The sequence below is a fragment of the Streptomyces sp. NPDC079167 genome (genome assembly GCF_040686735.1).
Classification (GTDB): Bacteria; Actinomycetota; Actinomycetes; order Streptomycetales; family Streptomycetaceae; genus Streptomyces.
On record NZ_JBFBLO010000001.1, the window covers coordinates 112,416 to 168,420 of the forward strand.

The 56,005-nt window shown below is 71.1% G+C and carries 45 protein-coding genes and 3 pseudogenes; 21 read left to right on the forward strand and 27 right to left on the reverse strand.

The features are described 5' to 3' along the window. The first annotated feature begins 79 nt into the window (after window positions 1-79). Both AB0P41_RS00535 and AB0P41_RS00540 read left to right on the forward strand, forming a co-directional pair. A complete protein-coding gene (locus AB0P41_RS00535; protein ID WP_365929188.1) occupies window positions 80-2,005 on the forward strand; it encodes a hypothetical protein in 1,926 nt (641 codons plus the stop codon). 54 nt (window positions 2,006-2,059) lie between these two features. Further along, window positions 2,060-2,794, forward strand: a complete 735-nt coding sequence (locus tag AB0P41_RS00540) for a TetR/AcrR family transcriptional regulator (protein WP_356707381.1) — start codon at window positions 2,060-2,062, stop codon at window positions 2,792-2,794. Here AB0P41_RS00540 and AB0P41_RS00545 read toward each other — a convergent pair. The 4 genes from AB0P41_RS00545 to AB0P41_RS00560 form a co-directional block, all read right to left on the reverse strand. Then, the gene (locus AB0P41_RS00545; protein WP_356707382.1) at window positions 2,779-3,129 is read right to left on the reverse strand and encodes a 5-carboxymethyl-2-hydroxymuconate Delta-isomerase; all 351 of its coding nucleotides are present in this window, start codon (window positions 3,127-3,129) and stop codon (window positions 2,779-2,781) included. The two genes, AB0P41_RS00540 and AB0P41_RS00545, sit on opposite strands and share 16 nt — an antisense overlap. A 176-nt stretch (window positions 3,130-3,305) precedes the next feature. Beyond that, window positions 3,306-8,612, reverse strand: a complete 5,307-nt coding sequence (pulA, locus tag AB0P41_RS00550; protein ID WP_365929190.1) for a pullulanase-type alpha-1,6-glucosidase — start codon at window positions 8,610-8,612, stop codon at window positions 3,306-3,308. Between the two features lie 90 nt (window positions 8,613-8,702). Then, window positions 8,703-10,433 (reverse strand): carbohydrate-binding module family 20 domain-containing protein, encoded by a 1,731-nt coding sequence (locus AB0P41_RS00555; protein WP_365929192.1) that lies wholly within the window; start codon window positions 10,431-10,433, stop codon window positions 8,703-8,705. Between the two features lie 520 nt (window positions 10,434-10,953). Next, a complete protein-coding gene (locus tag AB0P41_RS00560; protein ID WP_356707385.1) occupies window positions 10,954-11,946 on the reverse strand; it encodes a DJ-1/PfpI family protein in 993 nt (330 codons plus the stop codon). Between the two features lie 142 nt (window positions 11,947-12,088). On the opposite strand from AB0P41_RS00560, the gene AB0P41_RS00565 reads away from it, so the two are divergent. The 3 genes from AB0P41_RS00565 (at window position 12,089) to AB0P41_RS00575 (ending at window position 13,696) form a co-directional block, all read left to right on the forward strand. Further along, the gene (locus AB0P41_RS00565) at window positions 12,089-12,679 is read left to right on the forward strand and encodes a cysteine hydrolase family protein (protein WP_365929194.1); all 591 of its coding nucleotides are present in this window, start codon (window positions 12,089-12,091) and stop codon (window positions 12,677-12,679) included. A gap of 73 nt (window positions 12,680-12,752) precedes the next feature. Next, window positions 12,753-13,247 (forward strand): MarR family transcriptional regulator, encoded by a 495-nt coding sequence (locus AB0P41_RS00570; protein WP_356707387.1) that lies wholly within the window; start codon window positions 12,753-12,755, stop codon window positions 13,245-13,247. Next, on the forward strand, window positions 13,244-13,696 hold the full coding sequence (locus tag AB0P41_RS00575; protein ID WP_365929195.1) for a MarR family transcriptional regulator: 453 nt from the start codon (window positions 13,244-13,246) through the stop codon (window positions 13,694-13,696). The genes AB0P41_RS00570 and AB0P41_RS00575 overlap by 4 nt, the downstream gene beginning before the upstream one ends. A gap of 71 nt (window positions 13,697-13,767) precedes the next feature. On the opposite strand, the gene AB0P41_RS00580 is transcribed toward AB0P41_RS00575, so the two are convergent. The 5 genes from AB0P41_RS00580 to AB0P41_RS00600 form a co-directional block, all read right to left on the reverse strand. Beyond that, window positions 13,768-14,826 carry a LacI family DNA-binding transcriptional regulator gene (locus tag AB0P41_RS00580; RefSeq protein ID WP_356707389.1) on the reverse strand — a complete coding sequence of 353 codons (1,059 nt, stop codon included), beginning with the start codon at window positions 14,824-14,826 and terminating at the stop codon, window positions 13,768-13,770. Beyond that, window positions 14,811-16,487, reverse strand: coding sequence for a glycoside hydrolase family 13 protein (locus tag AB0P41_RS00585; RefSeq protein ID WP_356707390.1), 1,677 nt, complete (start codon window positions 16,485-16,487; stop codon window positions 14,811-14,813). The genes AB0P41_RS00580 and AB0P41_RS00585 overlap by 16 nt, the downstream gene beginning before the upstream one ends. A 100-nt stretch (window positions 16,488-16,587) precedes the next feature. Continuing rightward, window positions 16,588-17,466, reverse strand: a complete 879-nt coding sequence (locus tag AB0P41_RS00590) for a carbohydrate ABC transporter permease (RefSeq protein WP_356707391.1) — start codon at window positions 17,464-17,466, stop codon at window positions 16,588-16,590. After that, a complete protein-coding gene (locus AB0P41_RS00595) occupies window positions 17,463-18,479 on the reverse strand; it encodes a sugar ABC transporter permease (RefSeq protein WP_365929198.1) in 1,017 nt (338 codons plus the stop codon). The genes AB0P41_RS00590 and AB0P41_RS00595 overlap by 4 nt, the downstream gene beginning before the upstream one ends. 21 nt (window positions 18,480-18,500) lie before the next feature. Further along, complete coding sequence (locus AB0P41_RS00600; protein WP_356707393.1) at window positions 18,501-19,772, reverse strand: extracellular solute-binding protein; 1,272 nt, start codon at window positions 19,770-19,772, stop codon at window positions 18,501-18,503. A 361-nt stretch (window positions 19,773-20,133) separates the two neighbouring features. On the opposite strand from AB0P41_RS00600, the gene AB0P41_RS00605 reads away from it, so the two are divergent. Further along, window positions 20,134-21,177 carry a LacI family DNA-binding transcriptional regulator gene (locus AB0P41_RS00605; RefSeq protein ID WP_356707394.1) on the forward strand — a complete coding sequence of 348 codons (1,044 nt, stop codon included), beginning with the start codon at window positions 20,134-20,136 and terminating at the stop codon, window positions 21,175-21,177. A 76-nt stretch (window positions 21,178-21,253) separates the two neighbouring features. Continuing rightward, entirely contained in the window at window positions 21,254-22,246 is a 993-nt protein-coding gene (locus AB0P41_RS00610) for a phosphatase PAP2 family protein (protein ID WP_356707395.1), read from the forward strand. Between the two features lie 64 nt (window positions 22,247-22,310). Here the strand turns inward: AB0P41_RS00610 and AB0P41_RS00615 are convergent, their stop codons facing one another. After that, window positions 22,311-25,307, reverse strand: a complete 2,997-nt coding sequence (locus AB0P41_RS00615; protein ID WP_365929201.1) for a bifunctional [glutamine synthetase] adenylyltransferase/[glutamine synthetase]-adenylyl-L-tyrosine phosphorylase — start codon at window positions 25,305-25,307, stop codon at window positions 22,311-22,313. Window positions 25,308-25,456: 149 nt separating this feature from the next. On the opposite strand from AB0P41_RS00615, the gene AB0P41_RS00620 reads away from it, so the two are divergent. Continuing rightward, the gene (locus tag AB0P41_RS00620; protein ID WP_365929203.1) at window positions 25,457-25,978 is read left to right on the forward strand and encodes a pyridoxamine 5'-phosphate oxidase family protein; all 522 of its coding nucleotides are present in this window, start codon (window positions 25,457-25,459) and stop codon (window positions 25,976-25,978) included. Window positions 25,979-25,996: 18 nt separating this feature from the next. Here AB0P41_RS00620 and AB0P41_RS00625 read toward each other — a convergent pair whose 3' ends face one another. Both AB0P41_RS00625 and AB0P41_RS00630 read right to left on the reverse strand, forming a co-directional pair. After that, the gene (locus tag AB0P41_RS00625) at window positions 25,997-26,785 is read right to left on the reverse strand and encodes a putative protein N(5)-glutamine methyltransferase (RefSeq protein ID WP_365929204.1); all 789 of its coding nucleotides are present in this window, start codon (window positions 26,783-26,785) and stop codon (window positions 25,997-25,999) included. A 226-nt stretch (window positions 26,786-27,011) separates the two neighbouring features. Then, a complete protein-coding gene (locus AB0P41_RS00630) occupies window positions 27,012-27,755 on the reverse strand; it encodes a phosphodiesterase (protein WP_356707399.1) in 744 nt (247 codons plus the stop codon). A gap of 93 nt (window positions 27,756-27,848) precedes the next feature. Here AB0P41_RS00630 and AB0P41_RS00635 point away from each other — a divergent pair, with 93 nt between their 5' ends. Next, window positions 27,849-28,457 (forward strand): CGNR zinc finger domain-containing protein, encoded by a 609-nt coding sequence (locus AB0P41_RS00635; protein ID WP_356707691.1) that lies wholly within the window; start codon window positions 27,849-27,851, stop codon window positions 28,455-28,457. Here the strand turns inward: AB0P41_RS00635 and AB0P41_RS00640 are convergent. From AB0P41_RS00640 to AB0P41_RS00650, 3 genes are all read right to left on the reverse strand, one after another. After that, window positions 28,454-29,938: a hypothetical protein gene (locus tag AB0P41_RS00640; RefSeq protein ID WP_365929206.1), complete on the reverse strand. Its 1,485-nt coding sequence runs from the start codon at window positions 29,936-29,938 to the stop codon at window positions 28,454-28,456. The genes AB0P41_RS00635 and AB0P41_RS00640 overlap by 4 nt on opposite strands. 50 nt (window positions 29,939-29,988) lie before the next feature. Beyond that, window positions 29,989-30,276, reverse strand: coding sequence for a hypothetical protein (locus AB0P41_RS00645; protein WP_365929208.1), 288 nt, complete (start codon window positions 30,274-30,276; stop codon window positions 29,989-29,991). A 155-nt stretch (window positions 30,277-30,431) separates the two neighbouring features. Then, the gene (locus AB0P41_RS00650; RefSeq protein ID WP_365929210.1) at window positions 30,432-31,190 is read right to left on the reverse strand and encodes a GntR family transcriptional regulator; all 759 of its coding nucleotides are present in this window, start codon (window positions 31,188-31,190) and stop codon (window positions 30,432-30,434) included. Between the two features lie 417 nt (window positions 31,191-31,607). On the opposite strand from AB0P41_RS00650, the gene AB0P41_RS00655 reads away from it, so the two are divergent. Beyond that, a complete protein-coding gene (locus AB0P41_RS00655) occupies window positions 31,608-31,931 on the forward strand; it encodes a hypothetical protein (protein WP_365929212.1) in 324 nt (107 codons plus the stop codon). An 83-nt stretch (window positions 31,932-32,014) separates the two neighbouring features. Here the strand turns inward: AB0P41_RS00655 and AB0P41_RS00660 are convergent, their stop codons facing one another. Further along, window positions 32,015-32,137: a glutamine synthetase gene (locus AB0P41_RS00660; RefSeq protein ID WP_365929214.1), complete on the reverse strand. Its 123-nt coding sequence runs from the start codon at window positions 32,135-32,137 to the stop codon at window positions 32,015-32,017. Between the two features lie 368 nt (window positions 32,138-32,505). Then, a pseudogene (locus tag AB0P41_RS00665) lies at window positions 32,506-32,700 on the reverse strand (hypothetical protein); the annotation flags it as partial. 234 nt (window positions 32,701-32,934) lie between these two features. Here AB0P41_RS00665 and AB0P41_RS00670 point away from each other — a divergent pair. Further along, complete coding sequence (locus AB0P41_RS00670; protein ID WP_365929216.1) at window positions 32,935-34,125, forward strand: IS110 family transposase; 1,191 nt, start codon at window positions 32,935-32,937, stop codon at window positions 34,123-34,125. Window positions 34,126-34,236: 111 nt separating this feature from the next. Here the strand turns inward: AB0P41_RS00670 and AB0P41_RS00675 are convergent, their stop codons facing one another. Further along, the gene (locus AB0P41_RS00675; RefSeq protein WP_365929218.1) at window positions 34,237-34,728 is read right to left on the reverse strand and encodes a DUF4279 domain-containing protein; all 492 of its coding nucleotides are present in this window, start codon (window positions 34,726-34,728) and stop codon (window positions 34,237-34,239) included. 228 nt (window positions 34,729-34,956) lie between these two features. Continuing rightward, window positions 34,957-35,184: pseudogene (locus tag AB0P41_RS00680) on the reverse strand (GntR family transcriptional regulator); the annotation flags it as partial. Between the two features lie 3 nt (window positions 35,185-35,187). Between AB0P41_RS00680 and AB0P41_RS00685 the strand changes: the two are divergent. After that, window positions 35,188-35,666: pseudogene (locus tag AB0P41_RS00685) on the forward strand (tyrosine-type recombinase/integrase); the annotation flags it as partial. Between the two features lie 7 nt (window positions 35,667-35,673). Here AB0P41_RS00685 and glnA read toward each other — a convergent pair. Further along, window positions 35,674-37,035 carry a type I glutamate--ammonia ligase gene (gene glnA / locus AB0P41_RS00690; RefSeq protein ID WP_099176388.1) on the reverse strand — a complete coding sequence of 454 codons (1,362 nt, stop codon included), beginning with the start codon at window positions 37,033-37,035 and terminating at the stop codon, window positions 35,674-35,676. 251 nt (window positions 37,036-37,286) lie between these two features. On the opposite strand from glnA, the gene AB0P41_RS00695 reads away from it, so the two are divergent. From AB0P41_RS00695 to AB0P41_RS00710, 4 genes are all read left to right on the forward strand, one after another. After that, the gene (locus tag AB0P41_RS00695; RefSeq protein ID WP_365929219.1) at window positions 37,287-37,961 is read left to right on the forward strand and encodes a DUF3105 domain-containing protein; all 675 of its coding nucleotides are present in this window, start codon (window positions 37,287-37,289) and stop codon (window positions 37,959-37,961) included. Next, window positions 37,958-38,638 carry a DUF305 domain-containing protein gene (locus tag AB0P41_RS00700; RefSeq protein WP_365929221.1) on the forward strand — a complete coding sequence of 227 codons (681 nt, stop codon included), beginning with the start codon at window positions 37,958-37,960 and terminating at the stop codon, window positions 38,636-38,638. The genes AB0P41_RS00695 and AB0P41_RS00700 overlap by 4 nt, the downstream gene beginning before the upstream one ends. Window positions 38,639-38,861: 223 nt before the next feature. Then, window positions 38,862-39,287, forward strand: coding sequence for a CBS domain-containing protein (locus tag AB0P41_RS00705; protein ID WP_356707409.1), 426 nt, complete (start codon window positions 38,862-38,864; stop codon window positions 39,285-39,287). 121 nt (window positions 39,288-39,408) lie between these two features. Beyond that, window positions 39,409-41,163: an NAD+ synthase gene (locus AB0P41_RS00710; RefSeq protein WP_365929223.1), complete on the forward strand. Its 1,755-nt coding sequence runs from the start codon at window positions 39,409-39,411 to the stop codon at window positions 41,161-41,163. A 46-nt stretch (window positions 41,164-41,209) separates the two neighbouring features. Here the strand turns inward: AB0P41_RS00710 and AB0P41_RS00715 are convergent, their stop codons facing one another. After that, window positions 41,210-42,013: a hypothetical protein gene (locus tag AB0P41_RS00715; protein WP_365929224.1), complete on the reverse strand. Its 804-nt coding sequence runs from the start codon at window positions 42,011-42,013 to the stop codon at window positions 41,210-41,212. A 222-nt stretch (window positions 42,014-42,235) separates the two neighbouring features. Here AB0P41_RS00715 and AB0P41_RS00720 point away from each other — a divergent pair, with 222 nt between their 5' ends. Then, a complete protein-coding gene (locus AB0P41_RS00720) occupies window positions 42,236-43,432 on the forward strand; it encodes an MFS transporter (RefSeq protein ID WP_365929226.1) in 1,197 nt (398 codons plus the stop codon). Window positions 43,433-43,435: 3 nt separating this feature from the next. On the opposite strand, the gene AB0P41_RS00725 is transcribed toward AB0P41_RS00720, so the two are convergent. From AB0P41_RS00725 to AB0P41_RS00735, 3 genes are all read right to left on the reverse strand, one after another. Then, a complete protein-coding gene (locus tag AB0P41_RS00725; RefSeq protein ID WP_356707413.1) occupies window positions 43,436-44,650 on the reverse strand; it encodes an MFS transporter in 1,215 nt (404 codons plus the stop codon). A gap of 176 nt (window positions 44,651-44,826) precedes the next feature. Further along, the gene (locus tag AB0P41_RS00730; RefSeq protein ID WP_365929228.1) at window positions 44,827-46,017 is read right to left on the reverse strand and encodes a Cmx/CmrA family chloramphenicol efflux MFS transporter; all 1,191 of its coding nucleotides are present in this window, start codon (window positions 46,015-46,017) and stop codon (window positions 44,827-44,829) included. Window positions 46,018-46,343: 326 nt separating this feature from the next. Continuing rightward, window positions 46,344-47,366, reverse strand: a complete 1,023-nt coding sequence (locus AB0P41_RS00735) for an endonuclease/exonuclease/phosphatase family protein (protein ID WP_365929230.1) — start codon at window positions 47,364-47,366, stop codon at window positions 46,344-46,346. Window positions 47,367-47,751: 385 nt separating this feature from the next. Between AB0P41_RS00735 and panB the strand changes: the two genes are divergently transcribed. From panB to AB0P41_RS00750, 3 genes are all read left to right on the forward strand, one after another. Next, complete coding sequence (gene panB / locus AB0P41_RS00740) at window positions 47,752-48,639, forward strand: 3-methyl-2-oxobutanoate hydroxymethyltransferase (protein ID WP_356707416.1); 888 nt, start codon at window positions 47,752-47,754, stop codon at window positions 48,637-48,639. A 121-nt stretch (window positions 48,640-48,760) separates the two neighbouring features. After that, a complete protein-coding gene (locus AB0P41_RS00745; protein WP_365929233.1) occupies window positions 48,761-49,780 on the forward strand; it encodes an ATP-binding cassette domain-containing protein in 1,020 nt (339 codons plus the stop codon). Next, a complete protein-coding gene (locus AB0P41_RS00750) occupies window positions 49,777-50,634 on the forward strand; it encodes an ABC transporter permease (RefSeq protein WP_356707418.1) in 858 nt (285 codons plus the stop codon). The genes AB0P41_RS00745 and AB0P41_RS00750 overlap by 4 nt, the downstream gene beginning before the upstream one ends. A 7-nt stretch (window positions 50,635-50,641) precedes the next feature. Here the strand turns inward: AB0P41_RS00750 and AB0P41_RS00755 are convergent, their stop codons facing one another. Further along, window positions 50,642-53,953, reverse strand: coding sequence for a BTAD domain-containing putative transcriptional regulator (locus tag AB0P41_RS00755; RefSeq protein WP_365929235.1), 3,312 nt, complete (start codon window positions 53,951-53,953; stop codon window positions 50,642-50,644). Between the two features lie 122 nt (window positions 53,954-54,075). On the opposite strand from AB0P41_RS00755, the gene AB0P41_RS00760 reads away from it, so the two are divergent. After that, window positions 54,076-54,888 carry a site-2 protease family protein gene (locus tag AB0P41_RS00760; protein ID WP_356707420.1) on the forward strand — a complete coding sequence of 271 codons (813 nt, stop codon included), beginning with the start codon at window positions 54,076-54,078 and terminating at the stop codon, window positions 54,886-54,888. A 39-nt stretch (window positions 54,889-54,927) separates the two neighbouring features. Here AB0P41_RS00760 and AB0P41_RS00765 read toward each other — a convergent pair whose 3' ends face one another. After that, entirely contained in the window at window positions 54,928-55,113 is a 186-nt protein-coding gene (locus AB0P41_RS00765) for a hypothetical protein (RefSeq protein ID WP_356707421.1), read from the reverse strand. Window positions 55,114-55,193: 80 nt separating this feature from the next. Continuing rightward, the gene (gene npdG / locus AB0P41_RS00770; RefSeq protein ID WP_365929237.1) at window positions 55,194-55,904 is read right to left on the reverse strand and encodes an NADPH-dependent F420 reductase; all 711 of its coding nucleotides are present in this window, start codon (window positions 55,902-55,904) and stop codon (window positions 55,194-55,196) included. Window positions 55,905-56,005 lie beyond the last annotated feature (101 nt).

A 56,005-nucleotide genomic window follows, 5' to 3' on the forward strand; every position in this document is an offset into this window, starting at 1 on the left:
CGGCCCGGCGCTGCCCGCACAACCCGCTCCGGAGCGCGCGCCGGAGTGACCATCGCACCATTCGCTCGTTCAGCTGAACATGCCCCCACTGCGAGCAGTACCGCCGTCCGCCGGCCGCCCGTATGCGGAGCGGTCCGCCGGGGAACGGGCCGAGGCCGCGCCGGCCGAGCACTACGCCCGGCTGGTGCGGCTCGCGTATCTCGTGCTGGCGCCCTCGCTCGGCCGTAACCGGCGGGTGCTGTCGGCCCACTGGCTGGTCCAGCGGGCCCTGGCCGGCGGGCAGGGCGGAGATCCGGGGAGCGCGTACGCGTACGTACGTCTGCGGGTGCTGCGTTCCGCGCTGGAGGCGGGGCTGCCGTTGCTCCGGTTCGGCCGGCCTCGGCGGACGCAGTTCCCGCCGCTGGTGCCGATGGTGTGGGGGCTGCGGCTGTTCCCGCACTCCTGCGGCGCGGACGAGCTGGCCCTGGAGCAGGCGCTGGCCGAGACGTCGGGGCCCTGCCGGGCGGCGCATGTGCTGCGGGGGCTCGAAGGGCTCGACGACTCCGAGGTGTGCCAAGTCCTGGAGGCGGCGGGTGTCGACGACCCCCGGGCGGCGCTGCTGGAGGCCGACGCGTTCACGGCGCCCCACGCCCTGCTGGCCTCCCCGGAGTTCGACCCGTGCTCGCTCCAGGTCAGGCCGACCGATCCGGTCCGCCGGCGGCGGCGCGGGCGGGCGCTCCTGGCCGGTGCGGGCGCCCTGCTGGTCTGCGGGACTCTGGTACTGATGCCCGGGGACGGCCTGGGCGGTCCCGACGCCTCTTCCGCGCCGCTCTACTCACGCAACCACACCGCCCAGCAGGCCCTGGATCCCACCGAGTTGCGCAGGGTGCCCGGCGGGCTCTGGCAGGGCTCCACGCGCAGGGACTTCACGGTCTGGCCGACGCGCGGCGACCGGGCCGGGGACACCGGTCTGCTGGGCCGCGCCCTCGCCGCGTGGGCGCGCCCCGGCCCGGCGGTGGCCGCGTCGGCGACGCCGGGGACGCCCGACGGGCCGCCGATGGGGCCGCCGCAGCTGCTCTACGCGGGCGAGGTGGGCCGGGCGGCCGTGGCGCTGTTCCACGACGGCCTGCGCGTCGTGCGCTACGCCGAGCCCCGGAACGCCGATCCGTCCGGGGGCGCCGCACTGGACTTCGCCCGGGTGGACGGCGCGGACGCGGTGGCCGCGAGCGCCCTGGTGGTCCAGCGGCGGGCGGGCCGGATCCGCTATCTGACCGCGCCCTGGGTCCGGGACGTCGGCGTACGTGATCTGCTCGCGCCGCACGAGGCGGCCCGGCCGCTGGCCCGTGACCGTCATGGGGTGACGGACCCGGTGACCCTGCCGGAGACCGGGGAGGGGGGCCGGGCCGACTGCCGTTCCTGGCAGGCCCTGGAGATGCGGGACGGCACCGCGGCACGTCTGATGACGGATCTCGGCGAACTGACTCCCGTACGCCTCACCTCCGGTGCGCCGTCGGCCCCGCACGACGTGGCGGGCCGGGCCGAGCGGGAGAGCTGGGCGCGCTCGGCCTGTCTGCTGCCGGCGGTGCGGTCCAACGGCGTTCGGTCGGTGAACTCCTGGCGGTACGCGAAGCAGCGGCTGCCGGAGGGAGAGGGCGACGCCCTGTGGTTCTGCACCAGGGCGGACACCTGGCGGGGCACGGGAAGCAGGGTTCTGGCCCAGTTCCAGGCACCGCCCGAGGTCTCGGGGGGCGCCGGGACGCCGGCGGCGGTCGCGGCCCGTGCCGAGGACTCGCCGGACTGCGGGATACGCAGGCCCCGGGTGCTGGCGGGCGTGCTCTGGAAGTCGGACGGCGGCCGGTGGTACGTACTGGCGGCCGGCTCACGGCAGTTCGCGGCCCTGACCGCGTCCGGAGGTGTGCGGGGCAGGACGCAGGGGCGGCTGCTGGCACTGCCCGCCAGGGAGGGCGTCCGCCCCCGGCTGGACGGGCTGCTCGCGGACGGCAGCCGGGTGGGCTCGCTGCACTGAGGCCGGAGGCGGGCAGGCGCAGGTCACTTGCCCTGTCCCGTTAGGCTGTTCGGCATGACGACCGGGGTGCGACGCAGGATGGGCGTCGACGAGCGCAGGGCCCAGTTGATCGGTGTCGCACTGGAGTTGTTCAGCAGCCGCTCCCCCGACGATGTGTCCATCGACGAGATCGCCGCGGCGGCCGGCATCTCGCGCCCGCTCGTCTACCACTACTTCCCCGGCAAGCGCAGCCTGTACGAGGCGGCGCTGAAGCGGGCCGCCGACGAACTGGCGGGCCGCTTCCTGGAGGCGCACGAAGGGCCCCTGGGGGCTCGACTGCTCCGGGTGATGCGCCGGTTCTTCGACTTCGTCGAGGAGCACGGGCCGGGCTTCGCCGCGCTGATGCGGGGTGGCCCGGCGCGTGGTTCCTCCACGGCCGACGCCCTGGTGGACGGGGTGCGGCAGGCGGCGTACGAGCAGATCGTCGCGCATCTCGGCGTCCCGCACCCGCCGGCCAGGCTGGAGCTCGTGGTGCGGTCCTGGGTGTCGCTGGCCGAGTCGACGGCGCTGCTCTGGCTCGACGGGAAGCGCGTTCCGCGCGCGGAGCTGGAGTTGCAGCTGGTGCACGACTTCGCGGCGCTGGCGTCGGTCAGCGCCGCGTACGACCAGGAGATGGCCGGCGTCATGCTGCGCGTCTTCGCGCAGGAGCCGGCGGACGGCCCGTTCGGCGAACTGCTGTCCAGGCTCTCGGTCCTGGCCCCCGCCGCACCGGCCGTCCCGCCGCAGCGGCTTCCTCAGTCCTTGCGGTAGGACGCGTCCAGGTCCCGCACCTCGGCGGACGCGTGGACGGTGAGGCCGTCGACCGGCTTCAGATGCCCGGACAGCAGCTTCAGGACGGCCTCCGTCAGCTGCGCCTTGATCTCGGGGGTCCGGCCGGGAAGCATCGCGATGGAGACGTTGACGACGCAGTCGCCCGCGGCGGCGTCACCGGCGACGAAGTCCTCGGCCCGGTGGAAGCGGGTCTTGCAGGCGGGGACCTTCGTGGAGACGGTCTCGGCGACGAGCGGGTGCAGGGCGAGGGCGAAACCGCGCCGGTCGAAGCTTTCGTCGAGCTCGGCGGAGTAGTCGACGGTGATCTGCGGCATCAAGCGCTCCTGATCGCGGGTACGGGTACGGGTACGCATACGTGTACAGCGTGCACGCACGTGTACGGATTCAGCTTCGCGTGATCCCGCCGCCCGCACAAGTGAGCACCGGAACGGCCGGTCCCGGCTTCCGCCACGGAGGCGGGAGCCGGGACCGGCCGTCGGAGCGTCGGGCGTCAGCGCCGGGTGAACACGGCGACCGTCCGTCCCGGGACGGTGAAGCCGCCCGTCCCCCTCTCGTACGAGGACTTCTTGACGACGGCGTCGGCGCCCGCCGCCTGGACGGGGTGCAGGGCGTACGCCTTCCCCGCCAGTTCGGCGACGTCCTGGCTCTGCGTGCCGGGGGTGGCGTTCATGACGACGACCAGGTCGCCCAGGCGCATGGTGATCACGCCGGGGGTCTCCGCCTTGCCGGACAGCGGGAAGGACAGGGTGTCCTGGACCTGCTCTGTGGTGGCGAGGCCGAAGTCCTTCTCCGTGGTGCGGATGGTGAGCAGGTCCTGGTACGCGGCTGAGGCGCCGGTGATCTGCGTGCACCCGGGGGTGAGCGCGGCGGCGGTCAGCAGCGGCTTGCCGTAGGACCACTTGTCCTTGTTGTCGGCGGCGGGCGGCAGGCCCCGCCCGAAGCCGTTGCCCTTGCGGCAGTCCCAGTGCAGCGCGTTGAACCAGTCGCCGCTGTCGTAGGAGTTGCGGTCGAGCGACTTGGAGCGCAGCAGGTCGGTGCCGGCCTGGGAGAGCGCCGGTCCCTGGGAGAGCACGGCGGTCGCCATCGCCACGACCTGCATGCGGGCCCGGTCGGCGGCCGGGGTGTCCGCCGGGAGCTTGAAGGCGAGGGCGTCGTAGAGGGTTTCGTTGTCGTGGGCGTCGGCGTAGGCGAGCGCGTCACCGGGTGCCGCCGCGTATCCGGCGGGGGCACCGTTGTAGTCGACGGCCGAGCCCTTGACCGTGCGGCCCTGGGTGTCGGTGAAGGTGTAGTCGGCGAGGCTGCCGGTGAGGCCCACCTTGATCAGGTCCTGGTAGTGGAGCAGCCGGGCCTTCTGTTCGGCCTCGGTGCCGTTGGCGGAGGAGGTGTTGGGGTCGGTGTAGAGGCCGGAGGCGAAGCCCTGGACGCCGGGGTCCTCGTCGAAGGGGCCGCCGCCGCGCACGGCGTCGCGGGCCCGGTCGGAGAAGGTGGCGATGCCGGTGCCGGCCATGTTCTTCTGGGTGGCCTGCACGAAGCGGGCGTCGTCGGCGATCTCGCCGAAGTTCCAGCCCTCGCCGTACAGGATGATCTTCTTCCCGTCGACGCCGTCCTCGGCGACGGTCAGCTCGTCGAGTGCCTCGCGGACCGCGAGGACGTTCTCCTTGGGGTGGTGTCCCATCAGGTCGAAGCGGAAGCCGTCGACCTTGTACTCCTTGGCCCAGGTGACGATCGAGTCCACGACGAGCTTGCCCATCATGGTGTTCTCGGGCGCGGTGTTGGCGCAGCAGGTGGAGGTGGCGACGGTGCCGTCCTCCAGGAGCCGCTGGTAGTAACCGGGCACGATCCTGTCGAGGACCGACTTGTCGTCCTGGCCCGAGGCGACGGTGTGGTTGTAGACGACGTCCATGACGGTCCGCAGCCCGGCGCCGTTGAGCCCCTGGACCATCTGCCGGAACTCGACCGTGCGCCTGGTGCCGTCGGGATCGGAGGCGTAGGAACCCTCGGGGACCGTGTAGTGCAGCGGGTCGTATCCCCAGTTGAAGGCGTCCTTCGCGGCGGCCTCGGTGACGCAGGCCTGCTGTTCCTCGGAGTCGGGGGCGTAGACGGACAGGTCGCAGCCCGGCTTCTGCTGCGCCGACTTCTTCTCGGGGATCGTCCCGATGTCGAAGGCGGGCAGCAGGTGGACGTAGCTGGTGCCGGAGTCCGCGAGCTCCTTGAGGTGCTTCATGCCGTCGGAGCGGGTGTCGGTGAAGGCGAGGTATTCGCCGGGGTGCTTCGAGGTGGCGTCCGTGACCGAGAAGTCGCGGATGTGCAGCTCCTGGATCTGGGCGTCGCGCATCGGGACGGCGGCGGGCTTCTTCAGGCCGGACCAGCCGCGCGGGGCGAGCTTCGGGTCGTCGAGGTCGACTACGAGGCTGCGGGCGGAGTCGGTGGTCAGGGCGGTGGAGTAGGGGTCGGTCACCTTGTTGGTGACCATCTTCTGCACGGTGGGCGCCCAGACCTGGACGGCGTAGCGGTAGGGCTTGCCCGCCCAGCTCTTCTTCCCGGTGACCGACCAGACGCCGGTGCGGTCGTCGCGCCGCATCGGGACGGTCTTCCCGTCGAGTTCGAGCGAGACGGTGCGGGCGGTGGGCGCCCAGACGGAGAGCGTGGGCCGGCCGTGGTGGAAGACCGGTCCGAGGTCCGCTCCGGCGGCCTTCTTCCCGTACAGCGCGTCCAGCACGCCCGCGGTCTGTACGCCGGTGGCGGCGAGCAGGGCGCCGTTGGCGGCGCGCTGGGTGGCGATCAGCTGGCCGCGCAGGGATTCGCGGACCCTGTCCCGGTCACGGGTGTCGACGGTGAACGCCGGATAGTCCTTGAGATGCGGGTACTTCGCCTTCTGGGCGTCGGTGAGCGCGGTGGCGCCGAGCCTGAGCCACTGGCCCTCGTCGGAGAGTGCGCCGTCGACGACGGAGATGCCGCCCTTCTTCGCGTACACGAGCTGCTGGCTGGTGGCGTCGGTGGCCTTCACCTTCCAGACGACGGTGTTCGCGTCGATCCACTGGGCCTCGGCTTCGGTCAGGTCCGGGGCGGGCACGCCGCCGGCCTGCGGCAGCAGGTAGCCGGACTTCCCGCCGAGCATCCAGACCTCGTGCCCGTGTGACGCGATGTCGAGTGACTGGTCGCTAGGGAGGTCCTTCTCGTCGCCCTTGTGGAGGATGTAGCTGAGCGAGGTGGCTCCGTCGGTGAGCGGCACCTCGAAGGTGACTCCGTAGGCGTCGGTCTTCACGGGCTGCAGCGGCTTCGCCCAGTCCGTGGGAGCGGCGGCACCGGTCCAGGTGTGCAGGCCCCAGCCGTCGTAGTCGCCGTCGGCGCGGTGGTAGTGCAGGACGGCCTTGGAGGTGTCCTGCGCCGGGGCCTCGGGTGCCTCGGTGGCCTGCTCGTCCTTGCCCTGTTCGATCCAGACCTGGCCGGTCCTCGCCAGGTCGACGGTGCGCTCGGGACCGTCGGCGGTGCCGTTCTTCTCGACCGTGTACGGGACCGAGGAGGCGCCCTCCTCCAGGTCGATCCAGGCGAATGCGCCGTAGGCGTCCCGCCCGATGAAGTCGGCTGTCCTACTTCCGGACTTCAGCTGCCAGCCCTCGTAGTCACCGTCGGCGCGCTTGTAGTGGACGACGGCATGGTCACGTTCGACGGCGACGGGCTTCGGGGCGGGTGGGGCCTGGCCCGCGGTCGTGGAGGCGAGGGCGCTCGCGGTGCGTCCGGCGCGGTCGATCACCACGGCCTTGTAGCGCAGCGGGGTCCCGACCTTCACCGACTCGTCCAGGTGCTGGGTGACCTTGTACGGGGCGTGGTCTGCGGAGCCGAGGGTGACCCATTTCCCGTTGCCGGTCTGCGCGGCGAAGACGACGCGGTCGAGGCCCCCGCCGTCCACGTCGGCGCTGATCTCGACGGTGCCGGTGGCTCCGGCGGCCGGGGCCTCCAGGGTGACCGACGGCTTGGCGGCAGGGACGCCGAGTGCCTTGTCGGCGCGGAGCACGACGCTGGACAGCGCGGGCACGGTGACCTTGACGGTCTTGTCGGAGCCGCTGCGTACGGCACCCGAGCCGCCGTACAGCGTACGGAAGTTCATACCCGCCGACTCCGTGGGCAGCTCGACCGTCCTCGCCTCGGCGGAGTTGTTGGTGGCCACGACGTATTCGTACGGGCGCTCGGTGTCCGTACGCGAGAAGGCGTGGACGGAGTCCTTCGCGTAGCGCTCGGTCTGCACGCCGTCGCGCAGCGCCGGGTGCTCCCGGGTGAGCTTCGACAGGGCCGCTATGGACCGGTAGAGCGGGTGGGTCGTGTCGTACGCGTCGGAGGCGTGCGTACGGTCGGTGCCCAGCTGGTCGTCGTCGAGGTAGTCGGCGGTCCTCGACGCGAACATCGTCTGCCGGGCGTCCTTGTCGCCGCCCGCTCCGGTGTAGCCCTGCTCGTCGCCGTAGTAGACGACCGGGTTGCCGCGGCCGAGGAACATCAGCTCGTTGGCGAGGCGGGCGCGGTCCAGGAGCTCGGCGTCGCCGGCCTTCGGGTTGTCCTGCTTCAGGAAGGTGCCGATGCGGCCCATGTCGTGGTTGCCGAGGAAGGTGACCTGCTCGTAGGCGTTGGCCTTGTCGGTGGTGTAGCGGTAGTCGTCACCGTAGACCGAGGCGAGCTTCGAGGCCGGGGCGCCCTGGGAGGCGTACTGCCGGGCGGCTTCCTGGAAGGGGAAGTCGAGCGTGGCGTCGAGCCTGCCCCGCGTCACGTAGGGCGAGGTGATCGCGGTGTCGGCGGAGTACACCTCGCCGAACATGAAGAAGTCGTCCCGGCCGCGCTTCGCCGCGTATCCGTCGAGCGCCGTCGCCCACTGGGTCCAGAAGTCCAGGTCGACGTGTTTGACGGTGTCGATGCGGAAGCCGTCGATGTCGAAGTCGCGGACCCACTTCTCGTAGATCTTCTCCATGCCGGAGACGACCTCGGGGCGTTCGGTCCACAGGTCGTCGAGGCCGGAGAAGTCGCCGTACTCGGTGGACTCGCCGGCGTAGGTCGAGTCACCCCTGTTGTGGTACATCGTGGTGTCGTTGAGCCAGGCCGGGACCTTCTTGCCGGTCTGCGCCGGCGTGTACGGGAACGAGCCCGCGTCCACGTCCTCGACACCCTTCGTGTCGTCGAAGGGACGGCCGTCCTCGTCGAGGTAGGGGAAGGCGCCCTTGGGCTTGTAGCCGTACGCCTTCTCGGCGTAGTCGACGGTGTCGGCGGTGTGGTTGGTGATGACGTCGAAGAAGACCTTCATGCCCTTGCCGTGGGCCTTGTCGATCAGCTTCGTGAGGTCGGCGTTGGTCCCGAAGTGCGGGTCGACCTGGGTGAAGTCGGTGATCCAGTAACCGTGGTAGCCGGCCGAGGCGTTGTCGCCGGTGCCCTGGACGGGACGGTTCTTGAAGATCGGGGCGAGCCAGATCGCGGTGGTGCCGAGGCCCTTGATGTAGTCGAGCCGCTGGGTGAGCCCCTTGAGGTCGCCGCCCTGGTAGAAGCCCTTGTCGGCCGGGTCGTAACCGGTCTCCAGCCGTGTCCCGGTCAGTCCGCCCCGGTCGTTGGCAGTGTCGCCGTTCGCGAACCGGTCGGGCAGCACGAAGTAGAACTGCTCGCGGGTCAGGTCGTGCCTGGCCGGTTCCCTCGCGAGCTTCGCGTCCGAAGGCGGGGAGGGCGGTCTGGGCGCGGCGGACGCGGAGGCCGCCGGCACGACGGGCAGCAGCGCCGCGCACAGGGCGGCGACGGCTCCCCGCCGGAGGGTGGTTCGGGACACGGGCGGGTACTCCTCTTTCGGGATCGGGCGGTGTGGTGCGGGGCGGGCCGGGGACGCTCACCCTCGCGTCCCCGGCCCGCCGAAGGTGGTTCAGCCGCGCCAGACGTCGGCGGTCAGGGCGACCTTGCCGGAGGCGGGCACGGTGGCGGTGCGGTTGGCGCCGCTCTCCCAGGTGACGTTGCCGCTCGCGTCCTTGCGGATGTACTTGTACGCGAACGAGGTCCCGGCGGGCAGGCTGACGTCGAGCTTCCAGACGGGGTACGTCGCCGGGTCGAGCTTCAGCGCGCTGCCGGGGTTCCAGTTGCCGAGGGCGGCCTGGTCGCCGGTGACGTAGATGTTCTGGCCGAGCTGGGTGGTGGCATTGACGCCGAAGGAGGCACCGGACTGACCGTTCCCCGGGTCCGGGTCGGGGGTGGTTCCCCCTCCGGAGCAGGTGCGGGCGTCGACGTGCAGCGCGACGGCGCTGTTCGCGCCCAGGGTGGCGGTGAACTGCCCCGAACCGTTGACGGTGACGCCCTTGCCGGACTGGACGTCGCAGTAGTCGCCTGCGGGCAGTGACGTCTGGAACGTACGGCTGAGCGAGGAGCCCTCGTGGTTGATGGCGACGTACGCCTTGGAGCCCCGGCCGAAGGCGATCTGGTCGCCGCCGTTGTCCCACCAGTTCGAGACTGCCTGGCCGCGGGCGGCGTTGCGGAAGCCGACCATGGAGGAGATCTCGCGCCAGGCGTGCTGGCACTTCCAGCCGTCGCTGTAGCAGGCGTTCACCTGGCCGCCGTTGGGCGGGCCGGCGTCATGGCTGCTGAACTCGTAGCCGGAGTGGACGTCCGGGGAGCCGTAGGGGTAGGCCAGCATGAAGACGCTCGCCAGGGTGTAGTTGGCGCCGTCCTTGTAGCTCAGGGTGTCGCCGCCGCGCTCCGTGTCGTGGTTGTCGACGAAGACGGCCGACTTGCCCGACTCCATGAAGCCCCAGCCCTCACCGAAGTTCTTCAGGTGGGCGAGGTTCTCGTTGTTGAAGACCTGCTTGAGACCGCGGCCGTAGCGGAACTCCTGGACGTCGCCGCTGCCGAGGTACTCCGTGGGCGAGACGGCCTCGCCGGCCCCGTAGATGGCCTCGTGCTTCCAGTGCACGTCGGGGTTGCTGAGCCGGGACTTGATGTTGGCGAGGTCACCGGCCGGCATGTGCTTGGCCGCGTCGATCCGGAAACCGTCGACGCCGAGCGACAGCAGATCGTTGAGGTACCCGGCTATCCGGCCGCGTACGTAGTCCTCACCCGTGTCCAGGTCGGCGAGACCCACCAGTTCGCAGTTCTGGACGTTGCCGCGGTTGCCGTAGTTGTTGCCGATCTCCGTCCGGCAGTCGTCCATGTCGCTGCCGGAGTAGGTGCCCGGGTAGTCGTACTTGCTGTACGAGGACCCACCCGTACCGGTGCCGGAACCGGACGACATGTGGTTGATGACCGCGTCGGCGATGACCTTGACGCCCGCGCCATGACAGGTGTCGACCATGTTCGCGAAGGAGTTGCGGTCACCGAGCCGTCCGGCGATCTTGTAGCTCACGGGCTGGTACGAGGTCCACCACTGTCCACCCTGGATGTGCTCCTGGGGCGGCGAGACCTGGACGAACCCGTAGCCGGCCGGACCGAGACTGTCGGTGCATGCCTTGGCAACGGAGTCGAATTTCCACTCGAACATCACCGCGGTGACGTCCTTCTCGCCGGGCGGCGCGGCTTGGGCGGTCCCGGCGCCGAACCCGGCGGGGACAGCGAGGACCGCGGCGCCCGTGGCGAGGGCGAGCGCGGCAGACAAGGGTCTGCGTGCCATGACGTTCCTCCTGCGGTGGGGGAAAGTGCGGGGATGGCGGAGCAGCCTCACGTGGCAACGCGCCGTGCCGTCAAGGCTCATGAAGGTTCTTGCAGCAAGGATGCAAAACTTCGTGTGCCGCAGACCGTACGAGCCTGACCTGCCTCGGTCAACCCCCTGGACACGATGCGATTACGTCCCGCTCACATCCGCGAAACCTGGGAAAGAGAGACCTGCAAACCCTTACGCAAGTTATTGCGGGCCTGTTAAATTCATCCCGACTCCGGTCCGGCCGGCCGGGGGTCCGGCACACCCCGGACCCCACGCGCCCGGCCGGCCGGGCCGGTCACCACGTGGAGAGGTCCGGACGTCGCTTCCCCGCCGGCCCACCCAGGGCCGACGCCCGGACCTCTCCCGCGCCGGACACCGGTCGATGGAGACCGTCGATGGGAAGATACGGACGCCCACATGCCCCGTATCGGACCATTTTCTGTCCGCAACCTCCCGACGTAGCCTCGACGCGAGGCCGAGGCGGCGCCGCTCAGGCCGGGCTGGTCCGGAAGCGGCGCCGGTATTCGGTCGGTGTCGTGTCGAGCCGGCGGCGGAACGCCCTGACGAGGGTGTCCACGGTGCCGAAGCCGCACGCGGACGCGACGCGTTCGAGGGTGGCGTCGGTGGATTCGAGCCGGCTCCGCGCCGCCTCGACGCGGGCCGATTCGATGTAGGCGTGCGGAGTCGTGCCGAGCTCGGTCTTGAAGATCCGGGTGAGCTGCCGGTCACTGATGTGGGCGTGTGCGGCGAGGTCCGCGACGGTGAGCGGTTCGCCGATGTTGCGCAGGATGTGGTGGCGGAGGTCTTCGATGCGCCGCGTCGGGGACAGCTGTTCCAGGGGGACGCTGAACTGGCTCTGCCCGCTCGGCCGTTTCAGGTACATCACGAGTTGCCGTGCGACGCGCAACGCGATGGCCTCGCCGAGGTCGTCGGCGACGAGGGCGAGCGACAGATCGAGGCAGGCGCTGATTCCCGCGCCGGTCCACACGTCGCCCTCACGGATGAAGATCGGATCGGCGTCGACCTCGACGGCCGGATGGTCGGCGGCGAGCTGCTGAGCGGTCGACCAGTGGGTGGTGGCGCGTTTGCCGTCGAGGAGGCCGGCAGCCGCCAGGAGGTGTGCTCCGACGCAGACGGAGGCGACCCTGCGGGTGCGGTCGGCAAGTTGCCCGACCCGCGCCACCACCTGGGGGTCGGTGAGCGGGTGCACGCGGCGGCGGCTGTCGATCTCGACCGCGCCGGGCACGATCAGGGTGTCGATGCGCTTCGTGGACAGATCGTCGAAGGTGACGTCCGGGAGGACGCGTACCCCGGCGCCGGTGGTGACCGGGTCCGTGGTCTCGGCGGCGAGGACCACGTCGTAGCCCGCCGCTTCGTCCGACTCGCGGCGCGCGAGGGAGAACACCTCCGGGGGTCCCGTGACATCGAGCAGGTCGACGCCGGCGAAGAGAACGATGACGATCAGGCGTCTGACGGTGCTCATGGGGCTCCCCGGGCCGGCGGACTCGATGTCGGTTTCTGCAGGTTAGACGACATTGCCGACACGCGGTGGTGGCCATAGCGTCGTAGGCACAGGTCACCGCACCGGTGAGCTGTTCTCCGACACCGACCCCAGGTGGTTTCCCATGCCCAGAACGACGCTGCGCCGGCTCAACGGTCTCGACGACACCCCCGCGAAGCTCGCCGGCTCGACCCTTGTCCTCATCGACTACCAGAACACCTACACGACCGGCGTGATGGAGCTGGACGGCTGGCGGGCCGCGCTCGACGCCGCGGCCGAACTGCTGGCACGGGCCCGGCGGGAGGGCATGAAGGTCATCCACGTCGTCAACGACGGCGGCGAGGGCACCCCGTACGACATCCGGGCCGGGATCGGACAGATCCACCCCGCCGTCGCTCCGGTCGACGGCGAGCCCGTCGTCGTGAAGCGGGCGCCGGACGCCTTCGTCGGTACGGACCTGGGCGGGCACGTCGACACCGCGGGCAACACCGATCTGGTCATCGCCGGGTTCATGACGCACATGTGCGTGGCCTCCACCGCCCAGGGCGCCTTCCTTCGCGGCAACCGCCCCACCGTCGTGGCCGACGCCTGCGCCACCCGGGCGCTGCCGGTCGCCGGAACCGAACTGGACGCCCACCAGGTGCACTACAGCGCGCTGGCCACCGTCGCCGACCTGTACGGGGTCGTCGTGCCGTCGCTGAAGGAGCTGTCCTGAGGCCTTGCAGCGATTGCCCGGTGCGCCCCAAAAATAGTAGCCATGGACATAGTAGCTATGTACTCTATTCGGCATGAGCAAGGGTTCACCGGGCCCCACACCCGGTTATCTGGTGTGGCGGCTCGCCAACAAGTGGCGTGTGGCGGTCGATCGCGCGGTGGCGCCGCTGGGCCTCACCCACGCGCAGTACGTACTGGCCGCGTCACTGCACGGCCTGCAACGCGCCGGCGAGCGGCCCAGCCAGCGCCGGCTCGCCGACCACACCGGCCTGGAGGCGCTGTACGTCTCCAAGCTGGCGCGCGCCCTGGAGTCCGCCGGCCTGGTCGAGCGCACCCGCGATCCCCGCGACCCGCGCGCCGTGCAGCTCGCCCTCACCGAGCAGGGCCAGGCCGTCACGCAGCGGGCCGTCGCGGTGGTCCAGGAACTGCTCCAGCAGGTGCTGGAGCCGCTCGGCGGCCTCGACGCCCCGCGGACGCGCGCGTTCACCGACGAACTGACAGCCCTGCTCGATGTACCCATCGCTCCATCCGTACCGAACGACGAGAGCACTCAGGGGGCAACACCATGACCACTCCGCCCACCACCGGACCCGTCGCCGACGCCCGTACCCTCGGCCTGGCCCACTACGCCGCCCGCGGCGTCCTGGAGCACGTCCTGGCCCGGCACGGCAGCACGTTCCAGCAGCAGATCGTCCTGCGCGCCGCCCTCACCACCGATGCCCCGCGGACGGCGGACGAGCTCGTCGCCCTGGTACGGGGTTTCCTCAAGGCCGATCCGGCCGACATCCGCGCCACCCTCGACGAACTGCTCGCCAACCACCTGCTCGACGCGGACGGTGCCCACCTGCGCCCCACGGACGCGGGGCGCGAGCTGCTCGCCACCGTCGGCGCGGAGACCGCTCCTGTCAGCGCCCGCATCTGGGGCGGGATACCCGCCGAGGACCTGGCCGCCGCCGGCCGCGTCCTCGCCCTGGTCACGGAGCGCGCCGACGCGGAACTCGCGGCACTGACCGTCTGACCTCCCGGTGACGGCGGGAAGGATGCGGGGCCGGGTCCCCCCTCCGGGCCCGGCCCCGCATCCCCGCCCGTTCAGGCGGCGCGTGCCGCCGCGGTGGAGCCCCGTACCACCAGCTCCGGCTGGAAGACGTACTCCGTGCGCTGTACGGGGCTTCCGGCGATCTCCTCCAGCAGCGCGCCGACCGCCGCCGACGCCATGGCCTGCACCGGCTGGCGCACCGTGGTCAGTGGCGGGTCGGTGAAGGCGATGAGCTGGGAGTCGTCGAAGCCGACGACGGAGACGTCGCGCGGGACGTCCAGCCCCCTCCCCCGGGCCGCCCTGACCACGCCGAGCGCCATCAGGTCGCTGCCGCAGACGATGCCGGTGCAGCCGGCGTCGAGCAGGGCGCCTGCGGCGACCTGGCCGCCCTCGACGCCGAACAGGGTGGAGCAGACGAGGAGTTCGGCCTCCTCGCGGTCCAGGCCCAGCAGGGAGACGGCCGCGTCGACGAAGCCGTCGCGCTTGCGGCGGGAGGGCACATAGCGCTGCGGCCCGATCGCCAGGCCGACCCGCCGGTGGCCGAGCTCGGCGAGATGGCCGACGGCCATGCGTACGGCGGCCTGGTCGTCGGGCGAGACGAACGGGGCGCTGATGCGCTCGTTGTAGCCGTTGATCAGGACGAACGGAACGCCCCGGTCGGTGAGCGCCGCGTAGCGCGCCGGGTCGGCCGAGGTGTCGGCGTGCAGCCCGGACAGGAAGACGATGCCGCCGACGCCACGCTCGACGAGCTGTTCGACGAGCTCGTCCTCGGTGGCGCCGCCGGGCAGCTGGGTGCAGAGCACGGGGGTGTAGCCGTGCCCCGCGAGCACCTGCTCCACGGACTGTGCGAACGCCGGGAAGATCGGGTTGGTGAGCTCGGGTGTCACCAGCCCGATCAGTCCGGCGCTGCGCTGCCGCAGCCGTACGGGCCGTTCGTAGCCGAGGATGTCGAGCGCCGCGAGCACCCGCTGACGCGTGGTGTCCGCGACGCCCTGCTTGCCGTTCAGCACCCGGCTGACGGTGGCCTCGCTGACCGCGGCCTGACCGGCGATGTCGGAGAGCCGCAGCGCCGGTCCGGTCCTGGGTGCGGGGACGGTCACACCGTCCACCACACCGTGGTGTCGGCGGGCAGCTCGAACGTCGCGCCGTCGACGGCGACCGGGCCGCTGGCGAGCAGCAGGGTGCCGGGAGCGGTGATGCGGACCGGTGCGCCCGTGGTGTTGACGGTGCAGACGAAGCCGGGGCGGCCGAGGGCGAGCACGCCCTCGGGGGCGTCCAGCCACTCGACGTCCGTGCCGGCGCCGAGGCCCGGGTGCTCGCGACGGGCGGCGATCGCGGCGCGGTACAGCTCCAGCGTGGAGCCCTCCGTGCCGGTCTGGGCCTCGACGGAGTACGCACCCCAGCTGTCGGGCTGCGGCAGCCAGCTGCCGCCGTCGCCGAAGCCGTACGAGCTGCCCTCGCGGGTCCACGGGATCGGCACGCGGCATCCGTCGCGGAAGCCGTCCTGGCCCTCGGCACGGAAGAAGGACGGGTCCTGACGGATCTCGTCGGGCAGGTCGGTGACGTCGGGGAGGCCGAGCTCCTCGCCCTGGTAGACGTAGGCGGAGCCGGGCAGGGCCAGCATCAGCAGGGTCGCGGCGCGCGCCCTGCGGAGGCCGAGCTCAGGGTCGCCGGGGGTGCGGATCTGGGTGCCCAGGCCCGGCGGGTTGCCGAAGCGGGTGGTGTGCCGGGTGACGTCGTGGTTGGAGAGCACCCAGGTGGTGGGGGCGCCCACCGGACGCATGGCGTCGAGCGAGGAGTCGATGACCTTGCGCAGCTCGGCGGCGTCCCAGGCGGTCGACAGGTACTGGAAGTTGAATGCCTGGTGCATCTCGTCGGGGCGCACGTAGTTGGCGGTGCGCTCGACGGTGGGGGTCCACGCCTCGGCGACGAGGATGCGGTCACCGGGGTACTCGTCGAGGATCGTGCGCCAGCTGCGGTAGATCTCGTGCACACCGTCCTGGTCGAAGAACGGCATGACATCGTTGCCCAGCAGCTTCAGCTGGTCGTGCGATCCGAGGTCCGGGAGCCCCTCCGCCTTGACGAGGCCGTGGGCGACGTCGACGCGGAAGCCGTCGGCGCCCATGTCGAGCCAGAAGCGCAGGATGGAGCGGAACTCGTCGGCGACGGCCGGGTGTTCCCAGTTGAAGTCGGGCTGCTCCGGCGCGAAGAGGTGGAGATACCAGTCGCCGGGGGTGCCGTCCGGGTCGGTGGTCCGGGTCCAGGCGGGACCGCCGAAGATGGACTCCCAGTCGTTGGGCGGGAGTTCGCCGTCGGTGCCCTTGCCCGGGCGGAAGTGGTAGCGGTCGCGCAGGGCGGAGCCGGGGCCCTCGGCGAGGGCACGCTTGAACCACTCGTGCTGGTCGGAGGAGTGGTTGGGGACCAGGTCGACGATGATGCGCAGACCCAGGTCATGGGCCTCGCGGATCAGCGCGTCGGCGTCGAGGAGCGTGCCGAACATCGGGTCGATGGCCCGGTAGTCGGCGACGTCGTAGCCCGCGTCGGCCTGCGGCGAGGCGTAGAAGGGGCTGAGCCAGACGGCGTCCACACCGAGGTCCCGGAGGTACGGGAGCCGCGCGGTGACACCCGCGAGGTCCCCCATGCCGTCGCCGTTGCCGTCGGCGAAGCTGCGCGGGTACACCTGGTAGATCACCGCGTCCTGCCACCAGCCGGTGCGGTGGCCCGGGGCGTCGTCGGACGTGCCGGTGGAGGGGGCAGCGAGGTGCTGGGTCATGTCGTCCCTGAGGTGTCTGGGGTGGGGGGCGGCGCCGGGACCGGGTCGGGGAGCCGGCGCCGCCGTGACGTTGCGTACGGTCGTGCGGGGACTGGGTGCGTCAGCCCTTGACGGCTCCGGCGGACATGCCGGTGACCAGGTGCTTCTGCGCGAAGAGGAAGACCAGCGCGGCCGGGATCGCGATGAGCACGGACGCCGCGGTCATCGGGCCCCACTGGGCTCCGTACTGGTTGACGAACTTCTGCAGTCCGCCGGCGAGCGTGAGGTTCTCGTCACCGACCATGAACGCGGAGGCGTACGCCACTTCGCCCCAGGCGGTGATGAAGGAGTAGAAGGCGGTGACGGCGAGGCCGGGCTTGGCGAGCGGCAGGATGAGCCGCCAGAACGTGCCGAACGGGGTGAGTCCGTCGACCTGGCCCGACTCGTCGATCTCGCGCGGGATCGTGTCGAAGAAGCCCTTCATCATCCAGGCGCAGAAGGGCACCGAGATGGTGAGGTAGGTGATGACGAGCCCCGCCGGCTGGTTGAGCAGGCCCATCGTCGACATGATGTTGTAGATCGGCACGATGAGGACGGCCACCGGGAACATCTGGGTGACCAGCAGGGTCCACATCAGGCCGCGCTTGCCGGGGAAGCGGAAGCGGCTGACGGCGTAGCCGGTGGTGGCGGAGACGAAGACACCGATGACGGTGGAGAGCCCCGCGACGATCACGGAGTTGGCGAACCAGCTCAGGAACTCGGTGTCCTTGATCAGGTTCGTGTAGTTCTCGAAGGTCGTCTCTTTGAAGAAGTCCGTGGTCGACGCGAACTTCGCGGGCTTCAGCGAGGTCAGCAGGACCCACAGCACCGGGAACACCGCGATCACCGACGTGATGATCAGGGTGAGGTGCAGGGCCAGGGAGGCGGCCGGCGAACGGTCGCCGCGCTTGCGGACCTTGCGGGCGGTGTGCCGGGCGGGGGTTGCCGTAGCGGTGGTCACCAGTTGTCTCCCTGCGTGCGGAGCACTCGCCGGTACACCATGGCGAAGAGCATCAGGAGTACGAGGATCAGGACGCCCCAGGTGGAGGACTGCGCGAAGTCGCGCGGGCTGATCTCGAAGGAGAATTTGTACGCCTGGGTCACCAGGATCTGGGTGGCCTCGCCGGGACCGCCGCGGGTCAGCAGGAAGATCACCGGGAACATGTTGAAGGTCCAGATGGTGGAGAGCAGGACCACCGTGGTGGAGACCGGGCGCAGTCCGGGGAGCGTCACGTGGCGGAAGCGCTGCCAGGCGGTGGCGCCATCCATCTCCGCTGCCTCGTACTGCTCCGGGGGGATGGACTGCAGTCCGCCGAGCAGGGCGACCATCATGAACGGCACGCCGAGCCAGACGTTGACGGCGATGACGGAGAACTTCGCCCAGGTGGGGTCGTTCAGCCAGGGTATGCCGTCGATCCCGGCGCCGCCGAGGATCTTGTTGAGCAGCCCGTTGTTCTCGTTGTAGAGGAAGCGCCAGGCGAAGACGGAGACGAAGCCGGGGATGGCCCAGGGCAGGATCAGCGCCATGCGGTAGGCGGAGCGGCCGACGATCCTGCGGTTGAGGATGTTGGCCAGCGCCATGCCCAGGCAGAAGGTGATGGCCACACAGGAGACCGTCCACACCAGCGTCCAGCCCAGCGTCCCGAGGAACTGGCTGCCGGTCAGCGCGTCGGCGTAGTTGTCCAGGCCCACGAACTCGTAGGTGGCGGGCATCTCGTTGACGCCGATGGACCGGGCGACGTTGCGCTCGTCGGCGTCGGTCAGCGACAGCCAGATACCGCGGACCAGCGGGTAGCCGATGATCACGCCGATCACGAGCACGACCGGGGCGACCATGGTCCAGGCGTACCAGTGGACCGAGAGGGCGCGCCGGAGCCTGCTCGGCGGCGGGGGGTTGCCAGTACCGCGGCTCCGGCCGCGGGCGACGTCGTCGCCCGCGGCCTTCGCCACCGACTGGCTGGTGTGGACAGCCATCAGTCGGCCTGCCTTCCTGGGTTACTTCCAGCCCTCGAGGAGCTTGCGGTAGGAGTCGCCGGTCGCCTTGGCGGCCTTCTCCGGCGTGGTCTGGCCGGTGAGGACCTTGGTGTACTCGACGTTCAGCGGGGCGAAGAGGCTGCCGGTCTCAGGGATCCAGGGACGCTCGACCGCGGTCTCGACGACCGGCTTGAAGAACTGGACGATCTCGCTGTCCACGGCCTCCTTCTTGGCGTACGCGGAGGTGCGGGTCGGCAGCAGGTTCAGCTCACCGGCGGTCTGCGCCTGGGACTCGACCGAGGTCATGTACTCGACGAAGGCGTAGGAGGCATCGAGGTTCTTGGAGCCCGCGTAGACGCCGAGGTTGTGGCCGCCCTGCGGGGCGCCCTGCGCGGCGGAGCCGGCCGGCACCGTGGAGATGCCGAGGTTCGCCTTGTCGGTGAACTCCTTGCCGGTCAGCGTGTCGGCCACGGCCCAGGGGCCGTTGATCATCATCGCGACGTCGCCGTTCTTGAAGGACGACATCATGTTCTCCCAGCCGTCCGTGGCGTCGGTCTTGGCCGCCCCGGAGTCGACGAGGTCCTTCACGACGCCGAACGCCTTGACGCCTTCGGCGTTGTCCACGGTGACGGTCTTCGAGTCCGCGTCGACCAGGTCGCCGCCCTCGCCGTAGAGGAAGGAGAGGAAGTAGTACGAGTCGTCGCCACGCAGGTAGAGACCGGTCTTGCCGGTCTTGTCCTTGATCTTCTTGGCGATGCTCTTCAGGTCGGAGATCTTCGCGGGCGGCTCGACGCCGGCGTCCTTGAACATCTTCTTGTTGTAGAAGATGCCCATGGAGTCGATGACCTGCGGAACGGCGTACGTCTTGCCCTTGTACTCCGTCGACGCGGCGGCCTGCTTGAGGAAGTCGCCCTCGTCCTTCAGCGCCGCCGTGCCGTCCAGCGGGGCGAGGTAGCCGAGGTCGGCGAACTCGGGGGTCCAGGCGACCTCGGAGCGGATGACGTCGGGGGCGCCGGAACCGGCCTGGGCCGCGTTCTTGAACTTGTTCTGCGCCTCGCCGAAGGGGACGTTGACGTACTTGACGTCGACCTTCGGGTGCTTCTTCTCGAAGCCCTCGGCGATCTTCTTGAAGACCTTGTCCTCGCTGCCGACGTTCGAGGTGTCCCACCACGTCACCGTGCCGGAGAGCTCGCCCGAGCTCTTGCTGCCGCCGGACTCCTCGTCGCTTCCGCAAGCGGTCGCCGCGAGCGCCAGGGTCGCGACCAGGGCGGTGGCCGTTATGCCACGTCGCATCTGAACTCCTTCAACTGCCGTACCGCTCCGTCGCGGCGCCGGGTCGACGTGAACGTAACAAGGATGAAAGACGACCGAAAGACTTTGCGGAAGATTTCTGCAAGCGCTGCTGATCGTTACATTGGCGTGTCCTCAAGGTTGCCGTCAAGCCTCTTGACGGAAGCTCCTTCACCCTGCCCACGCCTGGCCAGGACCGCCGCAGCGGCTGTACGACGATCCGACCGGCGGGGCAGTGGCCGTGTCCGCAAGGCCTTGCAAGATGTTGCCGCGAGGAGCGCTCCGGCCGGTCACCGCCGGGGCGGATGGCCCGAATCCCGTGCATGGTGGGCAATCCGACACGCGCCCGGTACAGTCCAGTGCCATGACCGCACGGCTTGCCGATATCGCAACTCAGGCGGGGGTCAGCGAAGCGACGGTCAGCCGCGTTCTGAACGGCAAGCCCGGGGTCGCAGCGGCCACCCGCGAATCCGTCCTCGCGGCGCTCGACGTCCTCGGGTACGAACGCCCCGTCCGGCTGCGTCGGCGCAGCGCCGGTCTCGTCGGGCTGATCACGCCCGAGCTGGAGAACCCGATCTTCCCCGCGCTGGCCCAGGTCATCGGCCAGGCGCTCACCAGGCAGGGCTACACGCCGGTGCTGGCGACGCAGACGCCGGGCGGCTCGACCGAGGACGAGCTCACCGAGATGCTGGTCGACCGGGGCGTCTCGGGGATCATCTTCGTCTCCGGGCTGCACGCCGACACCTCGGCCGACATGCAGCGGTACGAGCAACTGCGCGCGCAGGGTGTGCCCTTCGTGCTGGTCAACGGCTTCTCCCCCAAGGTGCAGGCCCCGTTCATCTCCCCCGACGACCGGGCGGCGATGCGCCTGGCGGTGACTCACCTGGTGGCGCTGGGCCATCAGCGCATCGGCCTGGCGGTCGGGCCTAAGCGCTTCGTGCCCGTGCTCCGCAAGATAGAGGGATTCCACGCCACGATGCAGGAGCAGCTGGACCTCACGGCCGATGCCGTGGAGGAGTTGATCCAGCACTCCCTGTACACCCTGGAGGGCGGCCAGGCGGCCGCGTCGGCGCTGATGGAGCGCGGCTGCACCGCGGTGGTGTGCGCGAGCGACATGATGGCGCTCGGCGCGATCAGGGCGGCCCGCCGGCTGTCGATGGAGGTGCCGCGTGACCTCTCGGTGGTCGGCTACGACGACTCACCCCTCATAGCGTTCACCGATCCGCCGCTGACCACGATCCGGCAGCCGGTGACGGCGATGGGCCAGGCCGCGGTCCGGACCCTGCTGGAGGAGATCGGCGGCACACCCGCACCGCACAGCGAGTTCGTGTTCATGCCCGAACTGGTCGTCCGCGGATCGACCGCCTCGGGCCCGGGCCCCTCCTCCGGGCCCCGCGCGCGTCGGTAAAGTACTGGACGTGCGACCGGAACCCGACCGGAGGATCATCGGGCAGAGGGGGACGTATCTGGCAGACTCTGCGCCTATGGGTGAATCGCACGTGACCACAGAGGAAGACCGCACGGCGGCCACCCCGTCACCCGTCGCGGACGGAATGACAGCGTCCGGTTCGACGAGAGCGATCACCCCCTCACGTATGCGCCTCCCAAACTTCTCCCTCCGCTCGCTGCGCTCGCCGCGGCGCCCGCGTCTCTGGTTCGAGATCCTGCTGATCGCGATCAGTTACTGGCTCTACTCGCTGGTGCGCAACGCCGTTCCGGAGCAGAAGGCCGCCGCCCTGCGGAACGCCGACTGGATCTGGTCGCTGGAGCACACCGTCGGCCTCGCCTTCGAGGAGACGGTCAACCAGGCTGTCAATTCGGTGACATGGCTGATCGTGTCGATGAACTACTACTACGCGACCCTGCACTTCGTCGTGACCATCGGTGTGCTCGTCTGGCTCTTCCGCCGCCATCCGGGCCGTTACGCCGCCACCCGTCTGATCCTCTTCGCCACCACGGCGGTGGCCCTGCTCGGCTATTACCTCTTCCCGCTGGCTCCGCCCCGGCTGATGAACGGCGGCGGCTTCATAGACACGGTGATGCTGCACCAGACGTGGGGCTCGATGGCCTCGGGCAACTTCAAGCACATGTCGAACCAGTACGCGGCGATGCCGTCCATGCACATCGGCTGGTCCCTGTGGTGCGGTCTGACCATATGCGTCCTGGCGAAGGCCCCCTGGGCGCGCATCCTGGGCGCCCTGTACCCGGTGGCCACCCTGGTCGTGATCGTGGCGACGGCGAACCACTTCTGGCTGGACGCGGTGGGCGGCATGGCCTGCCTGGCGTTCGGCGTCACCCTCTCCTACGCCTGGTACGGCTCGCTGCCGCACCGGCTGCCGAAGCGGGTGCTGCGGCCTTCCGCCAGCCGGCTGCGCGCCCTGCGGAGGCCGCCTTCCCGGGCGCCGGAGCTGAGCCCCGGAGCCGGCACGGCACCCGCCGGGCAGCCCGTGAGAGCGTCGGGCCCGGCAGGCGACTGAGGGCAGGGGCCGCCCGTCGCGGGATGCCCGCATTGGGGTGCCCGCCGGGGCCGGCTTTCCGGGGTCACCCCACGGCGCCGTAGAAGCGCTCCTCCACGACGGCCCGGGCCCGCCGGGTGATCCGCCGGTAGTCCTCCAGCATGTCCCCCACGTGCCCCGGCTCGTAACCGAGGTAGCGGCCCACCGCCGTCAGCTCACGCGGGTTCGAGGGGAACGTGTCGCCCGGCCGCCCCCGCACCAGCATCACCGCGTTGCGCACCCGCGAGGCCAGCACCCACGCCTCGTCCAGCGTCCGGGCCTCCTCCGCCGGAATCAGCTCCGCCGCGCACGCCGCCGCCAGCGCCTCCCTCGTACGCGTGGTCCGCAGCCCGGGCTCCGACCAGCCGTGCTGCATCTGCATCAGCTGGACCGTCCACTCCACGTCGCTCAGGCCGCCGCGTCCCAGCTTGGTGTGCAGCGTCGGATCGGCTCCGCGCGGCATGCGTTCGGACTCCATCCGCGCCTTGAGCCGCCGGATCTCCCGGACAGCGTCGTCCCCCAGCCCCTCCACCGGGTACCTCAGCGGGTCGACGAGCTCGAGGAAGGCGCGGCCCAGCTCCTCGTCCCCGGCGACCGGGTCGGCGCGCAGCAGCGCCTGGCTCTCCCAGACCAGCCCCCAGCGCCGGTAGTAGGCCGCGTACGACTTCAGGGTCCGCGCGAGGGGTCCCGTCTTCCCCTCCGGCCTCAGGTCGACGTCGATGAGCAGCGGCGGGTCGGCGGTCGGCAGCTCCAGCAGTCTGCGCATCTCCGTCACGACGGCGTTCGCGGCCCGGGCCGCCTCCTCGTCGCTGACGCCCTCCCGGGGTGCGTGCACGAAGAGGACGTCCGCGTCCGATCCGTAGCCCAGCTCGTGCCCGCCGAAGCGGCCCATGCCGATGACGGCGAACCGGGTCGGCAGGGTGTCGCCCCACTTGTCGCGGACGGCGGCGCGCAGCGCACCGGACAGGGTGGCGGCGTTGAGGTCGGTGACCGCGGAGCCGACCCGGTCGACGAGGGCGCCCGGGTCGGGTTCGGCCGGGTTGTCCTCGGTGCCGTAGGAGCCGATGATGTCGGCCGCCGTCGTACGGAACAGTTCCCGGCGCCGCACCCCGCGCGCCACCGCGACGGCCGCTTCGGCCCCGGGCGCCCGGCCGACCGCGGCCAGCACCTCCTGTTCCAGGTGATCCCGGGTGCGCGGCTTCAGCCCTTCGGGGTCGCCGAGGATGGCGACGGCCTCGGGGGCGCGCATCAGCAGGTCGGGGGCGAGGCGGCCGGCGGAGAGGACCCGGGCGAGGTTCTCGGCCGCAGCGCCCTCGTCGCGCAGCAGCCGCAGATACCACGGAGTCTTGCCGAGGGCGTCCGACACCTGGCGGAAGCCGAGGAGCCCGGCGTCCGGGTCGGCGGAGTCCGCGAACCAGCCGAGCAGCACCGGCAGCAGCGTGCGCTGGATCGCCGCCTTGCGGGAGACGCCGGACGAGAGTGCCTCCAGGTGCCGCAGCGCGGCGGCGGGATCGGCGTATCCGAGGGCCTCCAGGCGGACCACGGCGGCCTTGGCGCTGAGCCTGCTCTCACCGGGTGCGAGCTGGGCGACGGCGTCCAGGAGTGGCCGGTAGAAGAGCTTCTCGTGGAGGCGCCGCACGACGGAGGCGTGCCGCCGCCACGCCCGGTTGAGCTCGGCGACCGGGTCCGTACGCAGCCCGAGGGAGCGGCCGAGCCTGCGCAGGTCGGCGTCGTCCTCGGGGACCAGGTGGGTGCGGCGCAGCCGGTAGAGCTGGATGCGGTGTTCCATGGCGCGCAGGAAGCGGTAGGCCTCGTCCAGCTGCGCGGCGTCGGCGCGCCCGACGTATCCGCCGTCGGCGAGGGCCCGCAGGGCCGCCAGCGTGGAGCCGGCGTGCAGGGTGCTGTCGCTGCGGCCGTGGACGAGCTGGAGCAGCTGGACGGCGAATTCGACGTCCCGGAGCCCGCCGGGGCCGAGCTTGAGCTCCCGGTCGACGCGGTCGACGGGGATGTTGTCGACGACGCGGCGGCGCATCTTCTGTACGTCGCCGACGAAGTTCTCCCGGTCGGCGGCCTGCCACACCAGCGGTGACATGGCCTCGACGTAGGCCGCGCCGAGCCCGGGGTCCCCCGCGACCGGCCGGGCCTTGAGCAGGGCCTGGAACTCCCAGGTCTTGGCCCAGCGCTGGTAGTAGGCGAGGTGCGAGGTCAGGGTGCGCACCAGTGGCCCGTTGCGGCCCTCGGGGCGGAGGTTGGCGTCGACGGGCCAGATCGTGCCTTCGACGGTGGTGTCGGAGCAGATCCGCATCAGATGGGCGGCGAGCCGGGTGGCGGCCTGCATGGCGCCGCTCTCCTCCGCGCCGTCGACGGGCTCGGCGACGAAGATGACGTCGACGTCGGACACGTAGTTCAGCTCGTGTCCGCCGCATTTGCCCATCGCGATGACGGCGAGCCGGCACTGCGCGGCGTCGGAGGGCGCGGCGGCGCGGGCGATGTCGAGCGCCGCACGCAGGGTGGCCGTAGCCAGGTCGGCGAGCTCCGCCGCGACCTCCGCGACGTCGGTCGTCCCGCACACGTCGCGGGCCGCGATGGACAGGAGGGACCTGCGGTAGGCGACCCGCAGCGAGTCCGGGTCGACGGCGTCGCCGAGCATCTGCTCGAATTCGGGGACCCCGGGGTGCAGGTCGGTGGCCTCGTAGGTGACCAGCACCTGCCAGTCGCGCGGGTGCCGTGCCAGGTGGTCCCCGAGCGCCTCGGAGGCTCCGAGGGCGCCGAGCAGCCGGTCCCGCAGCGGTTTGGCCGTGACGAGGGTGTCCAGCAGGATCTGCCGTTCGGCGGTCTCCTCGGCCTCGACGAGCCGTACGAGGCCGTGGAGGGCCAGATCGGGGTCGGCGGTCGCGCCGAGCGCCTCGAAGAGCACGGGGTCGGCCCGTACGGACGAGAGCTCGGGCAGGTCCAGCAGCCGTTCGGCGGCGGACGGATCGGTGAAACCGTGCCGCAGCAGTCTGGTGAACGTACTGCTCCTGCGTCCCGGCACCGTCGTCATCCTGAGTCTCCTGCCCGCCGATCCCGCACATCCGCCCTTCGAGCCTAGCCCGGCGCCGATGAATCCGGGGCGCGGGCGGAGTCAGCAGTGCAGAGGCACGATCGACGAGACGACCGCGCGCACCGCCATATGGCTCCTGGAGGCCCGGAATGCAGGAGAAGGACACCGCCCCCGACACCGTCCTGGACCCGCACTACAGCAGCGAGGGCGCCGCCGCCCGTCCGTGGGCGGAGGCGGTCACCCTGCTGGAGCGCGCGGAGGTGTACTGGCTCTCCACGGTCCGGCCCGACGGCCGCCCGCACGTCACCCCGCTGATCGGCCTCTGGTCGGACGGCGCGCTGCATTTCTGCACGGGGCCCTCGGAGCGCAAGGCACGGAACCTGGCGGGGAACCCGGAGGTCGTCCTGACCACCGGCGCCAACACCCTGAACGAGGGGTTCGACGTGGTGGTCGAGGGCCGAGCCGTCCGGGTGACGGACGAGCAGCGGCTCATTCCGCTGGCCGAGGCGTGGGAGGCGAAGTACGGCGCCGACTGGCACTTCGGCGTCACGGACGGCATGTTCTCCAACGGCGCGGGCGGCCGTGCGGAGGTCTTCGCGGTTGCCCCCCGCACGGCCTTCGGCTTCACGAAGGGCGATCCCTTCGGCCAGACGCGCTGGCGCTTCGCCTGAGCCGGACGCGCTGCCCTGCTACCGGGGCCTGGTCCCGATGACGACGGTCGCGTACAGCTCCTCGGAGACGACGACGCGTGCGTCGAGTCCGCTGCTGCCCACCGTCTCCCGGGCGTGCGCAGCCTGCCGCTCGCTGGTCTCGACCAGGAGACTGCCGCCCGGGGCCAGCCAGTCGGTCGCGCCGGCGGCGACGCGCCGCATCACGTCGAGCCCGTCGTCGCCTCCGTCGAGCGCGACGCGCGGCTCGTGGATCCGCGCCTCGGCGGGCAGCAGCTCGACGTCGTCGGTCGGTACGTACGGCACGTTGGCGAGCAGGACGTCGACGCGGCCGCGCAGCGACCGGGGCAGGGGCTCGAAGAGGTCGCCCTCGTGGACGGTCCCGTGTCCGCCCACGTTGCGGCGGGCACACCTCACGGCGGCGGGTTCGACGTCGGCGGCGTGCAGTTCGGCCTCCTGCAGCGACGACACGAGCGCCCTGCCGAGCGCACCGCTGCCGCAGCAGAGGTCGACGACGACCGGCCGGTCGGGTGCGAGCGCCGCGGCCTGCCGCACGAGGAACTCCGTACGCCTCCGGGGCACGAAGACCCCGGGGTCCACGGCGATCCGCAGCCCGCAGAACTCGGCCCAGCCGAGCACGTGTTCGAGCGGCAGACCTGCTACGCGGCGTTCCAGCATGGTGGCGAGTTCGGCGGGGCCGGCCGCCGTGGAGAGGAGGAGTTCCGCCTCGTCCTCGGCGAAGACACAGCCTGCGGCGCGGAGCGTGGTGACGAGGGTGGAGAAGGTGAGCGGCGGAGCGAATTCCTGCATGGGGCGGAGCCTTTCGGGATGACCGATGGGCGCTCCGCGATCGCTCAGGCCCGGTCGGCCACACGACGGCGAGGGGTGAGCGCCCAGCCTGCTGAAGCGGTAATGGGTCTCACCTCCTGGGTCGGTCCCGGTCTCGGGAGGGGCCACATTACCGGAACGGCGCCGCGTGACTCACCGTCCGCCCGCTCCTCCCGGGGACCGGGGCGCGCGGGGGCGGGTGCCCGGCTCAGATCACGACGCGGTAGTGGGTGGTCAGCCGGCCGTCGTCACCGAGGACGTGGAAGGCGAGCCCCGGGGGCTGGTCGCGGTCGGCGGCCCCCTCGCCCTCCCACGGCATCCGCAGCGTCCAGGTGACCGCCGGACCCACGATCAGCGGTCGCCCGGCGAAGACCGAGGCCGCGGCCGTGTGGGCGTGCCCTGTGAGGACGGCGGCGACCCGCGGATGCGCGTCGAGCACGGCCGCCAAGTCGTCCGGGCGTTCGAGCATGCAGGAGTCGGGCAGCGGGTGATGGAGCTCTACGGGCGGCTGGTGAAAGGCGATCAGGGCCCGTGTGTCCTCGGGGATTCCGGCGAGGGTGGTGTCGATCCAGGCGAGCGTCTGCTCGTCGAGGCGCCCCTCGTCACGCCCGGGGATGGTGGAGTCGCACATCAGGATCGCGACGCCGCCGACGTGGTGCACCCGGTTGACGGGTCCGGCGTCGGGCGCCTCCCCCAGCAGGGCCTTCCGGTACGCGGCACGCACGTCGTGGTTCCCTGGGCACGGGAGGACCGGGAACGGCGCGGCCAGGATCCGCGTGGCCTCCTCGTACTCCGCCTCCGTGCCGTGGTCCGCGATGTCCCCGGTGACCAGCACGGCGTCGACCGGGCGGGGCAGGGCCCGCAGGTGGTCCATGACGCGTACGGCGCGCCGCGTCGCCCTCTCGCTGCCGTCCAGGTGCAGGTCGCTGATCTGCGCGAGCAGTACGGCCACGTCTCCCCCTAATGGTTATTTCCAGTTATCCGTTAGGGACCATAGGGTGTGCGTGCCACCTCGATCAACAGGTACGGGCAGGAGCGGGACTTCATGGAGCGCTGGGCGGCACTGGAGCTGGCGAGCACGATCCGCCATGACGGCGAGGGCGGCGTGGCGGACGAACTGGCCACCGTCCAGGGCTTGAAGGGCTGGCTCCACCGGCAGCAGACACTGCTGGGCGCCCTCGCTCACGAAGTGCCGGTGGACGAGGACCTCAGGCTCCGCGTCGTCGAGGTACGGCGAGCGGTGCGCGCGCTGTTCGCCCGCGCGGTCAGCCCCGCCCGGCCCAGCCCTCCGGACGCCCACCGGCTGATGCCGGCCGACCGGGCGGTGGCGCACCTGAACACGACCGCCGCACTGGCGCCCGTGGTCCCCCGGCTGGAGTGGCCGTCCGAAGGCGCACCTGAGGCTCACCTGACAGCCGCGCGGGACGACGACCCGCACGCCGTGCTCCTCGCGGCGCTCGCGCGGGCGGCCATCGAGTTCCTCGGCGGCCCACGGCGCGAACAACTGCGGGCCTGCACGGCTCCCCGCTGCGTGCGCTACTTCGTGAAGGGCCACGGCCGCCAGGCATGGTGCAAACCCTCCTGCGGCAACCGCGCCCGCGCGGCCCGCCACTACGACCGCCATCACCGGGCCCAGGACGGGACGACCGCCTAGTACGGAACGACGCCCGCGACATCGAGCAGTCGGTGCATGAGCCCGGCAGGCAGGGCCGGGTTGCCGGCCGCCGAGCGCGGCAGCCCGTCCCCGCCGAGGAGTTCGACGAGCCTCGGGAGAGGAAGGCGCGGGTCGGCCGCAGCGTGGCGGCGCACCAGGTCCTCCTCGTCGTACGAGAGCCGGTCCACGAGCTCCGGCTGCGCCTCCGGGTCGAAGAGGGCCGCGTACCGCAGCCGGTGGTTCGGGTCGTCCGCGAACCGGGCCAGGCCGGGGCGCGCGAAGTTGCGGCGGTACGCCAGCATGCCCCAGCTGAGCCCGCGCCGGTCCGCGAACATCTCCATCAGCAGCTCGTGCGGGGCATGGTCGTTCTCGCAGAGCATCAGCCTGACGAAGTAGTCGTCGTCGGCGGCCAGCCGCTCCACCACATCGGCGGGCAGCTCCGGGGCGCGGGTGACGCCACGGCGCAGCAGGACGTGGCTGGAGGCCGCGATCTCCCGTAGCGCGTCCGGGTCGTCGAAACGTTCCTTCACCCAGGGCGGCACCGGTTCACGGCCCTGCTGCAGGGTGTAGTCGATCGCCGTCCGCTGCGCCTCGGTCACATCCGGGCGGAGGGACACCGCGAGACGGACGGAGGGCTCGGGGTCGGCGGCCAGCCCGAGGGCGATGGTGGCGGGCACGTGCGGGTTGCGGGCGGCCCCGAGACGCAGCGAACTGTCCTCGTGGGCTGCGAGGAGCCGGGCCAGGGCCGTCTCGACGGGTGCGGTGGAAGCGGCGTCGTAACGGCGGCGTCCGTCCGTCTCGGCGAGGAAGCCCTCCACGGTCGTCGGCAGAGGCACATCGACGTGCGTGGCGCGTGCGACCGCCTCGCGCACCTCCGGATCGGGGTCGCCCTCGGCCGCGGCCCGGACCTCCGGGCGCAGCCGGGGCCAGCTCCAGGAGTTGATGGCGGCGGCGCGGACGCGGGGGTGGGGGTCCTCGGCCAGCACGAGCCGCGCCTGCTCGGGCAGACCCCGCAGCCCTGCGGCCCAGTACCGCATCCGGGCCTCCGGGCCGGTGGCGAGGCGTACGGTCAGCTCGGCCGGCAGCTCGACGCCGGACTCGCACGCCGTGCTCGCCGCGATGCGCCGCACCCGCGGTTCCGGGTCCTCGACCAGCACGGCGAGCACAGCCGACGGCACGGAGCAGTTCTGGGCCAGCATCGCGCGGACCCGTGGGTCAGGGTGCGCAACGGCGGCTTCCGCCGTCCGGGGCGGCAGCCGGTAGTGGGGCAGCCAGTGCCGGGCCTCGGGCAGCGGGTCGACCGTGAACACCCGCCGCAGCACCTCGTCCGGGGCCGCGCGGTTCATGGCGAGCCCCAGGATCCACTCCGCGTGGAGCTCGCTGTCGGCTTCCAGCAGCCGGAGCGCATCGACGCGATCCGCCTCCGACGCCGCCGGCACCCCGAACGCGATCCGTGTCAGCCGCTCACCTCCGTGCACCATGGAGTGATCTTCTCAAGGACGGGTGGGACAGCGGCCCGCTGACCGACCGGCTACAGCCCGCGAAGCGCCTCCCGGAGATCGTCGTAGCTGCTCCAGCAGACGATGCTGCCGTCGTCGTTCAGGCTGCCCATGTGCCAGAGGTCGTCGTCCACGGCTTTGACGATGCAGAGTCCGTGGAAACCCAGGACGATCTCGGGGTCGAGGCGCGCATCCGATGCAGACCAACTCGCCATCACCGTACGGTCGGTGCCGAGAGACACGGCCTCCCGGTCGCCGGAGACGTCCCGGATCTCCTCCAGGGTCCAGCCCGTCGGCAGCCGTTTGCCAGTCGTCGTCATGCGCCACAGTCTCCCCGGGCAGTGGAACGGCTTCGGGCCGGCGGTACGAAATCCGGCTCCCGGAGCAGCGTGCGTACAGCGGATGCCACTCACGCCGTTCGCCCCGGACCGGACTGGCCCCAAAAACAACACATCCGTCAGGGGACAGCTCAGCTCTACGCGTCAAAGTCGTATTCGAGGACGTAAGACGCGGAGTCGAGCGTCATCTCGTTGACCTCGACGGGGCGCCCCTCGTCAGCGAACGCCGTGCGGCAGATCAGCATGACAGGAGTGCCTGACGAGAGTTCCAGCTCGTCAGCCTCGGCACCGGAAGGCATGCGCGAGCGGATCTCCTCCCGGAAGTGGACAGGCTTGGAGCCCAGTTCGGCGAGTCGCGCGTACGTGCCCCCTGGCCCCGTGTCTTCCCGGGTGACTGCGGACCCTGCAACAAGCGAGGCAGGGAGGTACGAGGTGGCCAGCAGGATCGGCTTGCCGTCCAGGACGAAGCGACGACGGCGTACGCAGACAGCGCTGCCCGACTCGATTCCCAGCACTCCGGCAATGCGGTCGGGTGCCGGTTCCTCCGTGACACCCACGTTGTCCACCACGAGAGTGCGGCCTTCGGTGTCCGCCGCCCAGACCGAACGGCCCTCACCCCACTGCGGCTGGGCCAGACGCTTGATGCCCTGACGTCTCAGCGGTTGGAAGGAGCGTACGAACACCCCCGCACCCCGCCGGGACTCGGCGATGCCTTCGCTCTGCAGAAGACCGAGAGCCTGCCGGGCAGTCATGCGCGCCACGCCGTATTCGGCCATCAAATCGTTCTCGCCCGGCAGCCGATCACCAGGGCCGTACCGCCCCGCCTGGACGGCATCTCGCAGCACATCCGCGATCCGCTGGTACTTCGGCTGCTTCTTGGCACCTTCGGTGGCCATGAATGATCTCTCCCTCTCCTCTCTAGACAGCCTAGAGGCTTCTTTCCTGAATGGAACGTACGTCCCACGGGCGGAAGAGGGCAGCCAGGCGAACCCCTCGCGCCCCTTAGCCACAGGACACCTCCTCCGGAGGGGCATTGACATCTCTAGAGAACATCGCTTCACTGGCATCTCTAGAGAGGTTGCCGCCTGGCGGTGGCCCCGGAGGAGGGATTCACTCATGCCGTCGTCCAAGCCTGATGCCGTCCGGATGACCCTGCGGGTCTCGCGCGATTCCGGCCGGACCTGGGGGCCTCTCACCGAGACGCGTGCAGGCAGTGAGTCGGTGCCGCCGGACAGCCTCGGCGGCTTCCCTCCCTGCGCCTGCCACCGGTGCGGGGACCGGGACCTGCGCACTTCCCTCCGGATGGTGCCGTGATGCGATGCACGCACTGGCGCCGCCTGCCGCTGGGTCTGGCGCAGGAAGCACGGGACCTGTCGACCTCGGGCTACGTCGACAGCGCTGTGCAGTGCCAGCTGTCGGCGCACAGCACCGGCGAGCACCACGGCCTGCTCGATGACCTGGAGTTCAGCCACGCGCTGTGGCTCCGTTGGTGCGGGACCGCCGCGACCCTGGCCGCCCTCCCGGACTGCCCCGCCGTCAGCCCAGGCCCCGACAGGGAAGCCTGTTGCCTGTTCCTCGACCACCCCAAGCAGCACACCTGGGCGGACACGGAGGAGAAGGCATCAGAGATCAGCTGATCGCCAGTCGGGAAACGGCGTTCAGAACGACTTCGGGCCGGCGGTATGACACCGCCGGCCCGAAGCCCGTACGACAGGTGCCGCTACAGCACCGGCAGCAGGTTCTTCAGCTCGAAGGCCGTGTCCTCGCTGCGGTACTCCTCCCACTCCTGTTCTTGTTGCGCAGGAAGTTGCGTGGTGGTCGACTCACCTCCACGAACGCACACGACGGACCGTGTGACCTGCGCACGAGCGGTGGTCGTTGGTTGTTGCTGGCCGCCCTTCGACGGCCCAGAGGCGGCCCAAGCGCCCGACTCTCAAAGCCTGGACGGAGAGGCCGCTTCATGAGTCCAAGGGCTGCCCCCCGGCAGCCACGGTCCTTCGACCCAGACTGCGCGTTGGCGCCTTCCCCGCTCCTGCCAGCCCTAGATATCGATCCCTGACGGGATGGGTCCTCAGGTACGGCCCCGGTGATCGTCAGGATCTCGCGCCCTCCGTGTGCAACTGAGCTTGCCAGCAGCATCCTCCCTGCTAGCAGCCTCTCTCCCACCACATTCGTCGCGGTACCACCTCCGGACGACAGTTGAGACATGTGCTATGCCGCGAAAGCATGTGAACCTTGATACAGGTCAACCCTGAGGGCCCCAGCGACGAGTCGGCTCGTAAAACCTGATCTGCACAATCGGGAATACGCCTCAATCACGGGAATCGGAACCAACTGACGGATGATAAATCCTCGGTCCGGGTACATCAGCAGCCTCTGAAGCGCGCCAACAAGCATGTCGACCATAGTTGGCCTTACGTTCCTGGGACGGGATGGTCGAGCCCTTCGTATGGTTGGGCCGCCCAGGGGTGCCGAGTGTGGCTTCTAGTTGGCTGCCGTCCGTGGCTGCAGTGGCTTGGCCGCCCGGCACCCCACGACGACCCGGCCGCCAAATTGGGAAGTGCGACAAAGATCGCTGCGTAAGGCCATGCCGGCGAGGTCGTCTGTGGCAGACCTGCACGCACGATCGTCTGGAGCACGATGAAGCGGATCTGGGCCGGAATCGACAGCGGCAAAACGCACCACCAATGCGTCGCCATCGACCAAGACGGCGCGAAGCTGCTGTCCCGTCGCGTGCTGAACGGAGAGCCAGAGTTACTCCAGCTCCTCCAAGATGTCCTCGCCTTGGGGGATCACGTCACCTGGGCCGTCGACATGGCCGGCGGCGAGCCCGCACTCCTCCTGGCCCTGCTCACTGGTCACGGCCAGGACCTCCTCTACATTCCTGGCCGGGTGGTGAACCGGGCCAGCGACGGATACCGCGGCGAGGGCAAGACTGACGCCCGCGACGCCCTCGTGATCGCCGACCAGGCCCGCATCCGCCGCGATCTCAAGCCGATGCGGCCAACCGATGAAGCCACCATCGAGCTGAAGGTGCTCACCAGCCGCCGCACGGACCTGGTCCGTGACCGCACTCGGGCGATCAACCGCCTGCGCTCCACATTGACTGGCATGTTTCCCGCCCTGGAGCGCGCTCTCGTTCTCACCAGCACTGGCCCGCTGGCCCTCCTCGACGGTTATCAGACGCCGGCGGCGGTACGGCGCATCGGCGCCGCCCGGCTGACTCGCTGGCTCCGCGCTCGGGGCGTCCGCAGTCCGGAGGAGCTCGCGACGACGGCGGTCGAAGCCGCCGAACAGCAGCACACCGCAGTCCCGGGCGAGGCGGTCATTGCCCAGCTGGTGCGGACCCTCGCCGCGGACGTGCGGGGGTTGAACGAGAAGGTCGCGGAGGCCGACCGGCTCATCGAGGACCGCTTCCGCGCTCACCACCTTGCGGAGATCATCACGAGCATGCCCGGCATCGGACCTCTCCTCGGCGCCGAGTTCCTCGCCGGAGTCGGCAGCGACCTCACCTTCTTCGCGACCCCAGACCGGCTCGCCGCCTTCACCGGGCTCGCGCCGACGCCGCACGACTCGGGAAGGAAGAGCGGCAACCTCCACCGTCCCCGCCACTACCACCGAGGTCTCCAGCGCGTCTTCTACATGTCCGCCTTGACCAGCATCCGTTACGACCCGAACTCCCGGGCCTTCTACGACCGCAAACGCGCCGAGGGGAAACGCCACACCCAGGCCGTGATCGCCCTCGCCCGCCGCCGCGTCAACGTCCTCTGGGCCCTGATCCGTGACCGACGGCTCTACGAAGTCGCACCACCAGTGGCCACGCTGCACTGACCTGGCCCGGTGCCGGGTCGGCGTCTTCAACGCACCGAGCACGAAAGGAGTGGGCGGGCACATTCGCAGGTCTCGGGACGTTGACCACAGATCTCAGATCCGCGTCGGCCTTCAGTCCGAGGGCAGGGAAGGGGTCATGTCGTACTCATCGACGTCCAGAAACGCGCCAGTGGCGGCAAGAAAAGCGATTGCTTCGCGGTCCAGCGCCCAGCCGAAGAGGTTGTGCTTGTCCCTCTCCTCCGGCTGCCCGGCCTCGTCATGCTGCTTGTCGTCGTTGAAGTAGCGCACGACCTCCAGCCCGGCTTCGAGCCCCGGCTCGTCTTCGTCGTCTGCACTGTTGCACTGCTTCATGAGCTCGGCTATGCGGTCGGTCTGTGGCCGGAGACGTCCCAGGACGTGCGCGATCTGTTCGTCCACGCACAGGCCCGGTTCCCTGCACACAACCTTCCAGATCTGACAGAACGGATTCGCCGGGTCAACAGGGAGACGGCGCGGGTTGACCACCTTCGTCTCATCAGGCTCGATACCCAGCGCATCAGTTATCTCCTGCGCAGTAATGCGTCGGCTGGACAGAGCGAAGTAGACGTACTGGTGGAGAGGCATCCCCGGAGAATACGCGTTCACCCTTCCTCCCCACGCGCCTGGCTGTGAAGGAGTCCCGACGCCCCAGTGGGGTCATGGTCAAAGCATCTGAGGAACGACTCCTCTACCCACAGCGGACTCCCGAGCTGCCTTGACTTCACCATTGGGAAGCCGCTGCCGATTGCCCCGACGCAGTCGTCGAAAGTCAGCGGAGTTGATGCGCTAACAAATGCAACCTGGGGCCACAGCTCCCTCGACGTGCTCAGGCCGGTAGTAACTGGTCAGGGTGTGCGTCGGCTGATCGCCCTCCTTCACCAGGCGCGCCCGCGGGTTGACCTCCGAACCCGCGGGCAGCCCGTGGGCCGCCGCAACTGCCGGCGGAGCCTCGACCCGGCCGCCGCTCTGCGTCTGCTCCCCGCGCCGGTAGGCACGCCCCGACGCGACTCGGTCCGCGATGAAGGCCGCTTCGTCTCCGTCACTCCCGTGGCCGTGACACTGCCGTGGCTGCGGCCGGACGGCCCGCTCGTCACCAAGCAGCTACTGTTCACTCGTGCTGGCGGCAGCGGTGCGGTCCGACGCACGGACTTCAACACCGCGTCTGGAAGCCCGCACTCGTGAAGGCCGGCGTCCTGCCGCAGCCGCGGCCTGGCGAGCGTCACCAGGCCGCCCGCGAGCACGGCATGCACGCGCTGCGGCACTTCTACGCGTCCGTGCTCCTGGACGCCGGCGAGAACATCAAGGCGTTGAGCACGTACCTCGGTCACAGCGACCCAGGATTCACGCTGCGGGTCTACACGCACCTCATGCCGAGCAGTGAAGGCCGCACCCGGAAGGCCCTGGACAGCATGTACGAGGCCCTCACTGCGACAGCAGACGGCCCAGGGCGCCTAGAACGGCTTCGGGCCGACGGTGTCGCACCGTCGGCCCGAAGCCAGGTACACGCGCCTCAAAGGCGCTGACCTGCGGTTACAGCACCGGCAGCAGGTTCTTCAGCTCGAAGGCCGTGACCTCGCTGCGGTACTCCTCCCACTCCTGCTTCTTGTTGCGCAGGAAGAAGTCGAAGACGTGCTCGCCCAGCGTCTCGGCGACCAGTTCGCTCTTCTCCATCAGTGAGATCGCCTCGCCCAGGTTCTGCGGCAGCGGCTCGATGCCCATCGCGCGGCGTTCCGAGTCGGAGAGGGCCCAGACGTCGTCGTCGGCGCCGGCCGGGAGTTCGTAGCCCTCCTCGATGCCCTTGAGGCCCGCGGCCAGCAGCACCGCGTACGTCAGGTAGGGGTTGGCGCCGGAGTCGATGGAGCGGACCTCGACGCGGGCCGAGCCGGTCTTGCCGGGCTTGTACATCGGGACGCGGATCAGCGCGGAGCGGTTGTTGTGGCCCCAGCAGATGTACGAGGGGGCCTCGCCGCCGGCGCCCGCGGAGCGGCTGGAGCCGCCCCAGATGCGCTTGTACGAGTTGACCCACTGGTTGGTCACGGCGGAGATCTCCGCCGCGTGCGTGAGCAGCCCCGCGATGAAGGAGCGGCCCACCTTCGACAGCTGGTACTCGGCGCCCGACTCGTAGAAGGCGTTGCGGTCGCCCTCGAAGAGGGAGAGGTGCGTGTGCATGCCCGAGCCCGGGTACTCCGAGAACGGCTTCGGCATGAAGGTGGCCTGCACGCCCTGCTCCAGCGCGACCTGCTTCATGACCAGACGGAAGGTCATGATGTTGTCGGCGGTGGAGAGCGCGTCGGCGTACCGCAGGTCGATCTCCTGCTGGCCGGGGGCGCCCTCGTGGTGGCTGAACTCGACGGAGATGCCCATCGATTCGAGCATCGTGATCGCCTGACGGCGGAAGTCCATGCCCACGTTCTGCGGGGTGTGGTCGAAGTAGCCGGAGCTGTCGGCCGGGGTGGGGCGGCTGCCGTCGACCGGCTTGTTCTTCAGCAGGAAGAACTCGATCTCCGGGTGGGTGTAGAAGGTGAAGCCCAGGTCGGAGGTCTTGGCGAGGATCCGCTTGAGCACGAAGCGCGGGTCCGCGAAGGAGGGCGAGCCGTCCGGCATCAGGATGTCGCAGAACATCCGGGCGGTCCCGGGGGCCTCGGCGCGCCAGGGAAGGATCTGGAACGTGCCGGGGTCCGGCTTCGCGATCATGTCCGATTCGTATACACGGGCGAAGCCCTCGATCGCGGAGCCGTCGAAGCCGATGCCCTCGTCAAAGGCCTGTTCGAGCTCGGCCGGGGCCACGGCGACGGACTTGAGGTAACCGAGAACATCGGTGAACCACAGCCGTACGAAGCGGATGTCACGCTCCTCAAGCGTCCTGAGGACGAATTCCTGCTGCTTGTCCATAGCCACATCCTTGCAGTTCAGACGGTCCGTGCACCACCGCCCGGGGGTAGGGGGACACCTCAGTATCGCGACCCGGGATTTCACCCAGATTACGCACACGGTGTGAGAGAGAGCACGCGGCCACCCACTACGATCGGCGCCCATGGCGTGCAAGGGCTGTAGCCGCTCGGCCACGGTCCGCCACGGCCAGGTTTTCCGTTCCGCCCCCGTCCTCCTTACCCCCTACCCCCTTGGCAGAAGGACCCGACGTCATGAGCTTCGACAGCAGGAACCGCCTGGAGCAGATGCGCAGTGCCGACCGCGCGCGCGACCGCCGCAACCGGGTCGTCGCCATAGGCCTGAGTGCCGTCGTGGTCGCCGGGCTGCTGGGTTTCGGCTCGTACATGCTCCTGGAGAAGTCCGAGGCCAAGGAGAGGACCGAGGAGACCCGGGCGCAGGACTCGAAGCAGACCGAGCAGGAGAAGAAGGAGCCCGCCGCCGGGCCGATCGCGGGCGAGAAGACGTGGGACGCGGCGAAGCTGGGCCGTGACCACGTCACCACCGACGTGAGGTACCCCATGGAGCCGCCCGTCGGCGGGAACCACAATCCGGCCTGGCTGAACTGCGACGGCGTCGTATACGAAAAGGCCGTCCCGAACGTCAACGCCGTGCACGCCCTGGAGCACGGCGCGGTCTGGGTGACGCACAACGAGAAGGCGTCCGGGGACGACGTCGCAGGGCTCGCGTCCCGCGTCAGGAGCACCCCTTACTCCCTGATGTCACCGTACGAGGGCCAGGCCGGGGCGATCATGCTGACCGCCTGGGGCAAGCAGGTCACGGTGGACAGCGCCGACGACCCCCGGGTGGCCGCCTTCTTCTCGAAGTACGTCCAGGGCGCGCAGACGCCCGAGCCGGGCGCGCCCTGCACCGGCGGGGTGGACGGGTGAGCCCGTCGGGCAACCGGCGTACGCGGTGGGCCGCGGGGTCCGCCGTGGCTCTCGCCCTGCTGTTCGCCGGCGCCGCGACGGTCGCCTCCGCACGGGGCGATGCGGAGGCCCCTGCGCCCCGCACGCCCTCGGCACGGTCCGCGGACGCGGGCTTCGCGCGGGACATGGCCGTCCACCATCAGCAGGCCGTGGAGATGTCGTTCATCGTGCGGGACGGGACCGAGGACGAGGACGTACGTCGTCTCGCGTACGACATCGCCAACACCCAGGCCAACCAGCGGGGCATGCTGCTCGGGTGGCTGGATCTGTGGGAGCTGCCGAAGACGGCGCCCGACGGGCAGGGGCCGATGGCCTGGATGCCGGGCGGCGGCCACAGCGGCCACGACATGGCCGGGACGGAGGGCATGGATCACGACGGTGCCCTCATGCCCGGCATGGCGACCAGGACCGAGCTCGACCGGCTTCGTGCCGCCCGTGGCGAGCAGGCCGAGATCCTCTTCCTGCAGCTGATGACCGACCACCACAAGGGCGGCGTCGCGATGGCCCGTGGCTGCGCCGAGCAGTGCACCGTGTCCGTGGAGAAGCGCCTGGCCCAGGGCATGGTCGAGGCCCAGCGGTCCGAGCTGGACCTGATGGCGGACATGCTCACGGCACGCGGGTCCGCGCCCCGTACCTGAGCGCGGGACCGGCTCGGCGTACGCCCGAACGGGTGATGGGGTTGGTGTACGCCTGGCGGGTCCTCCGCCCGGCGTCCGCGTACGCCGGGCGGGTGGCCCGCCCCGCGTCCGTGTATGCCTGGCGGGTCCTCCGCCCAGCGTTCGCGTACGCCGGGCGGGCCCGCCACGATGGAAGGACTCGGGGCCGTACAGCAGTGCCCACAGGCACGCAGGAGGCAACCCCATGACCACGGCCAAGGACATCATGCACACCGGGGCCCACTGGATCCCCGCCCACGAGACGCTCGACCGCGCCGCCCAGATGATGCGTGACCACAAGGTGGGGGCGCTTCCCGTCTCCGCCAACGGTGAGCAGGACCGGATGGTCGGGATCATCACCGACCGCGACATCGTGATCGAGTGCGTGGCGTCGGGGCACGATCCGTCGAAGGTGACGGCGGGCGAGCTCTGTGAGGGCACCCCGCGCTGGATCGAGTCGACGGCGGACGTCGACGCCGTGCTGGAGGAGATGCAGAGCCACCGCATCCGCCGGCTCCCGGTGGTCGAGGACAAGAAGCTGATCGGCATGATCAGCGAGGCGGATCTGGCACTCCACCTCTCGGACGAGCAGGTCGCCGGCTGGGCGGAGAAGGTGTACACCCGCACCTGACTCCCTGACTCATAGGCCGCCGCCGCACCGGCCCCTCGGCAGGCCCCCGTCCGGGGGCGGTCCGCCACCTCCGGACGGGAAGGCCAGGACATAGCGTCAGTCAGACGATTACACTGGCGGGGTGCCTCAACTACGCCTCGCACTCAATCAGATCGACGCGACCGTCGGAGACCTCGCCGGCAACTCCGAGTCGATCGTCCGCTGGACCCGGCACGCCGCCGGGCAGGGCGCCCACCTGGTGGCCTTCCCCGAGATGGTGCTGACCGGTTACCCCGTCGAGGACCTGGCCCTGCGGTCGTCCTTCGTCGAGGCATCGCGGAAGGCGCTGCGCGCGCTCGCCGCGCGCCTCGCCGACGAGGGCTTCGGGGAGGTCCCGGTCGTCGTCGGCTACCTCGACCGCTCGGAGCACGCCGCGGCACGCTACGGCCAGCCCGCCGGGTCCCCGCGCAACGCCGCGGCGGTGCTGCACCGCGGGCAGGTCGCGCTGAACTTCGCCAAGCACCACCTGCCCAACTACGGCGTCTTCGACGAGTTCCGGTACTTCGTGCCGGGTGACTCGATGCCCGTCGTGCGGGTGCACGGCATCGACGTGGCGCTCGCGATCTGCGAGGACCTCTGGCAGGACGGCGGCCGCGTCCCCGCCGCGCGCGCCGCGGGCGCCGGACTGCTGCTGTCCGTCAACGCCTCCCCGTACGAGCGCGACAAGGACGACACCAGGCTGGAGCTGGTCCGCACGCGGGCCCGGCAGGCCGGATGCACGACGGCGTACCTGGCGATGACCGGGGGCCAGGACGAGCTGGTCTTCGACGGGGACTCGATCGTCGTCGACAAGGACGGCGAAGTCATCGCACGCGCACCCCAGTTCACCGAGGGCAGTGTGATCCTCGACCTGGACCTCCCGGCCGCCGCGGCCGAGGCGCCGTCGGGGGTCGTGAACGACGGGCTGCGGATCGACCACGTGGTGCTGACCGAAAAGCCGTTGCCGGCCTACGAGCCGGAGCTGGCCGGCGGCTGCTCCGAGCGGCTCGACGACGACGAGGAGCTGTACACGGCGCTGGTGGTGGGCCTGCGCGCGTACGCCGCGAAGAACGGATTCAGCAGCGTCCTGATCGGGCTCTCGGGCGGCATCGACTCGGCGCTCGTCGCGGCGATCGCCTGTGACGCGCTGGGGGCCCGGCACGTGTACGGCATCTCGATGCCGTCGAAGTACTCCTCGGACCACTCCAAGGGCGACGCGGCGGAGTTGGCCCGGCGTACGGGGCTGAACTTCCGCACCGTACCGATCGAGCCGATGTTCGACGCGTACATGGATTCCCTCGAGCTCACCGGTCTGGCGGAGGAGAACCTCCAGTCGCGGCTGCGGGGCACGATGCTGATGGCCGTCTCCAACCAGGAGGGTCAGATCGTGCTGGCGCCGGGCAACAAGTCCGAGCTGGCGGTGGGTTATTCCACGCTGTACGGGGACTCCGTCGGCGCGTACGGGCCGATCAAGGACGTGTACAAGACGTCGGTCTTCCGCCTCGCGAAGTGGCGCAACCGGGCCGCCGAGGAGCGCGGGCAGACCCCGCCCATCCCGGAGGCGTCCATCACCAAGCCGCCGAGCGCCGAACTGCGCCCGGGCCAGGCGGACACGGACTCGCTGCCGGACTACGACGTGCTGGACCGGATCCTGGAGCTGTACGTCGACCGGGACCAGGGGCGGGAGGCGATCGTGGCGGCGGGCTTCGACGAGGCCCTGGTGACGAAGACACTGCGGATGGTGGACACGGCGGAGTACAAGCGGCGCCAGTACCCGCCGGGCACGAAGATCTCGCCGAAGGGCTTCGGCAAGGACCGCCGGCTGCCGGTCACCAACCGCTGGCGCGAGTCGGGCTGAGGCGGGGGCCGGAGGGTATGCGGCGCGGGGCGGCCCCCGTGGCGGCTCAGCGGAGCAGGGCGCCCCGCAGGGTGATGCCGTGCCGCGTGCGCAGCCGTCGCAGCTCCCACATCGCCACGAGGGTGACGGACAGCGGACCTCCCAGGGTGAAGGCCACCCGCACCGCGAGCGGCACGCCGTCGTAGGCGCCCCGGAAGACGTCCAGGAGCGCGACCTCCCAGACGAGCAGTGTCGCGAGCAGCGGCGGGACGGTCTCGTGGAGGTCCGCCGTCCGGAAGACGTGGACGAGCGACTGCGCGATGCCGTAGAGCACGAAGGGGGCGAGCCACAACAGCCAGGCTCCCAGGGCGAACAGCACCACGACCCGCCCCGGCGACGCCGTCCAGTCCGTCTCCTCGGTGACGTAGCCCAGCCCGGTGATCAGTCTGGGCGCGGCGAGGGCGACGAACAGCGCGAGCAGCGCCCCGGCGGGCTTGGCGGCGCGCCGCAGGAACACGCCCCGGTTGGGCGGGCGTGCCGCCGCGACGAATGCGGCGACGGCGGCAGGGAAGGTCACCGCCAGCACGATGAGGGTGGTGCGGATCTGGCCGAAGCGGTCGTCCACCACGGCGTCGGCGTCCTCCGCCAGCCCGTAGGACAGCATCATCCACGTGATGGCGGCGATGCCGACGAGCGTCCTCACGACCTGTGCCTTCTTCACCGCCGGATCGTGCACACGGTCGGGCCGGGACGGCGTGAACACCGCGCGCCCCACGGCGATCGGGTTGAAGAGCCGTCCGAAGGTCAGCCGGCGCACCGGCTGTCCTCCCCCGTACGGATTCCACGGCGCGCCGCCCCCGTCTGCGCTCATCCCCCGGCCTTCCTGTCGCCAGCCTGTGGTCCTCCTCAGGAGGATACGCAGGACTCGGGGCGTGAAACCGCCCTTGTTCCGCCTCAGTCGTGTACCGACGGCGGCCGGTGACGTCTAAGGCATCCGCCCGATGCAGCGGCGCCCCCTCAGTCACCAGCATGGCCGGGAGCGCGCCCCGGCCGGGAGCGCGGGTCACGCGGGTGCGTGGGGGGGGAGTTGAGGGTGGCATCGGTCGTCACGGTGGTGCGGGATCGCACGGCCCGGCTCTGCCTCACGGGTCTGCTCGTGTCGGGATTCGGCACGTCGGCGATGTGGCTGACCGCCGGCATCTGGGTCAAGTCGCTCACCGGGTCGGACAGTACGGCCGCCCTGACGGTGTGTGCGATGTGGGCGCCGGTCCTCGTGGGCCCCTGGCTCGGGGCGGTGGCGGACCTGGTTCCCCGCAGGCTCCTGCTGATCACGGTGAACCTGGTGATGGCGGGGTTGATGGCCGCGCTCCTCCTCGTCGGGCCGGACCACCGGATCGGTGCGCTCTTCGCGGTCCTGCTCGTCTACGGCGTGAGCGGCGTGCTCCTGGACGCGGCGGAGGCGGCGCTGGTGGCGGGGGCGGTCGACGCCCGGCTGCTGGGCGACTTCAACGGGCTGCGCACGACGGCGAACGAGGGCATGAAGCTGCTGGCGCCCCTCGCGGGGGCCGGGCTGTTCGCGCGGTACGGAGCGGTCCCGGTGGTCGTGCTGGACGCGGTGACGTTCGCCCTGGCCGCACTGGTCTTCGCGCGGTTGCGGGAGCCGGCCCGGACGGTCCGGAAGAGGACACGGCGGGGCGGTACGGCGGCGGGCGTACGGCTGCTGCGTAGCTCGCCGGTCCTGTGGCCGCTGGTGTGCGCCGGAGCGCTGACGATGCTGCTGGCGGGGCTCAACGGCGCTGCGGTGTACGCCGTCGTCGAGACGCTCGGCAGGCCGCCGGCGTACGCCGGATTGCTGTACGCCTGCCAAGGCGCGGGTTCCGTGGCCGTCGGGCTGCTGGCCGGGCCCCTGCTGCGCCGGATGCCGGAGCGGGGCTTCGCGGGGGCGGGGATCGCGGTCTTCGCGGTGGCCGTGGGCGTGCGGGCACTGGGCGGTGACGCGGTGGCCCTCGCGGCGAGCGCCGCGATCGGAGCCGGGCTGCCCTGTGTGCTGATCGCCGCGATGACGGCGGTGCAGCGGGAGGCCCCGGACATGGCGCTGGGCCGCACGGCGGCGGCCGCCAACTCACTGATGACGGTGCCGAACGCGGTGGCCCTGGCGGGGGGCGCGGGGCTGGTCGCCGTGGTGGACGTCCGGCTGCTGCTCGCGTCGACGGCGCTCGCGGGACTGGTCACTGCGGCCCGGCTGGGCTCGGGCCGGCGCGTGTCCCGCGCCGGCCCGGAAGCGTCGTAGCGCTCAGGAGGAGTGCGTCTCGACCGGCTCACGCGCCTCGGCGCGGGCGCCGGACGCCACCACCCGCGAGGTGCCCGGGGCCCGGTCGAGGAAGCCCGCCGTGACCGCCACGGCGAGACCCGCCACGGCCAGCACCGCACCGACCAGGGCCGGAGAGGTCCAGCCCCAGCCCGCCGCGATGGCGACGCCGCCGAGCCAGGCGCCGCCCGCGTTGGCGAGGTTGAAGGCGGAGTGGTTGGAGGCGGACGCCAGGGTGGGGGCGTCCTTCGCCTTGTTCATCACCAGCATCTGCAGCGGTGTGGTCGTCATGAAGCCGACGCCGCCGAGCAGCACCACCATGACCAGCGCCGCCCACTGCACGTGCACGGTGAAGGGGAAGACGACCAGGATGACGGCCAGGGCCCCCAGCGAGCCGTACAGGGTGGGACGCAGCGCCCGGTCGGTCAGCGGTCCCGCCGCCAGTGCGCCGAGCGTCATCCCGATGCCGAAGAGGGCGAGGACGAGCGTCACGGAGGACTCGCCGAAGCCCATCGCCTCGGTCGTCATGGACGAGAGGTAGGAGTAGACGGCGAAGACGCCCGCGAAGCCGAGGACGGCGGTGAGCAGGCCGAGGACGACCTGCCGGTTGCCGAGCGCGCTCAGTTCACGGCGTACGTTCTGGTGCGCCTCGACGGGGATCTGCGGGACGAGGCGGGCGAGTGCGGCCATCGCGGCCAGCCCGATCACGGCGACCACCATGAACGTGGCACGCCAGCCGAGGTGCTGTCCCAGCAGGGTGGCGGCGGGTACGCCGACGATGTTGGCCACGGTCAGGCCGAGGAACATCGTAGCCACCGCGCGCGCCTGGCGCCCGTCCGGCACGAGGCGCGCGGCGACGACCGCGCCGACCCCGAAGAAGGCGCCGTGCGGCAGCCCGGCCAGGAACCGGCCGGCCAGCAGCCAGCCGAAGTCGGGGGCGAAGGCGGAAGCGAGGTTGCCCACGGTGAAGACGGCCATCAGCAGCAGGAGCATCCGCTTGCGCGGGATCCTGGAGCCGAGACCGGTGAGCAGCGGGGCACCGAGGACGACGCCGATCGCGTACGCCGAGACGAGGTAACCGGCGGTGGGTACGGACGTTCCCAGATCGTCCGCGACGTTGGGCAGCAGCCCCATCATCACGAACTCGGTGGTGCCGATGCCGAAGGCGCTCACAGCGAGGGCGAGCAGGGCCAGGGGCATGGAGAAGACCTTTCGGGCAGGGGGCCGCCCGGGCCGTGGGGGCCGGGCGGTGGCGGTGTGTGCGGGAGCGTCGGCTTCGTTGCCGGGACGGGTTATGTATCCCGTCGGAACAAAGTCTCTCAGACGTTTTATGCCCGGACGTGAACATGCCGTTGCGTCGGGGTGTGATCTCTGCGTCACTCAGCGGCTCCGGCCCGCCCCGGCAGCCGGGCCGCCCCCGCGGAGGAGGCCACCGAGAGCGCCCCCGCCCCCGCGAGGGCCAGGCACATCAGCAGGGCGCTCACCCAGACCGGGGCGCGGAAGCCGAAGCCCGCGCCGAGTGCCAGGCCGCCCAGCCAGGGGCCGGCCGCGGCGCCCACGTTGAAGGCGGCCGTGGCGAAGGAGCCGGCCAGCGTCGGGGCGTCGGGAGCCAGGTGGAAGACCCGGGTGATCAGCGTCGTCCCCGTACCGAAGGCCAGCGCCCCCTGGAGCAGGACGAGGACGAGGGCCGTCACCGGGTGGGCCGCGGTCAGGGCGAGTGCGGCCCAACCGGCGGCCAGAGCCGTCATCCCGAACCCGATGACCGCGTGCGGGCGGGCGTCGGCCAGGCGCCCGGCCAGGGTGACCCCCGCGAAGGAGCCGACGCCGAACAGGGCGAGCACCACGGGCACCCAGCCGGCGCCGAAGCCGGTGACCCGGGTGACCAGCGGTTCCAGATAGGAGAAGGTGCAGAAGGTCGCCCCCTGCACGAGTGCCATCACCAGGAGGGTCCCCAGCAGCCGGGGCCGGGCCAGGGCGCGCAGTTCGCTCACCGCGCTCACCTGCCGCGGGGCGTCGGCGGGCCGGCCGCCCGGAACGGCCACCAGCAGCGCGACGGCGGCCGGCACGGAGACGAGGGCCACGGCCCAGAACGCCGAGCGCCAGCCCCACAGCTCACCGAGCGCCGCCCCCGCCGGCACACCCACCACGCACGCGACGGTCACCCCGCCCACGACCACGGCGGTGGCCCGCGCCCGCCGGTGCGGGCCGGCCAGGGCCAGTGCCGTGACCAGCGCGACCGCCCAGAAGCCGGCGTTGGCCAGCGCCCCCACGACCCGGGTGGCGAGCAGCACCCCGTAACTGGAGGTCAGCGCGCCGACGACATGGGCGGCGACGAAGACGCCGAGGAAGAACAGCAGGGCCCGGCGCCGGGGCCAGGTGCGGCCGGCCAGTGCGGTGAGCGGGGCGCCGACCACCATCCCGACCGCGAAGGCCGAGGTCAGCAGCCCGGCGGCGCCGAGCGAGACGTGCAGGTCACCGGCGATGCCCGAGAGCAGGCCGGAGAGCATGAACTCCGAAGTGCCCTGGGCGAAGACCGCCAGCCCGAGGACGTAGACAGCGAATGGCATGAGAGGAGAACCCCTTGTACGGAACCGTCGGAGGAACGAGCGGTGTGCAGGGGGATGCGGGCCGCGCCCGTCGTCACGCGCGGAGGGCGCGAGGACGGCGACACGGTGGAATGTCCGGTGTTCCTACGGGACATGAGAGCCGGCCCACACCGCCGCGGACGATCCGGCGACGGCCGACGACAGGACGGGGCGAAACCCGGTGACCGCTGGGGTCGGGGCTTACGGCGTCACGGACGGGGCCACCGGCGGACCGGCGGCCGGAGTCTGTCGGACTCGGGGCTGGACATGGATGAGAGCGTACCGGGTTCGTCGGAAGCAGCGGGCGCTCAGAGCTGCACGCGGGCGGCGATCGGGAGGTGGTCGCTGTCCGTCGCGGGGAGGGTCCAGGAGGCGAGGGGTTCGACGCCCCGCACCATGATCTGGTCGATACGCGCCATCGGGAACGCCGCGGGCCAGCTGAAGCCGAAGCCGTCGCCCGCCGCGCCCTGGGTGGAGCGCATCTGCGAGGTGACAGCGTGCAGCGAGCGGTCGTTCATGGTGCCGTTCAGGTCGCCGAGCAGGACCACCCGCTCCAGCGGCTCGTCGGCGATGGCCTCGCCCAGCGCGTCCGCGCTGTCGTCCCGCTGGTTGGCGGTGAAACCCGCGTTCAGCTTGACCCGTACGGAGGGGAGGTGGGCGACGTACACCTTGACCGGGCCCTCGGGGGTCGTGACCGTGGCACGCATCGCGCGGGTCCAGCCCAGCTTGATGTTGACGGGGCTGGAGTCCGTCACCGGGTACTTGCTCCAGAGGCCGACGGTCCCCTGGACGGAGTGGTGCGGATAACGGTCGGCGAGCGCGTCCTCGTACGCCGCCACCTTGCCGCCCGGCAGCTCCTGCAGGGCCACGATGTCCGCGCCGGAGCCGGCGACCTGCTGGGCGGTGCCCGCAGGATCGGGGTTGCCCGCGTTGACGTTGTGCGTGGCGACGGTGAGATCACCGCCGGTGCCCGATTTGTCGTCGAACAGCAGGCCGCCGAAGAGGTTCAGCCAGACCGCGCCGGGCAGGACGAGGGCGATCACCGCCGTCGCGGAACGCCGGACGAGACCGAGGACGAGCAGCAGCGGCACGGCCACGCCGAGCCAGGGCAGGAACGTCTCGATGAGGCTGCCCAGGTTGCCCACGGTGTTCGGGATCTCGGCGTGGAAGACCATCACGAGGGTCAGGAGCACCGAGCAGAGCGCCAGGATGATGCCGCGCCGCCAGATGCCCCGGTCGGAGGCCAGTCTGTGACGCAGGGCCCGGAGCCGGGAGCCCGGCTGCGCACCCGCGCCGGCGTCTTCGGTGTCCGCCCTGTACGCCTGCACCATTGCGCTCGTCCTCACTGCCTTGCCGTAACCATCACCGCGCCTGTCGACCCTAGGCGATGAGCGACGCGGTTCTCGCCGTCGACGACGGCCGTACGCCATCAGGACGACTGAACCGGACCGGCGAGTTCCGGCCATGATGAGGGATGCGCGGCTTGTGACAGAACGCTCACACAGGGGCGGCTATCGGTTCCACAGCTGTGACCTGCGTCTTCGGCAGACGCGGCAGGAGGCGCGCTCCGCGTCGAGGTCACCGCCCGGCCGCCCGGTGAGGTTCACCACGCACGGTGGGCGGGCCCACTTCCCGGGAACGCTTGCGGGATGCCACCATGGAAGGGATCCGGGGACGCCGTCAGGGCGCCTCGAGATGACGAAGGAGCCGTTGGCCATGTCGCTTCAGGCTGCGCAGAACCAGTCCGCCACACCTCCCGCGGGCCCCACTCCCGGTGCCGGCAAGGCCCTGTACGGGGGGAAGAGCACCCGCCGCATCACCGTCCACGACATCGCCGCCGCCAGTGAGCGCGGCGAGAAGTGGCCGATGCTCACCGCCTACGACGCGATGACCGCGTCCGTGTTCGACGAGGCCGGCATCCCGGTCATGCTCGTCGGCGACTCCATGGGCAACTGCCACCTCGGTTACGAGACCACCGTGCCCGTCACCATGGACGAGATGGCCATCCTGTCGGCCGCCGTCGTGCGGGGCACCAAGCGCGCCCTCATCGTGGCCGACCTGCCCTTCGGGGCCTACCAGGAGGGGCCGGTCCAGGCCCTTCGCAACGCCACCAGGCTGATCAAGGACGCCGGTGTCGGCGCGGTCAAGCTGGAGGGCGGCGAGCGCTCCCACGAGCAGATCCGGCTCCTGGTCGAGGCCGGGATCCCGGTCATGGGCCACATCGGTCTGACCCCGCAGTCCGTCAACGCCATGGGCTACCGCGTGCAGGGCCGTGGCGAGGAAGCGGCGCAGCAGCTGCTGCGCGACGCGAAGGCGGTGCAGGACGCGGGCGCGTTCGCCGTCGTCCTGGAGCTCGTCCCGGCCGAACTGGCCGCCGAGGTGACCCGCACGCTGCACATCCCGACCGTCGGCATCGGCGCCGGGCCCGACACGGACGCGCAGGTGCTGGTCTACACCGACATGGTCGGCCTGACCGGCGGCAAGGTCCCGCGCTTCACCAAGCAGTACGCGAACCTGCGTCAGGTGATGGCCGACGCCGCCAGGGAGTACGCCGAAGAGGTCGTCGGCGGCACGTTCCCTGCGGCGGAGCACACCTTCCACTGACGCCCACACGACCACTGCCGCACCACCGACAGCCCGCCGACTTCCCCCATCGGCGGGCTGTCGCCTGCTGTCGGCCCGCTGTCACCGACATGTCGGTGACTTGTCGGTGGCGGCTGGTCTGATGGTGTCCATGAAGCGAAACGACAAGAACCTCAAGCACGGCGGGAACGCCGTCGAGGTGCGGGGGCTGGTCAAGCACTACGGCGAGACCAAGGCGCTGGACGGTGTGGACCTCGACGTGCGCGAGGGCACCGTCCTCGGCGTGCTCGGCCCCAACGGCGCCGGGAAGACCACCCTCGTACGCTGCCTGTCCACCCTGATCCTGCCCGACGCGGGGCACGCGGTCGTGGCGGGCTACGACGTGGTGAAGCAGCCCCGGCAGCTGCGCCGCACCATAGGCCTGACCGGGCAGTACGCCTCGGTCGACGAGAAGCTCTCCGGCTGGGAGAACCTCTACATGATCGGACGGCTGCTCGACCTGCCGCGCAAGAAGGCCAGGTCCCGCGCCGACGAGCTGCTGGAGCGCTTCTCCCTCACCGACGCGGCGAAGAAGGCCGCGATGGACTACTCCGGCGGCATGCGGCGCCGGCTGGACCTGGCCGCCTCCATGATCGGCAGCCCGGCCGTCCTCTACCTCGACGAGCCGACCACGGGACTCGACCCCCGTACGCGCAACGAGGTCTGGGACGAGGTGCAGCGGATGGTCGCGGAGGGGGCGACCGTGCTCCTCACCACGCAGTACATGGAAGAGGCCGAACAGCTCGCCGACGAGCTCACCGTCATCGACCACGGAAAGATCATCGCCCGGGGCGGTGTCGACGAGCTCAAGGCCAAGGTCGGCGGCCGCACCCTGCAGATCCGGCCCTCCGACCCCGCCGAACTGGCCGCGATGGCGCAGGCGCTGCGCGAGACCGGTCTCGACGGCGTCGCCGGCGCCCAGGCGGTCCCGGACGAGGGACTGCTCTACGTACCGATCCTCAGCGACGAGCAGCTGACCGCCGTGATCGGGCTGCTCGGCACCCGGGGCTTCTCACTCGCCCATGTCTCCACCGCGCTGCCCAGCCTGGACGGAGTGTTCCTCGCCATCACGGGCGACAAGGCCACCGTCACCGACACGATTCCCCAGGAGGTCGCGGCATGAGCACGACGACTCTGACGCCCACCCCCACCGACGCGGCCACGTCCGCACCGGCCAGGGACCTCCACGACGAGGGCCGGATCGGGCTGCGGAACAACCTGCGCCACATCGGGGCGCTGGTGCGGCGCAATCTGCTCCAGATCAAGAAGGATCCGGAGTCGATGTTCGACGCGCTCCTGATGCCGGTCATCTTCGTGCTGCTGTTCGTGTACGTCTTCGGCGGCTCCGTCGGCAGCAGCCTGGGCGGCGACCGGCAGGACTATTTGAACTACCTGATCCCCGGTCTGATGGCGATGATGGGCATGAACATCGCCATGGCGGTCGGTTCGGGTGTCAACGACGACTTCCGCAAGGGGGTCATGGACCGGTTCCGCACGATGCCGATCGCCCGTTCCTCGGTGCTCATCGCCAAGATCGTGGTCGAGCTCGGCCGGATGACGGTCGCCACGCTGATCCTGCTGGGCATGGGCTTCGCGCTCGGCATGGAGCTCCACGGGTCTGTGCTCGGGCTGATCGGGGCGATCGCCCTGGCTGCCGCGTTCGGCGCCGCCATCATGTGGATCTTCATCCTGCTCGGACTGAGCATGAAGACGGCCCAGGCCGTCCAGGGAATGGGGATGCTCGTGATGATGCCGCTCCAGTTCGGTTCCTCCATCTTCGCCCCGACGCAGACGATGCCCGGCTGGCTCCAGGCGTTCACCGACTACAACCCGCTGTCCAACCTGGCCGACTCGGCCCGCGGACTGATGATGGGCGGCCCGCTCGGCAACTCCGTCTGGCTGACGCTCGGCTGGACCGTGGTCATCACCGCGGTGATGGCCCCGCTCGCGGTGTCCAAGTTCCGCAAGAAGTCCTGACCTCCGGTCAGCCGGCGGACGCTTCGACGAGGGCGTTGGCCTCCTCCAGGGAGAGGCCGACGCCCTCGTCGTACGCCGTCTCGTAAGCGGCGTCCCCGAGTACACCGCGGACCGTTTCCTCGGCGGCGGTGTAGTTGTCCCGCTCCATCGCCGTCGGCACGTGTCCCTTCGGCAGCAGCGTCCTTCCGGCGGCCAGCAGCCGCGCCCCGTCGCGGGCTCGGCGCTTCCCGCCCAGCCCGCCCAGCGCCCGCGCCACGGTGACCAGGTAGTGCACGTTCATCTGCGGCGCCACCATCTGCGCCAGCCGGTCGTCGGACCGTGCCAGCGCCTCCCGGGCCCTGGCCAGGGAGTCCGCGTACAGTCCCTCCTGGCTGTCCAGCCAGGCCAGACCGCCCAGTACGAACGCCTGGAAGAACTCCACCGCGGACGCGGGCCTGAACTCTCCCTGCAGCGTGACGAACTGCTCACGGGCCTCGACGGTGCGCCCGGACGCCCCCAGCCACATGGCCAGGAAGAACCGCGCGAACGCCGTTCCCTCGTGCCCCGCGTGCCGCCCCTCGACGAGCACCTCCCGGAAGATCACCTCGGCCTCCGGGCCGCGGCCGAGCTCCACCAGCGCGGCGGCGTACCGGGTGCGGAGCACCAGCACCTGGGCCCTGGCACCGAGCTTCTCCGCGTAACCGATCGCGGCCTGGTAGTCCTCGGCCGCCCTGGCGAATTCACCCGCCTTCTCGTTGGCCTCGCCGCGCGAGGAGAGCGCCTCCGCCGCGCCCCAGTCGTCACCGAGACGGCCGAAGATCTCCAGGCTCTCGTCGGCGTCCGTATGGGCCTCACCCGCCCAGTCGGGCCGGTTGGCCAGCACGTTGGCCCGCACCTGGAGCGCGGAGGCCAGCTCCCACTCGTATCCGAGCTCCCGGGAGGCGCGGACCCTCTCGTTGAGCAGTACGCGCAGATCCGAGATGTCCCCGGTGAACATGACGGCGAAGAACCAGAGCGAGCCCGGACTGCGGCAGGTCTGCGGCTGGCCCGGCCGGTAGGTGCCGGCGATGACGCGCAGGCGTTCCATGCCTCCCGCGTTCATCCAGACGTCCATCGCGTCGTCCATGCCGGCCAGCTGGATCAGCGCCACCTCACGCCGTGCCTCCTCCAGCAGCTCGGGGCCCATCGGCGGGGGCGCGTCGGTGCAGCGCTCGTGGAGGGAGGGCGCGGGGCGGGCGGGCCCGGCGAACGGATCGGGACCCAGCTCGGCGGCGGCCTCGGCCCACTGCAGGGCGTCGCTGCGCAGATCGCGCATCTGCCAGTACCAGGCGAGCGAGAGCACCATGCAGAGCGCTTCCTGCTCGTCGCGGGCGGCGATGGCGCGCCGCAGGGCGGTGCGCAGGTTCTCGTAGTCCCGCTGGATCAGTTCGAGGGCGGCGAGCTGTCCGGCGCCCCGGAGTTCGGGGTCGGTCGTCCGGGCCAGCTCCCGGAAGAACACGAGGTGCCGGCGTTCGACGACGTCCCGCTCCCCCGCCTCGTCGAGCCGTTCGGCGGCGTACTCACCGACGGTCTCCAGGAGGCGGTAGCGCATCCGGCCGTCCGTGGCGGGTGCGGCGACGACGAGGGACTTGTCGACGAGCGAGCCGAGCACCCCGGCGACGTCGTCGGCGTCCCCCGGCCGGCCCGTGCAGACCGCCTCGGCGGCGGCGAGCGTGCAGCCGCCGGAGAAGACCGACAGCCGGCGCAGGGCGGTGCGTTCGTCCTCCTCCAGGAGGTCCCAGGACCAGTCGACGACGGCCCGCAGGGTCTGCTGGCGGGGCAGTACGGTGCGGCTGCCGCTGGTCAGCAGACGGAAGCGGTCGTCGAGGCGGTCGGCGATCTGACGCGGGGTGAGCATGCGCAGCCGGGCGGCGGCGAGTTCGATCGCGAGCGGGAGCCCGTCGAGGCGGTGGCAGATCTCGGCACAGGCCGCCGCCGTCCGCTCGTCCGCGTCGACCCGGAAGCCGGACAGTGCGGCGGCGCCGCGCTCGGCGAACAGGCGCAGCGCCATCGGGCCGGGCAGCGGGTCGACCGGCCGGACGAACTCGCCCGGTACGCCGAGGGGTTCACGGCTGGTCGCGAGGACGGTGAGCCCCGGGCAGCGGGCCAGCAGATGGTCGGCGAGGGCCGCGGCCGCTTCGATGAGGTGCTCGCAGTTGTCCAGGAGCAGCAGCATGCGACGCCCGGAGCAGTGATCGGTGAGCCGGGCGAGCGGTTCGCCCGCGCCCCGCTCCGCGGCCCGGAGCTCCTCGGCGCCCGCCCCGCGCAGCACGGTCTCGCGGCCGCCGAGGGCGGTGAGGACGGCCTCCGGCACCGCTTCGGGGTCGTCGACCGGTGCGAGCTCGGCCAGCCAGACGCCGTCCGGCCAGGCGGCGGGGCCGACGGCTTCGGCGGCCTCCTGGGACAGCCTGGTCTTGCCGGCGCCGCCGGGGCCGAGGAGGGTGACCAGCCTGGCGCGGGTCAGGTCCTCGCGGAGGCCGGCGATGTCCGCGTCGCGCCCCACGAAGCTCGTGAGCCGGGCCCGCAGGTTGCCCGGCCGGGCGGCGAGGGGTGCGGCGGGCACGGCGGCCGGGGCGGGCGGGTCCTGGTGCAGCAGCCCGTCGTACAGGGCGCGCAGTGCGGGGCCCGGGTCGGTGCCGAGCCGGTCGGCGAACAGGGTGCGCACCTCGTCGTACGCCGAGAGCGCCTGCGCGGTGCGTCCGGCGTCCCGCAGCGCCCGGATCCGGAGGGCCTGCAGCGGCTCGTCCAGCGGGTGGTCGGCGCAGAGCCCGGCGAGTTCCGGCAGGGCCTCGTCGGCACGGCCCAGTGCGAGGACGGCCTCGATGCGGGTCCGGCGGGCGTCCAGCCGCCTGGCCTCCCAGCGGGCCGCCGCCACGGCGCGGTCCGGCAGGTCGGCGAGGGCGGGCCCACGCCACAGGGCGAGCGCCTCGTCGAGGACGGTGGCGGCCTTCGCGGCGTCGCCGTCCCGCAGCGCCCGGGCGCCCTCGCCCGTGAGCCGCTCGAAGCGGTGCAGGTCCACGGCGTCCGGGTCGGCGGCGAGGCGGTAGCCGTTCGCGGCCGATCCGACCGCCTCCCGGCCGAGCGCCCGCCGGAGCCGGCCCACGAGTGCCTGGAGGGCACCGGGGGCGTCGGCGGGCGGGTCGCCGCCCCACACCTCGTCGACGAGCACCCCGGCCGGGACCGCCCGGCCGGGGCTGAGCGCGAGCACGGTGAGCAGGGCGCGCAGCCGCGCCCCGCCGAGGGCGACGGGAGTGCCGTCGGAGCGGAGAGCGCGGGTGGTACCGAGGATGCCGTAGTGCACGCGCCCATTGTCCGTGAAGGCCCGGGCCTGCGGGGAACTGCCACCCACCTGTGAAACGTTCTCGCGGTGTCACCCGTACTCTCGGGGGCTCCAGCCGCCGTCAAGCCCCAGGAGTGCCGCCGATGACCACCGCGTTCCGCCGACCCAGCGACCGGCGGGTCAGCCCGGTCTTCCTCGGGTTCGTCGCCGTCATGGCCGTGTCGGGCTGGGCGGTGTGGACGGGCTTCGCGGAGCAGACCGGCTTCGCGGTCTTCCTCTTCGTCACGGCGGCGTGGATCGTCTCCCTCTGCCTCCACGAGTACGCGCACGCGCGCACCGCGCTGCACAGCGGCGACATCTCGATCGGGGCGAAGGGCTATCTGACGCTCAATCCGCTGAAGTACACCCATGCCCTGCTGAGCATCGTGCTGCCCGTGCTGTTCGTGATCATGGGCGGCATCGGCCTGCCGGGCGGGGCCGTCTACATCGAGCGGGGCCGCATCAGCGGGCGCTGGAAGCACAGCCTGATCTCGGCGGCCGGCCCCCTGACGAACGTGCTGTTCGCGGTCGTCTGCACGGCCCCGTTCTGGCTGGGCGCCCTGGACGGCGTCCCACTGCCCTTCCGCCTCGCGCTGGCGTTCCTGGCGCTCCTCCAGGTGACGGCGGCGATCCTGAACTTCCTGCCGGTCCCGGGTCTCGACGGTTACGGCGTGATCGAGCCCTGGCTGTCGTACAAGGTCCGGCGTCAGGTCGAGCCGTTCGCGCCCTTCGGGCTGATCGCGGTTTTCGCGCTGCTGTGGGTCCCGGAGGTCAACGGCGTCTTCTTCGACGCCGTGGACGCGCTGCTGCGGGGCCTGGGCGTCAGCGAGGTCGAGACCTACTGCGGGCTCGACACCTACCGCTTCTGGCAGGAGTGGTTCGGCGACCAGGACCCGGGCTGCGCGCTGATCCGCTAGGGGTCTTTCGTCCGGATCCGGACGAGAGGCCCTCGGTCCTCACGCCGCTTCGGCGCGGGATCCCGCCTTGTGCCGGCGCAGGTAGAACCACGCCATGTTCGAGGAGAGACCGGCCAGCAGAACCCATACGACGCCGGGCAGGACGCTGCCCTGGACGAAGGAGACCACGGCCGCGACGACGGTGAGGGCACAGACGATGGTGGCGTAGAGAGCGAGGCGGGGCATGAGGGCTGGTGCTCCTGTCCGGGGATGGTGCTCGGTCCCGTCCAGTGTCCCTCATGCCCGGTTCGGCTCCGGGCAGGGCCTCACACGTCGGTGGTGCGCAGCCCCGCGTGTGCCTTGTAGCGGCGGTTGACGGAGATCAGGTTCGCCACCAGCGACTCGACCTGGTGCGCGTTGCGCAGCCGGCCGGCGAAGATGCCGCGCATCCCGGGGATACGGCCCGCGAGCGCCTGCACGGTGTCGGTGTCGGCGCGCGCCTCCCCCAGCACCAGCACATCGGTGTCGATCTCGTCGATCGTCTCGTCCTGGAGGAGCACCGCGGACAGGTGGTGGAAGGCTGCGGTGACCCGGGAGCCGGGCAGCAGGGCGGCGGCCTGCTCGGCGGCGCTGCCCTCCTCGGGCTTCAGGGCGTAGGCGCCCTTCTTGTCGAAGCCGAGCGGGTTGACGCAGTCGACGACGAGCTTCCCGGCGAGCTCCTCCCGCAGCGACTCCAGGGTCTTGGCGTGGCCGTCCCACGGCACGGCGACGATCACGACGTCGCTGCGGCGCGCGCACTCCGCGTTGTCCGCGCCCTCGACCCCGTGGCCCAGTTCGGCGGCGGCGGCCTCGGCTCGGTCGGCTGCGCGCGAGCCGATGACGACCTTCTGCCCGGCGCGGGCGAAGCGGTAGGCGAGGCCGCGGCCCTGGGGGCCGGTCCCGCCGAGTACGCCCACGGTCAGGTGCGACACGTCGGGGAGGTCCCAGGGGTCCTTGGCGGGGGGCTTGGGGGCGCTGCCGGCGTCATTCGTAGTCATGGCGCCGACACTAGTGCCAGGTGGCGAGGCCGCACCCTCACCCCGTGGCTGTGCGACGCGTATCACGGCCGGCCGTTCCCGTTCGGGTGGATCGCACGCGA

What these genes read in the sequence shown, in the direction of transcription:
- AB0P41_RS00625 (WP_365929204.1), bottom strand. Translation starts at nt 26,785, where the DNA reads ATGCAGGAATTCGCTCCGCCGCTCACCTTCTCCACCCTCGTCACCACG.
- AB0P41_RS00675 (WP_365929218.1), bottom strand. Translation starts at nt 34,728, where the DNA reads ATGCCTCTCCACCAGTACGTCTACTTCGCTCTGTCCAGCCGACGCATT.
- AB0P41_RS00595 (WP_365929198.1), bottom strand. Translation starts at nt 18,479, where the DNA reads ATGGCTGTCCACACCAGCCAGTCGGTGGCGAAGGCCGCGGGCGACGAC.
- AB0P41_RS00535 (WP_365929188.1), top strand. Translation starts at nt 80, where the DNA reads ATGCCCCCACTGCGAGCAGTACCGCCGTCCGCCGGCCGCCCGTATGCG.
- AB0P41_RS00540 (WP_356707381.1), top strand. Translation starts at nt 2,060, where the DNA reads ATGACGACCGGGGTGCGACGCAGGATGGGCGTCGACGAGCGCAGGGCC.
- panB (WP_356707416.1), top strand. Translation starts at nt 47,752, where the DNA reads ATGTCGCTTCAGGCTGCGCAGAACCAGTCCGCCACACCTCCCGCGGGC.
- AB0P41_RS00585 (WP_356707390.1), bottom strand. Translation starts at nt 16,487, where the DNA reads ATGACCCAGCACCTCGCTGCCCCCTCCACCGGCACGTCCGACGACGCC.
- AB0P41_RS00640 (WP_365929206.1), bottom strand. Translation starts at nt 29,938, where the DNA reads ATGGTGCACGGAGGTGAGCGGCTGACACGGATCGCGTTCGGGGTGCCG.
- AB0P41_RS00545 (WP_356707382.1), bottom strand. Translation starts at nt 3,129, where the DNA reads ATGCCGCAGATCACCGTCGACTACTCCGCCGAGCTCGACGAAAGCTTC.
- AB0P41_RS00635 (WP_356707691.1), top strand. Translation starts at nt 27,849, where the DNA reads ATGGAGCGCTGGGCGGCACTGGAGCTGGCGAGCACGATCCGCCATGAC.
- AB0P41_RS00555 (WP_365929192.1), bottom strand. Translation starts at nt 10,433, where the DNA reads ATGGCACGCAGACCCTTGTCTGCCGCGCTCGCCCTCGCCACGGGCGCC.
- AB0P41_RS00765 (WP_356707421.1), bottom strand. Translation starts at nt 55,113, where the DNA reads ATGCCCCGCCTCGCTCTCTACGCCACCATCGTCTGTGCCCTCACCGTC.
- AB0P41_RS00670 (WP_365929216.1), top strand. Translation starts at nt 32,935, where the DNA reads ATGAAGCGGATCTGGGCCGGAATCGACAGCGGCAAAACGCACCACCAA.
- AB0P41_RS00760 (WP_356707420.1), top strand. Translation starts at nt 54,076, where the DNA reads ATGACCACCGCGTTCCGCCGACCCAGCGACCGGCGGGTCAGCCCGGTC.
- AB0P41_RS00730 (WP_365929228.1), bottom strand. Translation starts at nt 46,017, where the DNA reads ATGCCATTCGCTGTCTACGTCCTCGGGCTGGCGGTCTTCGCCCAGGGC.
- AB0P41_RS00615 (WP_365929201.1), bottom strand. Translation starts at nt 25,307, where the DNA reads ATGACGACGGTGCCGGGACGCAGGAGCAGTACGTTCACCAGACTGCTG.
- glnA (WP_099176388.1), bottom strand. Translation starts at nt 37,035, where the DNA reads ATGGACAAGCAGCAGGAATTCGTCCTCAGGACGCTTGAGGAGCGTGAC.
- AB0P41_RS00650 (WP_365929210.1), bottom strand. Translation starts at nt 31,190, where the DNA reads ATGGCCACCGAAGGTGCCAAGAAGCAGCCGAAGTACCAGCGGATCGCG.
- AB0P41_RS00655 (WP_365929212.1), top strand. Translation starts at nt 31,608, where the DNA reads ATGCGATGCACGCACTGGCGCCGCCTGCCGCTGGGTCTGGCGCAGGAA.
- AB0P41_RS00705 (WP_356707409.1), top strand. Translation starts at nt 38,862, where the DNA reads ATGACCACGGCCAAGGACATCATGCACACCGGGGCCCACTGGATCCCC.
- AB0P41_RS00570 (WP_356707387.1), top strand. Translation starts at nt 12,753, where the DNA reads ATGAGCAAGGGTTCACCGGGCCCCACACCCGGTTATCTGGTGTGGCGG.
- AB0P41_RS00560 (WP_356707385.1), bottom strand. Translation starts at nt 11,946, where the DNA reads ATGAGCACCGTCAGACGCCTGATCGTCATCGTTCTCTTCGCCGGCGTC.
- AB0P41_RS00645 (WP_365929208.1), bottom strand. Translation starts at nt 30,276, where the DNA reads ATGACGACGACTGGCAAACGGCTGCCGACGGGCTGGACCCTGGAGGAG.
- AB0P41_RS00575 (WP_365929195.1), top strand. Translation starts at nt 13,244, where the DNA reads ATGACCACTCCGCCCACCACCGGACCCGTCGCCGACGCCCGTACCCTC.
- AB0P41_RS00620 (WP_365929203.1), top strand. Translation starts at nt 25,457, where the DNA reads ATGCAGGAGAAGGACACCGCCCCCGACACCGTCCTGGACCCGCACTAC.
- AB0P41_RS00745 (WP_365929233.1), top strand. Translation starts at nt 48,761, where the DNA reads ATGGTGTCCATGAAGCGAAACGACAAGAACCTCAAGCACGGCGGGAAC.
- AB0P41_RS00565 (WP_365929194.1), top strand. Translation starts at nt 12,089, where the DNA reads ATGCCCAGAACGACGCTGCGCCGGCTCAACGGTCTCGACGACACCCCC.
- AB0P41_RS00610 (WP_356707395.1), top strand. Translation starts at nt 21,254, where the DNA reads ATGGGTGAATCGCACGTGACCACAGAGGAAGACCGCACGGCGGCCACC.
- AB0P41_RS00605 (WP_356707394.1), top strand. Translation starts at nt 20,134, where the DNA reads ATGACCGCACGGCTTGCCGATATCGCAACTCAGGCGGGGGTCAGCGAA.
- npdG (WP_365929237.1), bottom strand. Translation starts at nt 55,904, where the DNA reads ATGACTACGAATGACGCCGGCAGCGCCCCCAAGCCCCCCGCCAAGGAC.
- AB0P41_RS00695 (WP_365929219.1), top strand. Translation starts at nt 37,287, where the DNA reads ATGAGCTTCGACAGCAGGAACCGCCTGGAGCAGATGCGCAGTGCCGAC.
- AB0P41_RS00750 (WP_356707418.1), top strand. Translation starts at nt 49,777, where the DNA reads ATGAGCACGACGACTCTGACGCCCACCCCCACCGACGCGGCCACGTCC.
- AB0P41_RS00600 (WP_356707393.1), bottom strand. Translation starts at nt 19,772, where the DNA reads ATGCGACGTGGCATAACGGCCACCGCCCTGGTCGCGACCCTGGCGCTC.
- AB0P41_RS00725 (WP_356707413.1), bottom strand. Translation starts at nt 44,650, where the DNA reads ATGCCCCTGGCCCTGCTCGCCCTCGCTGTGAGCGCCTTCGGCATCGGC.
- AB0P41_RS00735 (WP_365929230.1), bottom strand. Translation starts at nt 47,366, where the DNA reads ATGGTGCAGGCGTACAGGGCGGACACCGAAGACGCCGGCGCGGGTGCG.
- AB0P41_RS00715 (WP_365929224.1), bottom strand. Translation starts at nt 42,013, where the DNA reads ATGAGCGCAGACGGGGGCGGCGCGCCGTGGAATCCGTACGGGGGAGGA.